Below are 57,671 nucleotides of genomic sequence, written 5' to 3' on the forward strand. Positions count from 1 at the left end.
GCGCGTTGTTGGCTGAGTACGGGTTCGTTGTGGCTGGTCGCGCAGTTCCCCGCGCCCCTACGGCCGTTGCACTAAGGGCATTTGCCAGAAAAGGCTTGTCAGAACAGGACGCTCATGAAGGCGCCTACCTCCTGGAAGCCCACCCTCCGGTACGTCCTTCTCGCCGACGTGTTGAAGTCGTTGACGTAGAGACTGACCACCGGGGCCACGTCCGCCAGCGCGTACCGCAGGACCGCCGCCATGCCCGGGGCCGCCAGGCCCCTCCCCCGGTACTCGGGGGCCACCCACACACCCTGGATCTGGCAGGCCCGGGTCGTGGCCGCGCCGATCTCGGCCTTGAAGACGACCTTGCCGTCGGCGTCGATACGGGCGAACGAGCGGCCGGCACCGACGAGTTCGGCGACCCTCGCCTGGTAGAGGAGGCCGCCGTCGCCGGCCAGCGGGGAGACGCCGACCTCCTCGGTGAACATTGCCACGCACGCTGGCATGATCGTCTCCATCTCGTCCTTGCGCACGCGGCGGACGTGGGGATCCGGGGCTATGTCGGTGGGCATGCGGTCGGTGACCATGAGGGGCTGGCGCGGGCGGACGTCGCGGGCCGGGCCCCAGCTGGGTTCGAGAAGGCGCCAGAGTTCGGCGGTGGGTTCGGCCGGGCCGACGATCGAGGAGCAGCGGCGGCCCGCCCTGCGGGCGCGGTCGGCGAAGGCGCGGACGGCTCGGGGGGTGGCGCAGATGGGGACCAGGTTGGCGCCGGCGTAGCAGAGGGACGTCAGCATGCCGTCCTCGTACCAGCCCCACATCTCGCCGCCGAGCCGCCAGGGGTCGAGGCCGGCGACCTGTATGCGGGATGTCACGAAGGCGTTCGCGACCGGGTCGCGGTCGAGGACGGCGAGCGCGGCGTCCAGGTCGCTCGGTTCGAGGACCCGGGAGGTCGTCTGGGTCAACACGGGCGGGGCCTCACACTGGGGACTGCTGATCTCCGCACTGTACCTGCGGAAGCTGAGCCATGCCGCCCAGTGGAGGGTGCCGTTGTTTTCAGGTGCGGGGCGTCGGGGGTGCCGGGCGCCTGTGAGCTCGGGGGCTGCGGTGCGGGGGCGGCTGCGGGTCGTGTGGAGTGGTCGCGCAGTTCCCCGCGCCCCTGGAGGGGCCTGCGGCCCCACCCCGGGACGAGTACCCGTCAGCCCGCGACCGCCACCGACGGCTCGCCCGATGCGACGCCGTCCGCCTCCATCTGCTCGGCCAGCTTCATGGCTTCCTCGATGAGGGTCTCCACGATCTTGGACTCGGGGACGGTCTTGATGACCTCGCCCTTGACGAAGATCTGGCCCTTGCCGTTGCCGGAGGCGACGCCGAGGTCGGCCTCCCGGGCCTCGCCGGGGCCGTTCACCACACAGCCCATGACGGCGACGCGCAGCGGGACCTCCATGCCGGTGAGGCCTGCCGTGACCTCTTCGGCCAGCTTGTAGACGTCGACCTGGGCACGGCCGCAGGACGGGCAGGAGACGATCTCCAGGCCGCGCTGCTTGAGGTTCAGGGACTCCAGGATCTGGTTGCCGACCTTGACCTCCTCGACCGGAGGGGCGCTCAACGACACGCGGATGGTGTCGCCGATGCCCTGGGACAGCAGCGCGCCGAACGCCACCGCCGACTTGATCGTGCCCTGGAACGCCGGGCCCGCCTCGGTGACGCCGAGGTGGAGGGGGTAGTCGCACTGGGCGGCGAGCTGCTTGTACGCCTCGATCATCACGACCGGGTCGTTGTGCTTCACCGAGATCTTGATGTCCCGGAAGTCGTGCTCCTCGAAGAGGGACGCCTCCCACAGCGCCGACTCGACCAGGGCCTCGGGGGTCGCCTTGCCGTACTTCTGGAGGAGGCGGCGGTCCAGGGAGCCCGCGTTCACGCCGATGCGGATCGGGGTGCCGTGGTCCTTCGCCGCCTTGGCGATCTCCTTGACCTTGTCGTCGAACTGCTTGATGTTGCCGGGGTTCACCCGGACCGCGGCGCAGCCGGCCTCGATGGCCGAGAAGACGTACTTCGGCTGGAAGTGGATGTCCGCGATGACCGGGAGCTGGGACTTGCGGGCGATGGTCGCGAGCGCGTCGGCGTCGTCCTGCGTGGGGCAGGCCACGCGGACGATCTGGCAGCCGGAGGCCGTCAGCTCGGCGATCTGCTGGAGGGTCGCGCCGATGTCCGACGTACGGGTCGTGGTCATGGACTGCACCGAGACCGGGGCGTCTCCGCCCACCGCCACGGTGCCGACCTGGATCTGCCGGCTCTTCCGGCGCTCGGCAACCCTGGTCGGAACGGACGGCATGCCGAGAGAAATCGCAGTCATCTGCTGTGCAACCCCAAGTCGTGGATCAAGGTCCGGCGCCAACGGAACAGTGGGCTCCAGGCTTCGAGATTACGGCACGAGCGCTGGCCCGAGCACTTCCCCACCTCGAATGCACTCGGCGGGGGGACCCCCATCACCGGTCGACCCACACGAACGAGGACGGCCCGGCACACACGGTGCCGGGCCGCCATGAACTCCGGATGACTAGGAGATTCTCACCAGGTTGATCGAGCCCGGATCGCTCTGGATGCTCAAGTCCGGAGCGGTCTCACAGCCCAACACAGGAGTGCCCCCACCTTCCCCGTTCAGGAGCCCCACGATCTCCGCCCACACGCCGTCCGCCAGCCAGGCTCGCTGCCGGGGGCGCACCTTCCCCGGAGCACCGAAGCGCGCAGGAAGATCACGCCACAGGATTCCTGTACGCAGACGGTGCAGCATCCCCACCAAAGCTGCCCGCAGGTCCAACGGCGACCGAAAGTGGTGCGCTCCATACCTGGAACGGAGCAGTTCCTCGATGCGAGCCCACTGGCTGTCGGACGGGTCGGGAGGCACAAGCACCCCCGTCTGCTCGTGCCACTGAATGGTCAAGCACTTCGTCCCCTCGCGGTACCGAAACCCGGAATCCACGATGCGGACCCGCACCCTCAGCTCCTCGACCAGACAACGCTGGTCGTAGTGCGACAGAGCCCGGATGTCCGGAGCCGCCGTGCCCAGAACATCGACAAGCCGGGCCTCCTTGTGGGCTCGACCCTCCAGCTCCGTCAGCCAGTCCCGGGCATGGCCCAGGATCCGCTCGAAGATCTCCCTCTCCGATTCGAGCTGCCGCATCGCGGCCGCGACAACACGACTCTGCCGCGTTTGGCCCTGCAATCCCTCCAGTTCCTCCGCGCACTGCGCGACGAGGCCCTTCAGTGATCTCACCCGCTCAAGGTGCCGGCTCAACTGAGTCCTCGCCTCGGAGGACGTCGACGACATCGGCCGAGGGTGGCGTGGCATAGCGGCCAGCAGAGCATTGACGTGCCGCATCACCTGTTCCTCGACGTGATCAGCACGCAGAGACATACAGCCGCATGAGACGGCTTCCTGCCATCCCGAACAGCGGTACGTCCGCACCCCGTCGTTGCTGCGGAAGCACCCGACGTAGGGCCGCCCGCACGGCCCTTGGATGCGCCCGGTGAGCGGGTACTCCCCCAAGGGAATCCTGCGTGGCCGGGCCAGCTCGGCCAGCGCCTGCTGAAAGGCACGGGACCGGTCCGCCGGGAGGATCGCAGGCAGTGGGATCACCACGCTCTCGCCGTACACAGGCCGCCCGTCGCCATCGAGCCTCGTGCAATGGCCGCCCCACTGCTGATCGGAGCGGCGGAAGGCGGCCTCTCCGAGAAACGCCGCGCTCTTGAGTCGCCTGTGGAGGTTCGACGCCGTCCAACGCTTTCCGCTGCGGGTGAGAAACCCACGTCGGTTCAGCTCCTCGGCAATGTCCGCGACGGAGCGGCCACCCTCGATCACCAGGTCCGCCAGGAGCCTCACCACGGCGGCCTCAGTCGGGTCGATCTCGAGAATCGATCCGAAGGCGCCCTTCCCACTGATCCGGTAACCGTAGGGCGCCGGACCGCCCGGCCAGCCCCCGTCGACCGCCTTGAGCTGCCGACCCAACTGCGTGCGGGCGACGATACGGCCGTAGTCCGCCTCCACCGCCTGTGCCAGCCGGTCGACAGTGAGCCACCTTTCAACGCCCGACTCGCCCAGAGGATCGGTGCAGCACTCGACCCGCGCCCCGGCATCCTCGATTTGCCAGATACAACGCCAGATAGCAGCTTCCGTCCGCGCCAGACGGTCAAGACGATGAACGAGAACGAGATTCACCCGGCCTGCGGCGATTCCCACGAGCAGCTCATTGAGTCCAGGCCTCGAAGCCGTCGAACCCGATTCACCGAGGTCTTCCCAGGATCCCGCGAGGTGCCAGTTCGGCCGCTGCTCCAAGAATGCCCGAATGGCATCGGCCTGAGCCGGAATTCCATACTTTCGTTTCTGCTCCGCTGTCGAGACCCGCATGTACGCGGCGACAGCGGGGGCCTCGGAGTTCCTGCCCTTGTCTTCTGCGCACAGCGCAGTACCTTGCTGCATGTCAGTCCCTTTCAGACTGGCCAGACCCCAGGGTGTTGGCGCACCGCTGGGGTCACCCATGAACAGCAAGAACGTACGAGGGTCGCATTCGCGTCGTACGAATAATTCGCGCCCTTCACCCGTGAGAGTTACACAAGTGAAGGGCGCGATAACTGCCGCGATGACAGAAAATGAGTGCTTCTCAGCTGATGCGGACCGGATTAACGACATCGGCGATCAAGACGAGAACGGTAAAGCAAATAAAGATCCCCGCCACGACATAAGCCACCGGCATCAGCTTCGCCACGTCGAACGGGCCCGGGTCCGGGCGGCGCAGGACCTTCGCGACGTTTCGCCTCAGCGACTCCCACAGGGCGCCCGCGATATGGCCGCCGTCGAGGGGCAGCAGCGGGAGCATGTTGAAGAGGAAGAGGGAGAGGTTGAAGCCGGCGAGCAGCATCACGAACATAGCCAGCTGCTGCGAGGCCGGGATGTCCAGTGTCGCGATCTCGCCGCCCACCCGGGCCGCGCCGACCACACCCATCGGGGAGTCCGGCTCGCGCTGGCCGTCACCGAAGGCGGCGTCCCACAGGGCCGGGATCTTGGAGGGCAGGGCGGCGAGGGAGTCCACCGCGTCGCCCACGCGGTCCGTCATCCAGACCACCGAGTCGCCGAAGTCCTGCTTGACGACGCCGGTGGCGGCGCTGAAGCCGAGGAAGCCCGCCTTGACGTACTCGCCCTCGACGTAGGCGCCGTTGGAGTCCTTCTTCGCGACGAGGTTGGTGGCGATCTTCGCCTGGAGGGGGACCTCCTTGCCGTCCCGGTCGACGACGATCGCCACGGTCTTGCCGGCGCTGTCGCGGATGAGGTCGGAGAGGGTGTTCCAGTCGTCGGTCTGCACGCCGGCGAAGGAGACGATCTTGTCGCCCTTCTTCATGCCCGCCGCCGCGGCCGGGGAGGCCGCGTCGGTCTTCTTGCACGTGTCGCGGTTCTCGCTCTGGGAGATCACGCACGGGGAGACCGAGGCGACGTCGGTCGTCTGCTGCTGGATGCCGAAGCCCATCAGGACCGTCAGGAAGAGGGCGATCGCGAGGATGAGGTTCATGAAGGGGCCCGCGAACATCACGATGACGCGTTTCCAGGGCTTGCGGGTGTAGAACATCCGGTTCTCGTCACCCGGCTTGAGCTCCTCGTACGCGGCCGAGCGGGCGTCCTCGATCATGCCGCGCCAGGGCGAGGTGGAGCGGGCCTCCAGCTTGCCGTCGGCGCCCGGCGGGAACATGCCGATCATGCGGATGTAGCCGCCGAACGGGATGGCCTTGACCCCGTACTCGGTCTCACCCTTGTTCCTCGACCAGATGGTCGGGCCGAAGCCGACCATGTACTGCGGCACCCGGATGCCGAAGAGCTTGGCCGTGGACAGGTGCCCCAGCTCGTGCCACGCGATCGAGACCAGCAGGCCGAGCGCGAAGACCGCTATGCCGAGGATGAACATCAGGGTCGTCATGCACGGGCCTCCGCCGTCTGTGCTGCCAGTTCCCGGGCCCGGGTGCGCGCCCAGGTCTCCGCTTCGAGGACGTCCGACACGGTGAGTGAGGTTCCCGTGACCGGCGTGCCGTGTTCGTCCACCACGCGCGTCACGGTCTCCATGATCCCGTTGAACGGCAGCGCGCCGGCCCGGAAGGCCTCCACGCACTCCTCGTTGGCGGCATTGAACACTGCGGGGGCCGTGCCCGCGAGCTCCCCCACGTGCCTCGCAAGGTTGACCGAAGGAAACGCGTCGTTGTCGAGCGGGAAGAACTCCCACGTCGACGCCTTGCTCCAGTCGAACGCGGGGGCCGCGTCGGGGACGCGTTCGGGCCAGCCGAGGCCGATGGCGATGGGCCCGCGCATGTCGGGGGGCGTCGCCTGGGCGATTGTCGATCCGTCCGTGAACTCAACCATCGAGTGGACATACGACTGGGGATGCACGACCACCTCAATGCGGTCGAAGGGAATGTCGTAGAGGAGGTGTGCCTCGATGACTTCCAGACCCTTGTTGACGAGGGTCGCGGAGTTGATCGTGATCACCGGGCCCATGGCCCAGGTGGGGTGGGCGAGGGCGTCCTCGACGGTCACCCGGGCGAGGTCGGCTTTGGTACGGCCGCGGAAGGGGCCGCCGGAGGCGGTCACGACCAGCTTCCTTACGTCGGCCCTCGTCCCGGACGCCAGCGCCTGGAAGAGCGCCGCGTGCTCGGAGTCGACGGGGATGATCTGCCCGGGCTTGGCGAGGGCCTTGACCAGCGGGCCGCCGACGATGAGCGACTCCTTGTTGGCGAGCGCGAGGGTGCGGCCCGCCTCCAGGGCGGCGAGGGTCGGGGCGAGGCCGATGGAACCCGTGATGCCGTTCAGCACGGTGTGGCTCTCGGAGGCGGCGACCTGGGTGGCCGCGTCCGGTCCGGCGAGGATCTCGGGGAGCGGCTCGCCTGTGCCGTAGCGGCTCGTCAGCGCCTCGCGCAGCTGCGGTACGGCGTCCTCGCGGGCGACCGCGACGGCCCGCACCCCGAGCCGGTGCGCCTGCTCGGCGAGGAGGGCGACCCGGCCGCCGTTGGCGGAGAGCGCGGTGACGCGGAAGCGGTCCGGGTTGCGCAGGACGAGGTCGATGGCCTGGGTCCCGATCGACCCGGTGGAGCCGAGGATCACCACGTCCTTGGGGCCGTCGCCCGGCACGGGGTCGTAGACGAGGTGCGGGTCGGCGAGGGCGCGGGCCGGAAGCCCCGTCGTCCGCCCGTAGGGCGGGGCCTTGCGACGTCAGGTGCGTGCTCTCGGGGTGCCGGGCGCTGACCCTCGTACTGGATGTACTTGGGTCAGCGCCCGGTGCGGCGAGAGTGCGTGCATGGCGTCGCGGGGCAGACGGGGCTTCCGGCCCGTGCCCTCGAGGGGCTGGACTGTCGCTCATCCCCCCATTGTTGCCGTAAGGACGGTGTGTGAGGACAGCGCATCCCTCAAAGGAGGTTCTCCGGGGGACGCGCTGTCATGGGCCGGTCAGCGGATCGGGCGGTGGACGTTCCCCTTCTCCGAGGCGCCCGGTGTGACGTCCGCGATCCACGGGCCCTCGCCCGACGGGTCGACGATGCCCTCCTCCAGCCATGCGTAGGTGCCGGACATGACGCCCTTGACGACCTTGCGGTCCAGGTCGTCGGTGTTGGTCCACAGGCGGCCGAAGAGTTCCTCGACGCGGATGCGGGACTGCCGGCAGAAGGCGTCGGCGAGTTGGTAGGCCTCGCGGCCGTGGTCCTCGGTGGTGCGCAGGAGTTCGGCGCGTACGCAGACCGCGCTCATCGCGAAGAGTTCCGCGCCGATGTCGACGATCCGGCCGAGGAAGCCCTGCTTGGTCTCCATGCGGCCCTGCCAGCGGGACATGGCGTAGAAGGTGGAGCGGGCGAGTTTGCGGGCGGTGCGTTCGACGTAGCGGAGATGGACCGAGAGGTCGACCTCGCGTTTGAATTCGTTGTACGAGTACGGGAGTTGGCCCTGGCCTGCCACCAGTTTCGGCAGCCACTTGGCGTAGAAGGCACCTGCCTGCGCGCCTGCTTTCGCCTTGTCCGACAGGGACTTCTCCGGGTCGATCAGGTCGCCGGCGACGGAGAGGTGGGCGTCGACCGCCTCGCGGGCGATGAGGAGGTGCATGATCTCCGTCGAGCCCTCGAAGATGCGGTTGATGCGGAGGTCGCGCAGGACCTGCTCGGCCGGGACCGCGCGTTCGCCGCGGGCCGCCAGGGAGGCCGCCGTCTCGAAGCCGCGGCCGCCGCGGATCTGGACCAGTTCGTCGGCCATGAGCCACGCCATCTCGGAGGAGAAGAGCTTGGCCAGGGCGCCCTCGATGCGGATGTCGTTCCGGTCCTCGTCGGCCATCTGGCTGGAAAGGTCCAGTACGGCCTCGAGCGCGAAGGTCGTCGCCGCGATGAAGCTGATCTTCGCGCCCACGGCCTCGTGGTCGGCGATCGGCTTGCCCCACTGCTCGCGGGCCGCGGACCATTCGCGGGCGATCTTCAGGCACCACTTGCCGGCGGCGACACAGGACGCGGGGAGCGAGAGGCGGCCGGTGTTGAGGGTGGTCAGCGCGATCTTGAGGCCGGCGCCCTCCGGACCGATGCGGTTCGCCGCCGGGACCCGGACCTGGTGGAAGCGGGTGACGCCGTTCTCGATGCCGCGCAGGCCCATGAAGGCGTTGCGGTTCTCGACGGTGATGCCGGGCGAGTCGCTCTCGACGACGAAGGCGGTGATGCCGCCCTTGTGGCCCTCGCTCTTGGGGACCCGGGCCATCACGACCAGCAGGTCGGCGACCACACCGTTGGTGGTCCACAGCTTCACCCCGTCGAGGACGTACTCGTCCCCGTCGGGCACCGCGCTCGTGGCGAGCCGGGCCGGGTCGGAGCCGACGTCCGGCTCGGTGAGGAGGAAGGCGCTGATGTCGGTGCGGGCGCACCGGGGCAGGAAGGTCTCCTTCTGCTCCTGGGTGCCGAACAGCTTCAGCGGCTGGGGGACGCCGATCGACTGGTGGGCGGACAGGAGTACGCCGATCGCGGGACAGGCGGAGCCCGCGAGGGCCAGGGCCTTGTTGTAGTACACCTGGGTGAGGCCGAGACCGCCGTACTTGGTGTCGATCTTCATGCCGAGGGCGCCGAGCTCCTTGAGGCCGGCGATGACCTCGTCGGGGATCCGGGCCTCGCGCTCGACGAGGGCGCCGTCCACCTTGCTCTCGCAGAAGTCGCGGAGCCTGGCGAGGAACTCCTCGCCGCGCCGGGCGTCCTCGTCGGGCGGCATGGGGTGAGGGTGGATGAGGTCGAGCCGGAAGCGGCCGAGGAACAGTTCCTTGGCGAAGCTGGGCTTGCGCCAGTCCTGTTCCCGGGCCGCTTCGGCCACCTGACGGGCCTCACGTTCGGTCACGACGGGCTTCTGCTGTGGTGCGGACATGAGGGCCACCTCACCGCGAATCGGGATCATGGTTACCGATCGGTGCTACTCGATCGTATGTACCCGATACCGAGCGTGCCCACCACCCCTGGGACGCGGCCGTTCAGCCGATGCTTACGGAGTACGCCTTGGTGTCAAGGCGTCCGGTGCCCTTGAAGACCTCGGTCCCGGACTCGATGCCGGAGACGTACTTGTCGTTGCCGAGGAGCTTGCGCCGAACGAGGGCCTGGGTGAAGTCGTCCAGGTTGAGCGTGGCCTTGGTGGTGTTGGTGCGGCGGACGAAGGAGTACACCTTCCAGCCGATGTCGCCCTGGTAGATGTCCCACATGGCGCCGCCGAGGCTGACGGATCCGTACTTGCTGCCGAGGGGTCCGGCGCCGCCCTGCCGGTTGAGCCAGATCATGACCTCGTCGGTGGGCTGGTCCTGCCAGTCCGCGGTGTTCTTGTCGTGCAGCCACAGGTCGTAGGCGACGTTCATGACGCCGGGGTTCGCGCTGACGGTGAACTCCCAGCTGGTCTTCACCGGCTTGCGGTCGCCGACGCGGATCGGCAGACCGGTGGCGGACTTGTCGACCTTCCAGCCCCAGTGCCAGCCGAGGACGCTGGACGCGTAGGACTTCACGTCGTAGTCCTTGCCGGTGCCGCTGTTGGCCAGGCTGTAGTCCGTGCCCCACGAAATGGTCGATCCCGAGCGGGAGTCGTCCCACACGCACTGGGTGCCGGTGGCCTTCTCCCGGTTCCAGACGTTGTTGTTCACGTAGTACTTGCCGAGCGTGATGGTGTCGAAGTCCGTGCACTTCTTGCTGGACTCGTCCGCCTGCGCGACGGTCACGCCGACGGCCGCGGCGAGCGCGACCGTGCCGGAGACGAGAGTCTTCGCCTTCTTGGAGAAGCGGGGGCGGCGGTGCGGCATGGGGCGGGTCCTCACGAAGGGGGTGATCGCTTACGTCCCTTCAGTGGGCGCCGGGGCGTCAAAGGTTGCCGTGGAGGGTGACGTGGGCCGCCCCCCAGGCCGATCCGCCGGCCGGGGTCCCCCGATTCCGTTCCGTGGCCCCCCGCGATCGGCCATGGTAGGGAGGAACCCCACACCCCGGAAGAGCCGCCGGGAGGCCCGAAGGGGAGCCTGTACCAACTCGATGTCGAAGCGCTTCGACAGCCTATGGACACCCACCCCTGGTGGAGCTACTGTCGAACCACCCTCACCCGCCCTTGTTCGTACTGCGCACTGTCGAAGCGCTTCACAAAGCTTGGAGAGCTGGATGGTCACCCTCGCCGAGGTCGCCCAGCACGCCGGAGTCTCGGCGAGCACGGTGAGCTATGTCCTCAGCGGCAAGCGGTCCATCTCCGGGGCCACCCGGCACCGGGTGGAGCAGAGCATCCGCGAGCTGGGCTACCACCCCAACGCGGGCGCCCGCGCCCTGGCCAGCAGCAGGTCCAACATCATCGCGCTGATGGTCCCGTTGCGCACCGACATGTACGTGCCGGTGATGATGGAGATCGCCATCGCGGTGGCCACCACGGCCCGGCTGCACGGCTACGACGTCCTGCTGCTCACCGGCGAGGAGGGCCCCGACGCCGTACGCCGCGTCACCGGCAGCGGGCTCGCCGACGCGATGATCCTGATGGACGTCGAACTCGACGACGAGCGGCTGCCGTTGCTGCGCGGCACCGACCAGCCCTCCGTCCTCATCGGCCTGCCCGCCGACACCTCGGGACTGACCTGCGTCGACCTCGACTTCCGGGCCACCGGCGCCCTGTGCGTCGAGCACCTCGCGATGCTCGGCCACCGCGACATCGCTGTCATCGGCGAGGCCCCGGCAGTGTACGAACGGCACACCGGCTTCGCCGAGCGCACCCTGGACGGACTCCGCACCCGGGCCCAGGAGTTGGGTGTGCGCCTGCTGCACCGGCCCTGCGAGGGCGGCTACGACGCGATGGCCGTGACGCTCGCCCGCATCCTCGACGAGCGTCCGGGCACCACGGGCTTCGTCGTGCAGAACGAGTCGGCCGTCGAGCCGCTGCTCGCCCTGCTGCGCCAGCAGGGCCGTGCCGTGCCCGAGGACGTGTCCGTCGTCGCGGTCTGCCCCGACCAGGTCGCCACCCAGGCCTCGGTACGGCTCACCTCGGTCGCCATCCCCGCACAGGACATGGGCCGGCACGCCGTGGAACGTCTGGTGGCCAAGCTGGAAGGCCGTGGCAAGGACGAAGTCGTGCTCATCGCACCCGAGTTGACCGTCCGCGCGAGCACGGGACCCGCGCCGTCGGCGCTTTGACGAACCTCTCTGTTCCTCCGCACCGAGCAGCCCGAGCAGCCCCGCTGGGGCACCACCTGTCTCCACTCGCCTCCAGGAGCACCCCTCGTGACTCAGCCTGCCGAAAATCAGCCCCAGCAGGGCGCTGTCAGTCTCGCGCAGTCGTCTCCCACCATCGGCACGTTCCGTGAGCGGGACGGTGGCCTGGAGTGGAGCGGCCGCCAGGAGACGCTCCGCATCGAGCCGTGGGGTCCGGACGCGGTCCGGGTCCGGTCGCGGCTCGGTGGTCCGATCCTCGAGGGGCTGCCGGGTGCGTTGCTGGAGAGCCCGCCCGCCACCTCGTCCACGATCAAGATCGAGGGCGGCCGGGGCCAGTTGACGGTGGGCACGCTCACCGTGGAGGTCGACGCCGAGGGCCTGGTCCGCTTCCTTCGCACCGAGGACTCCGCCGAGCTTCTCGCCGAGGCCCGCGCCCACTTCTGGTGGCCCGGCTCCCGCCTCTACACCGCCGTCGGCAACGGCCACCACCGGCTGGAGCAGCGCTTCGCCGCGTACGACGACGAGAAGCTGTACGGCCTCGGCCAGCATCAGCACGGCAGGCTCGACCAGAAGGGCCTGGTCCTCGACCTGGTGCAGCGCAACGCCGAGGTCGGCATCCCGGTGCTGAGCTCCAGCCGCGGCTACACCCTGCTGTGGAACAACCCGGCGATCGGCCGGGTCGAGCTCGCGCACAACGGCACCCGCTGGGTCGCCGACTCGGCCCGTCAGATCGACTACTGGATCACGGCGGGCGCCCCGGCCGACGGTCAGCGCCGCTACTCCGCGGTGACGGGCCGCACCCCGATGATGCCGGAGTGGGCGGCGGGCTTCTGGCAGTGCAAGCTGCGCTACCGCACCCAGGACGAACTCCTGGCCGTGGCGCGGGAGTACAAGCGCCGTGGCCTGCCCATCTCCGCGATCGTCTGCGACTTCTTCCACTGGACCCACCTGGGCGACTGGAAGTTCGACCTGAGCGAGTGGCCCGACCCGGGCGCCATGGTGCGGGAGCTGGAGGAGCTCGGCATCAAACTCGTCGTCTCCGTCTGGCCGTCGGTGTCTCCGCTGAGCGAGAACCACCAGCTCATGGAGCAGCGCGGCTACTTCATCGGCACCCAGTACGGGCCGATGGCGCACGCCGACTGGCCGGACAAGGAGGTCGCCTCCACGGTCCAGGTCGCGTTCTACGACGCCACGAACCCCGAGGCCCGCGACTTCATGTGGTCGCGCGTCCGCGACAACTACCTGATCCCGTACGGCATCACGGCCTTCTGGCTGGACGCCTGCGAGCCGGAGCTGAAGCCGGGCTTCTCGGAGAACCTGCGCTACTGGGCGGGCCCGGGCCTGGAGGTCGGCAACAGTTACCCGGCGGAGAACGCCCGCACCTTCCACGAGGGCCTGACGGCCGAGGGCGAGGAGGTCATCACCCTCAACCGCTCGGCGTGGGCGGGCAGTCAGCGCTACGGCGCCGCCCTGTGGTCCGGCGACATCGGCACCGACTTCCCGACCCTGCGCCGCCAGATCGCGGCCGGCCTCAACACCGCGCTCTCCGGCATCCCTTGGTGGAACACCGACATCGGCGGCTTCCACGGCGGCGATCCGGACGACGAGGCGTACCGCGAGGTCATGGTCCGCTGGTTCCAGTTCGGCGCCCTGTCGCCGCTGATGCGCCTGCACGGCTTCCGCGACCCGGGCATGCCGCTGGGCCCGGAGATGACCGGCGGTCCGAACGAGGTGTGGTCGTACGGCGAGGAGGCCGGCGCCATCCTGGAGCGGTATCTGCGGCTGCGCGAGCGTCTGAAGCCGTATGTCCTCCAGGTCATGCGGGAAGCCCATGAGGAAGGCCTGCCGCCCATGCGGCCGCTGTTCCTGGAGTTCCCCGAGGACCACGCGACCTGGTCCGTCGACGACGCGTATCTCTTCGGCGGCGAGCTGCTGGTGGCTCCGGTGCTGACGGCGGGCGCGACGGCCCGCACGACCTATCTCCCGGCGGGCGCGACCTGGACGGACGCGTGGACCGGTGAGACGTACGAGGGCGGCACGACCGTGACGGTCGACGCCCCGCTGGACCGTATCCCGCTGTTCCTGCGGGACGGGGCGCGCCTGCCCGTAGCGGAGTAGACGCGCCGGTGCGGCCGGTCCCCATAGGGGAGGGACCGGCCGCACACGCGTGTCAGCGGGTGGGTGCCGACGAGGGGGGTGGGGTATTGCACGGGCCCCATGCAATACCCCACCCCGCCCGGTCAACTGCTGCTGACCGTCATGTTGTTGGTCGTGAAGTTCAGCCCGCCGGACGAGGACGTGATCTCGTAGCCGAACTGCACGTCACCGATGGTCTCGTTGCCGAACCAGCCCTTGGTGTCCTTGATCCACTTCAGGATCGGCAGGACGTTGACGGTGCCGGAGGTGGAGTCGGAGGTGCGCAGGAACGAGAAGACCTCGTTGGCGCCGTTGCTGCCCTTGTAGACGGTCCAGGTGTGGCCGCCGAGGGTGACGTTGCCCTGCGAGGTGCCCAACGGGCCGACGGCTCCGTTGTAGTTGACCCAGAGCATGATCTCGTAGTCGTAGTCCGTGTCCCAGATGTCGTACGACGTGTTGTACGCGCCGGACGACGGGACCGTGACGTTGTAGCTGCTGGAGAGCGAGCCGAGGGAGGTGATCGTCTTGTTGATCACCTTCTTGGAGTTGGGGTAGGACTTGATGCCGCCGGTGTTGGGGTGATCGGCCCAGACGCCCCAGTTGGTGCCGGAGTTGGCCCAGATGCACTGGCTGCCGGCGCCGGAGCCCCAGATGTTGTTGTAGAGCGTGTAGCCGTTCAGGCTGGTGTTGCCCCACTGGTCGCAGGAGTTCCAGACGGCGGCCGAGGCGGGGGCGGAGGCGAGGCCGACGGTGGCGCCGAGGGCCATCGCCGGGGCCAGAATCGCCATGGTGATCTTGCGCAGTGTGCTCTTTGCCATGGTGTCCCTTTCCATGGGTGGGGGGAAATGCGGGGGTGGTTACCACGCCCCAAGCGGGAGGACGTGGTCTTCTCCGGCGACGAGGTCGAGCGGCCGCGCGCCGGTGGAAGTCCGGATCTCGATGCGGTGGGTACGGGTGGGGCGTAGCACCGCGGTGGCTTCTTGCGGGGACCAGCTGAGGTCGAGCTCCGCGCCGAACCGGGTGCGGACGCCCTTGAGTCGGCCTGACGGGTACGCCGCCGGGAGAGCCGGCAGCAGGACCAGCCGGTCCGGCGTGGACTGCACGAGCATCTCGAGGAGCACGGCCGGGAGGGTGTGTGCGGCGTCCGCGTTGTAGACGTCGCGGTTCGGGTAGTGCGCGCTCATCAGGGAGGTGTGGAAGAAGTCGCCCTTGAGCACCTGCCCGAGGGCGTGCGCGACCCGTTCGCCGTCGCGCAGCCGGGCGGCGACGAGCGCGTGGTGGAGGTGGCCGTGGGCCGAGTCGTTCTCGGCGCCCCGGAGTTCGAGCGCGCGGTACGCGGCCGCGGCGAGGTCGGGGGCGTCGTACGGGGTGATCTCGTCGAGCGGCCAGACGCCGTAGAGGTGGCTGAGATGGCGGTGGTCGTAGGTGTCGTCGAGGCCGGGCCAGGCCCATTCGGCGAGGGCGCCGTCGTCGTTGATCCGGTGGGGCGGGAGCCGGTCGGCGAGGGCTCGCCAGCGCTCTGCCGACTCGGGGTGGTAGTCGGCCGCCGTGTGCAGGGCGTGCCGGGCGGCCGAGAGGTCCATGGCCGCGTTGATCGCGCCCCAACTGCCGTTGCCGGGCCGGTTCTCGGGCGAGTAGGAGGGGACGACGACGAGGTTCCCGTCGGTGTCGGTGCGGGTGAGGAAGTCCTCGTAGAACAGGGCGACTTCGGCGAGCGCGGCGGCGGTGCGCGGGTCGCGCTCACCGCGGGTCTCGTCGTGGTCGACGAGCGGCTTGAGCAGCCAGTCGGCGCCGGCCGTCCACAGGTGCAGCGGGTATTCGCGGCTGAAGTGGTACGTCAGCCCGGACTCGCCGTCGCTGTGCGGCGGGGCGACGACCCCGCGGGCGCCGAAGACGGCGCGGGCGTTGTCCCGCCAGTCGTCGAGCTGGCCATGGATCAGGGAGGCGAGGGCTTCGGTGACTTCGGGCAGCGCGGCGGCCGCCGCGGACGCGGTCTGGAGGTTGACGTTGGCGTCGTTGGTGAACGCTCCCGACCAGGCGGTGTCCCAGTCGCCGGTCCACAGGCCGGTCAGACGGGGCGGGAAGAGGCCACTGGCGGAGAGCAGGTGGTAGCGGCCGGCGGCGAAGAGGCGTTCCAGGAGGGCGGGGCTCTCGGTGCGGTCGAGCAACTCCGAGCCGGGCAGGGCGCGTTCGTCGGGCTCCGCGCCGAGGTCGAGGGTGACGCGTGCGTAGGCGGTGCGGTGGAGAGCGGTGTGGCGGTCGAGGAGGAGGGTGTACGAGTCCCCTTCGTGCGCCGCGAGTTCACGGAGGGCGCGTGCCTGCTCCAGTACGTCGAGCTCGCCGGTGTGCCGCAGTACGCGGGTCAGCAGCAGCACGGACTGGGCTCCGGCGATCCGCAGACCGGGGGGTGTGAGGGTGGTGGTGCCGCCCGTGACGAGGACCAGGGTGACGCCGGTGCAGGCGCGGTCGCTGCCGGGGTAGCGGGCGCGCAGGGTGAGCAGGGCGCCGTCGGGGGTGAGGACGGCGCCGTGGCCCACCCCGAGGTCCTTCGGGGCGCCGGGGAGCCGGTGGTCCAGGGAGATGTCGAGCTCGGCCGCCAGGACCCGCTGGACGATGACGTCGTCGGCGCGGGAGACGAAGACCCGGCTGTCCCAGCCCTCGTACGCGCTGTGGACGACACCGGTGGCGAAGTCGACGCAACGTCTGTGTCCGCGCGCGCCGCCGTTCGCTCGGCGCAGCCGTACCTGGAAGGCGGGGTGGAAGGGCTGCACCCACTGGAGGTCCCGTCCGTCCGTGAAGCTCTCCGCGGCGTCCGGCTCTCCGGCGAGCAACCGGTCCTGGAGTGCGGGCAGTCCGGCGGCGAGCTCGGGCGGGCGGGCCTGTTCGGCGCCGTTGGGACGGACGAGGGTGTGATGGGTGACGACGACCTGCTCGTCGTTCGGTTCGCCGAACACGAGGGCGCCGTGATGGCCGTTCCCACTCAGGAAGCCGTCCTCCCAGCGGGTGGCGGGACGGGGCTCCCAGGTGCCGTGCACGATGCCGGTGTCGGCGTCCGCATTCGCGTTCACGTTCACGGACGCAACACCGCCACGCCGTACCGGTCCAAGGTCAACTCGTCCGCGACAGTGGTCCCCGTGAGCAGGTCGTGGTGGGTGCCGGGGACCTCGACGGTCACGGATTCGCGGGAGTGGTTGAGGACGAAGAGCAGGTCACCGCGGCGTACGGCCTCGACGCCTGCGGGGAGCCGGTCGAGCACCGGGCGGATGTCCGCCTCGGACGCGAACTGTGCGATGAGCGCGCGCAGTCGGTCAGCTTCGGGAAGCGTCGCGAGGTACCGCGCCCGTCCTTTGCGGAGCACCGCCGGCAGCCCGTCGAGTTCGCCGCCCTTGAACACGGCCTCGGCGGTCGCGTCCTCGTCCTTCTCGATCTCCTCCGACCACAGCGTTCCGCGGAACCCGTCGCACTCGACCTCCTCCCCCGCGTCCAGCGGCCACCACTCGTGCAGGGTGCGGATGCCGAACAGCTCCCGCAGCCGTCCGTCCATACCGCCGGGCCGCACCCGGTCGTCCTCGTCGGTGATGCCGGTGAGGAAACCGGAGACGAGGGTGCCGCCCTGCCGCGTGTACGCGATGAGGTTGTCGATCGCCGCGTCGCTCAGGGAGTACAGCTGAGGGACGACGACGAGCCTGTACGCGCTCAGGTCGTGCTCGGGGTGGGCGAAGTCGGTGGCGAGGTGGGCCTCCCACAGGGCTCGGTGCCAGGCGGTGAGGACCTGGGCGTAGTCGACCTGGGTGGAGAGGCGGCCCTCGTGGGCGCCGGCCCACCAGGAGTGCCAGTCGTGCAGGACGGCGATGTCGTTGGCGGTGTGACTGCCCGTCACCTCTCCGGAGATCCGGGCGAGTTCCGCGCCGAGCCGCTTGACCTCCTGATACGTCCGCCCCCGCGCCCCCGCGTGACTGACCATCCCGGAGTGGAACTTCTCCGCGCCCTGCCGCGACTGCCGCCACTGGAAGTAGCAGACGGCGTCCGCGCCACGGGCGACGGCCTGGAGGGACCAGAGGCGGTTGAGGCCACGCGGCTTGGGGTGGTTGACGCCCCGCCAGTTGACCGGTCCGGCGGCCTGCTCCATCAGCATCCAGGGTCCGCGGGCCTGCGAACGGGTCATGTCCTGTACGAGGGCGCCGGCCTGGGCGCCGAAGGGGTCGCGCGGATCGGGGTAGAGGTCGACGGAGACGACGTCCTCCTCCTCGGCCCACCGCCAGGCGTCCTGCCCGGACCAGAGCGGCATGAAGTTGGAGGTGACCGGGAGGTGCGGGGTGTGCCGGCGCACGATGTCCCGCTCGGCGACGTAGCACTCCAGGAGCATGTCGGAGGTGAACCGCTTGAAGTCAAGGACCTGCGCGGGGTTCTTGAGGTAGTGGGCGTGCCGGGGCGTGTGCACCTCGGCCCAGTCGCCGTAGCCCTGGCTCCAGAAGGCGGTGCCCCAGGCGTCGTTGAGTTCCGCGAGCGTGCCGTATCTGTCCTGGAGCCAGCGGCGGAAGCGGGCGGCGGCCTCGGGGCCCCAGTCGTAGGTGCAGTACTCGTTGTTGATGTGCCACATGGTGAGGGCCGGGTGGTTGCCGTAGCGGGCGGCGAGGTCCTCGGTGATGGCGGCGGCGTACCGGCGGTAGACCGCGCTGGAGTGCGAGAAGTGCTGTCGGCCGCCCCACCACTCGGTGCGGCCGTCCTGGTCGACGGGCAGGGTGTCGGGGTGCAGATGTCCCAGCCAGGGCGGGGGCGAGGAGGTCGGGGTGGCGAGGACGACGCCGATGCCGTGCTCGTGCATCAGGTCCATCAGCCGGTCGAGCCAGCCGAAGTCCCGCTCCCCCGGCCGGGGTTCGAGCGTGGCCCAGGAGAAGACGCCGAGGGTGACGGAGTTGACGCCGGCGTCCTTCATGAGCCGGACGTCCTCGTGCCAGGTCTCCTCGGGCCACTGCTCGGGGTTGTAGTCGCCGCCGAAGAGGATGCGACCGCGCGTCACATCGCCGAGGCCGGGCATCAGACCGGCTCCCCGTACTGGATGCCGCGCCCGTTGGTGGCGAGGTAGACGCGCCCGTACACCCGCGGGTCCCCGGTGATGACCTCGCCGGTCCACCCCCACTGGTGCTGGTCGTCGTTGATGCGCACCCAGGTCTTCGCCTCGTCGTCGGACCGGTGGACGGCGGTGATGCTCTCGGTGGAGCCCACCATGTAGATCGCCGGGTAGTCGGCCCCGGCGGCGGCCTTGCCGAAGCCGAGGGTGTACGAGGCCCAGCAGCCGGCGACCTTGGCGAAGCTCAGGCCCCCGTCGGTGGACCGGTGGAGCCCGTTCCCCTTCACGCTCAGCCAGAGGTCCCCGGACCGCCCGGGCGCGGCGACCAGCTCGAACTGGCTGTCCCCGGAGGGGAGGCCGGTCGCACCCTGGGTGAAGGAGCGGCCACTGTCAGTGCTGACGTACAGCGTTCCTGTGTCGGTGTCGTACGCGTGGAAGTGCGTCGGGTCGGCCGGGTCCGCGACCGGCGTGGCACCCTTCGGGAAGGAGGAGATCTCGGTCCAGGTGGCCCCGTTGTCCGTGGAGCGGTAGGCCGGGTACTTCGTGCCGTCCCAGTGCACGAAGACCCACAGCAGCACGCTGCCGTCGGCGTTGACGGCGATCGGCCCCGGTGCGTCCTTGGCGAGGGAGGGCTGGGCCTCGAAGGGCGCCCAGGTCTGTCCGCCGTCGTTCGAGTAGGCACCGTTGCCGTGGTCGCCCCACCCGCTGCGGACGACGTACGCCGGCTTCCGCGCGGCCTGTGCGAGTCCCGTCGCCGATCCGAACACGGGGTTCGTGGCCATGCCGCGCGAGGGCGAGGCGGTGAGCCGCTCGTGGTACATCACGCCGATGTCCCCGGACCCGCTGATCAGGTGCGCCTCCCCGGCCGGGGGCGAGATCAGCTGGCGCACGGACGTCTCCTCCATGCCCCGGATCTGCGGCGCCCAGTGCTTCAGGTCCCGGGTGCCGTAGAGAGTGGCGCCGGTGCCGTAGACGACGTGCCGGGAGTCGTACGGGTCGAGGGCGAGCGCCTGGATCCACCAGCCGAACTTGGGAGCGTCCGCACCCCACTTGAGATAGGGGGTCTCCGACACGTCGAGGACGGCGGAGTCCTTGAGGGACGTCCAGTGGCGACCACCGTCGGTGGACCGGAACACGGTGTCGACGGCGGCCCACCGGTTGTTGGTGGAGACGACGAGGGTGCCGGGCCGTCGCGCGTCCACGGCGACCCCGCCGTACCCGAAGGTGTCGGCGGATCCTCCCCCACTCTCGGCTTCGCTCGAGCGGGAGGTGCCCCCAGCCGTGGTGCCGCCGGGCTTCACCGGGCTCACGTCGGCCCACTTCCCGTTGGCGGTGCACAGCTTGTGCACGCTGCCGTCGGACTGCCCGTTGGGTCCGGGGGCGTTGGCGTACGTCACGTACAGCTCCCGGGTGAAGCGGTCGTACGCGGCTCGGATCGGCACCTTGGCGGCCGCACCGGAAGGCTGTCCGGGCACGGCCTGCCACTTCGTCCCGTCGGCGGTGCGGAAAAAGTTGGCGGCACTCCCGTCGGAGTCCCCCCAGCCGGCGTAGAGGGTGCGCCCGGCGGCGACGAGCAGGGTGACCCCCTGCCCGGAGGCGCTCGGAGCGCCGGGAAAGCCGGTGGCGGCTGCCCACGTGGCACCCCGGTCGGTGGACTTGAGGAGCCCGTCGTGCCGGGTCCCCAGCCACAGGGTGTCACTGTCGCGCGGATCGACGAGCAGCCGCTCGCCGGCCCCTCGCCCGTCCTCGTTGCCCCCGAGCTTCACGGTGAGGTCGGTTCGGGCCCAAGTGGCACCACGGTCGTCGGACCGGAGCACGGCACCATTACCGGCCCACGACTGGGCGTAGGTGCCGAGCGCGAGATAGACCCGGTTCGGGTGGGCGGGGTCGACGGCCATGGCCTCCACACCGAGGAGGTTCCAGTCGTCCCAGCCCAGGTGGTCGGTGAGCGGGATCCAGGCGGCGGCGCCGCTGTCCCATCTGTAGGCCCCACCGATGTCGGTACGGGCGTAGGCGAGCCCACGAACGGAGGGATGGAAGAGCACCCCGGTGACAAACCCGGTGCCCCCGATGAAGACGTTGCGCCACCGGTAGGAGGAGCCGGCGGCCTCAGCAGCGTGTGCTTGCGTGTGCCCGACGGGAAGGGCGGTGAGCGCGGCCGCGGCAGCGGTCCCGGCAAGAACGGCACGACGGCTCGGGTTGGACGTACGCATGACAAGCCTCGCTCTGAAGAAGAGGGGGAGTGGAGACACCTAAGGGGCGCGGGGAACTGCGCGACCAGCCACAACGAACCCGCAGCCGCCGACGCGCAGCACCACCCCTCCGGGATGGCGACCGGTCAGCCCTTCACCGCACCGGTCAGCATGCCCTTCTTGAAATGCCGCTGGACGAACGGCGACAGCACAGCCACCGGCAGCAACGCCATCACCATGACCGCCATCTGCACGGCCAGCCCCGACAGCTGCCCCGTCTTGATCGCCTGCCCCAGCCCGACCGGAGCCTCCTGCTTCTGCACGAGCTGGATCATGACGTTCTGCAGCGGCATCATGTCCTGGTCGTTCAGATACAGGGACGCGTTGAACCAGGCGCTCCAGTACCCGACGGCGTAGAACAACGTGATCACCGCGATGACGGCCCGCGACAGCGGCATGATGATCTGCCACAGAATCCGGAGGTCCCCGGCCCCGTCGATCCGCGCGCTGTCGGTCAGCTCCGGCGAGATCCCCATGAAGAACCCGCGCAGGACCAGGATGTTGAAGACACTGATCGCGCTCGGCAGGATCAGCGCGAGGTAGCTGTCGGTCAGCCCGAGGGTCTGCACCAGGAGATAGGTGGGGATGAGCCCGGCGCTGAAGAACATCGTCGCCAGCAGCGTCATGAGGATCCACCGGTGCCCGACGGACTCCGTCCGCGACAGCCCGTACGCGCACAGCACGGACACGGTCATGGAGAACGCCGTACCTACGAGAGTGACCAGGACGCTGATGATCGCCGCCCGGGTCACCTGGCCGCCGCTGAGCAGCTCCTGGTAGGCGATGAAGGTGATGCCCTTCGGCACCATCACCAGACCGCCGGCCTCGTCGATGGTCTTGCGCGAGGAGACACTGGTGACGACGACGATCCACAGCGGGAAGAGAATCGCGAAGCAGGCGATCCCCAGCACCAGGCCCTTGCCCGCCAGCCCCGCCTGTGAGGGCTGCTCCTCCCACACCGGCCGGGGCGGCGCGGCCCACCGGCCGGGCTTCTGTACAGGCTTGTCGATCACGGCGGTCATTTCTTGTACACCCCCTGCTCGCCCATCAGATGGGCCACCTTGTTCGCGGCCAGGACGAGACCGATGCTGATGACGCCCTTGACGAGTCCGGCGGCGGCCGCGTAGCCGAAGTCCTGGTTGCGGACGCCGTTCCACCACACGAAGGTGTCGAGCACTTCCGAGGCGCCCGGTCCCACGGCATCTCGTTGCAGCAGGATCTGCTCGAAGCCGACGGTCAGGGCGTCGCCGACGCGCAGTACCAGCAGCAGTGCGATCACCGGCCGGAGCGCCGGCAGGGTGACGTGCCACATCCGGCGCCAGCGGTTGGCGCCGTCCATCGCGGCTGCCTCGTACAGGTCGGGGCTGACCGCGGCCAGGGCGGCGAGGAAGACGATGATCCCCCAGCCGGCGTCCTTCCAGACCGCCTGCGCGGTGACCAGGAACTTGAAGGTGTTCGGATCGGTCATGATGTCGAGGCCGTCGTACCCGTGGTCGCGCAGCAGCGTCGAGAGCAGTCCGGCGCCGCCGAGCAGCTGCTGGAAGACCGCGATGACCAGCACCCACGAGAAGAAGTGCGGCAGATACAGCACGGCCTGCGCGACGGCCCGCACCCGGGGCCTGACCACGCTGTTGATGAGCAGCGCGAGCAGGACCGGGATCGGGAAGAACAGCACGAGCTGGAGGAAGAACAGCACCAGCGTGTTCTGGACCGCCTGCCAGAACGAGGAGTCCTCGAAGATCCGCTGGAAGTTCTCCAGCCCCACCCAGGGGCTGTGCAGCATGGACACGACGCCGTTGTCGCTGATGTAGGGGTCGTAGTCCTGGAAGGCGACCACGTTGCCGAGGATCGGCACGTAGTTGAAGAGCAGGACCAGGGCGACGGCCGGCAGCGTCATCATGAGCAGGACGCGGTCGCGTCTGAGCCTGAGCCGCAGACTCAGCTTGCCGGGGGATCGTTTCCTCCCCGAGCGGGGACCGGTGGCGCCGCCGGACGCCACCGGGGTCTTGTCCGTCGTGTCGGCCTCGGCCCTGCTCCGAGGCACCGTGCTGTGGGACACGGCCGTTCTCCTTGCCTCGGTACCGGGTCAGCTGGCCGCGGAGCCGTTCTCGTCCAGGATCTGCTTGTACCAGTCGCGCAGCTTGTCGCCGCCCTTGCTCTTCCAGTCGGAGACGGCCTGCTGCATGTCGCTGATCTTCTTGCGGCCGCGGACGATGTCGTCCTCCAGCTGCTCGAAGTCGTTGGAGAGGTTGGTGTAGCGGTTGGGCTCGGTGATCTGCATGCCCCAGAAGGTCGACTTCTTGGTGAAGGCGCCCATCCGCTGCTCCCACTCGACCTGGCCCTTGGCGACCTCGGGGAAGTCGGGGTGCGCGATCGTCGCGGCGGGGCTCGCCACCATGACGTAGGCGTTCATCACCTCGAGGTTGCCCTGGTCGGTCTTGGCGGGGACGCCGTCCTTGACGGTGTAGTGGGTGCCCTCCACGCCGTAGTTGGTCATCATGTACTCCTTGGTGCCGTACGGCGCCGCGGTGACATTGGCGACGGCGAGCACGTCGCGGATGACCGACTCGGAGGCCTTCTTGTTGACGAAGGCGAAGATGCCGGCGGGCTGCTCGGCGTAGATGGTGGGGTTGCCGCCGTCGTGGCCCCAGACGTCCATGCCCCAGATCTTGAACTTCGGGTTCTGGGTGGCCTGTTCGGCGGTGCGGCCCCACCACTGGGAGATGTTCTGGGCGTAGATCAGGAACTCCCCCGCCGCGAACTTGGGTCCCGGGTCCGGGGCGTTCTTGCCCATCTTGGAGTCGGGGTGGACGACCCCCGCCTCGAACAGTTTGCGGGACCACTCCAGCGCCTCGAGGTACTGCTCGGTCTCGACGCGGTAGACCAGCTTGCCGTCGACCATGTTCCAGCCGAGCGGCTTCTCGCTGCCGGAGAAGACACCGAAGGCCTGGAAAGCGGTCCACTTCATGTCCAGACACGCCCAGCGCTTGGCCTTGGCGTTGGTGATCTCCTTGGCCAGCGCCATGAACTCGTCGCAGGACTTGGGTATTTCGTACCCTTCCTTGTCGAAGATGTCCTTGCGGTACAGGGGCACGATGCTGGGCGCCCACGGCGCGGGCATCGGCAGGCCGCGCAGCTTGCCGCCGAAGATGGAGCGCTGCCAGGCGTCCGTGGGGATCGCCGCGAGGTTCGGGTAGTCCTTGACCGCGTCGCCGGACAGGTAGGGGCCGAGGTCGGCGAACTTGCTGATGATGGCGGTGGGTATCTTGCCGCTCATGTTCCAGCCGGGGACGACCACGACGTCCGGGATGTCGCTGGAGGCGAGGATGGCGCCGAGCTTCTGGTCGTAGGTGTTGCCGTCCTGGTTCTGCCAGGCGACGTCGACGCCGATCAGCTCGTTCATCGCCTTGTAGTAGGCATTGCCGCTCTTCGGCGGGGAGCCCCAGAACGGCGACATGACGGTGACCTTGCCGCCCTTGCCGAGCTTCTTGGTCACCGATGTCTTCAGGGTGGCGAGGTCCAGCTTGCTGGTGAACCCGATCGCCGAGCCGTTCTTGGCGGGGATGTCCGGCGTCACCACGTTGCTGGCCACGTACGCCGGCAGGATCTTCTTCGCGTCCTTGCCCGACGTGGTGCCGTCACGCGAGCCACCGTCCGAGCCGCCGCAGGCGGAGAGCAGCGGCACCCCGCCCGCCACCGCTGCGGTGGCCACCGCGGTGGAGGCGAGGAAGCTTCTCCGGCTGGGCCCGGAGGAGGCGGAAGCGGCGTTCGGCGTCATTGCGTCAACCCTTCATGGCGCACCAGGACACCCGGCGGAGGAGCCGTCGGCTGCGGTGTCTTGAGTGGAACTGGCTGAGCTGAAGCGTTCTCTCGACGTCTACGGTCACCGTGTAGTCGAAGCGCTTCGATGTTGCTGTGAGGTTAAGTGAAGCCCTGTGGGTGCACAAGAGTCGCTCCCAATATTCCTCCGAGGTAAGGGAGGCGACCTTTTCTTATGCACCGCTTGAAGTGATGGCGCTGCTCCCTTGACACCCACCCCGGTGTCGAATGAGCATCGAAGCGCTTCGAAAGGGCTCGACCGCTCCACTCCAAGGGGAACCCCACGTGACCGCACAGCCGCCGCCCACGCCGCCTTTCCGCGATCCGCATCTGCCGTTCGCGAAGCGCATCGACGATCTGCTGTCGCGGCTCGCCCTCGACGAGAAGATCGGGTTCCTGCACCAGTTCGCCCCGGCCGTCGAGCGGCTCGGCGTCGACGCCTTCCGCACCGGCCAGGAGGCCCTGCACGGGGTCGCCTGGATGGGCCCGGCGACGGTGTTCCCGCAGGCGGTGGGCCTGGGCGCGACCTGGAACACGGATCTCGTACGACGGGTCGGCGAGGCCGTCTCCAAGGAGGTCCGCGCGATGCGGGCCCGCGACGACCGCATCGGCCTCAACGTCTGGTCCCCGACGGTGAACCTCCTGCGCCACCCCCTGTGGGGCCGCAACGAGGAGGGCTACTCGGAGGACCCGAAGCTCACCTCGGCGATCGCCACCGCCTACACCCACGGGCTGCGCGGCGACCATCCGACGTACTGGCGCACCGCCCCCGTCCTCAAGCACTGGCTCGCCCACAACAACGAGACGGACCGGGCCACTTCGTCCAGCTCGGTCCGCCCGCGCGTGCTGCACGAGTACGACCTGCGCGCCTTCCGCGAGACCGTCGAGGCGGGCGCGGTGGCCGGGGTGATGCCCGCGTACAACCTGGTCAACGGCCGCCCCAACCACGTGAGTCCGTATCTGCGCGAGCACCTGCGCACCTGGACGGACGAGGACCTGCTGGTCTGCTCGGACGCGGGCGCGCCCTCCAACCTGGTCGACCACGAGCACTACTACGACACCCACGAGGAGGCCACCGCGGCCTCGCTCCTGGCCGGCGTCGACAGCTTCACCGACCACGGCACCGACAGCTCGCAGATCACCGGACGGGTCAAGAAGGCGTACGAACAGGGCCTGTTGACCGAGGCAGACATCGACACGGCGGTCCGCCGCCAGCTCTCGGTCCGCTTCCGCCTCGGCGAGTTCGATCCGCAGTACGACCCGCACGCGCTGACCAGGGACTTCGACACCCCGGCCCACCGCGCCCTCGCGCAGGAGGCGGCCGAGCAGTCGGTCGTCCTGCTGCGCAACGACGGTGTGCTGCCGCTCGCCCCGGACACCCGGCTCGCCGTGGTCGGCCTGCTCGCCGACGAGTGCAAGCTCGACTGGTACAGCGGCACGCTGATCCATCGCTCCACCCCGCTGGAGGGCCTGTACGAGCGCTTCGGCGCCGACCGGATCGAGTTCGCGGAGGGCGTGGACCGGGTCCTGCTGAAGGCATCCGACGGAACCTTCCTCCACGTGCCCGCGGCGAACGCCGACGACGAGGTGCGCGGCGCCGAGGGTGCCCTCGACCCGGCACTGCTGGCGGGCCGCACGGACCTCCCGCCGCTCACCACCCACGCGGTCGGCACCGAGCTCGCCCTGGTCGACTGGGGCGAGGGCGTGCTGACCCTGAGCGCTCCCGACGGCCGCTATCTCTCGGTCGCCGAGGACGGCTATGTGCGCGCCTCCGCCGACCAGCCCGGAGGCTGGGTCGTCCAGGAGACATTCCGGCTGGAACCCCATGGGAACGGACACCTCCTCCGGCATGTCGGCACGGGTCGCCACGTCTCTGTCGGCGCCGCCGGAGTAAAGGTTGCCGATGAGAACGCGGAACTCGACGATCAGCCCGAAATCTTCACGCTGATCGTCGCCGAGCACGGAAGGGACGCGGTCGCCAGGGCCGCCGCCGAGGCCGATGTCGTGCTGGTGGTGGCGGGCAACGACCCGCACATCGACGGCCGCGAGACCGAGGACCGCAGGACCCTCGCCCTCCCCGCCCACCAGGACCGCCTGCTGCGGGCGGCCCGCGCCGCCAACCCGAACACGGTGCTGGCCCTGGTCTCCGCCTACCCGTACGCGTTCCAGCCGGGTCCGCTGCGGGCCGCGCTCTGGATGTCCCACGGCGGCCAGGCAGCGGGTACCGCGCTGGCCCGGGTCCTGGCCGGCGACGTCTCCCCCGCGGGCCGCCTCCCGCAGACCTGGTACGCCGACGACGCCGACCTGCCCGACCTGCTGGACTACGACGTGCTCGGCGGCCGCCAGACGTACCTGTACTACGAGGGCACCCCGCTGTTCCCCTTCGGGCACGGCCTGTCGTACGCGTCCTTCACCTACGGCGAACTCACGTCCCGCGCGGGGGACGGGGCGTTGCACGTCTCCTTCACGGTCATGAACACGGGGGACGTGACGGCCGACGAGGTCGCCCAGCTCTACACCCGCGCCGTGGACCCCTCGGTCCCGCGCCCGCGTCGCGAGCTGGTGGCCCACCGCAGGGTCACGCTCGCCCCCGGAGAGAAGGCGGAGCTGTCCTTCGAAGTCCCGCTGTCCGCCTTCGAGTTCTGGGACGTGGCGCACGGCCGGTGGCGCCTGGAGCCGGGGTCGTACGACCTGATGGCGGCCGCGTCCAGTGAGGATGTGCGATTGCGTACGACGGTTCTCCTGGACGGCGAGCCGGGCGGACCGCGCCCCGTCGTCGAACGGGGCCTGGACGGGGCCGACTTCGACGAGCAGAGCGGTGTCGCGATCGTCGACCGGACGAAGGCGGCCGGCGACGCGGTGACGCCGGCGAACGGCGAGGTGGCCGAACTGTTCTACCGCGCCTGCGACTTCGGGGCGGGTGTCACGGAGGTGACGGTGTCCGTGGCGGGCGAGGGCACGGTGGAGATCTCGCTCGACGGCGGTCCGGCGCTCGCGACGCTGGCACCCGAGACGCCCACGTCAGGACCGTACGACTACGTCACGCTCCGCACCGGGCTCACGGCCTCCGGTGTGCACGACGTCCACCTCAGGCTGCGCGGCCCGCTGCGGCTCGCGCGTGCCGGCTTCTCCGGCTGAGGGTCCGGAGGAGATCGGCACAAAGAAGGGGCCCGGCACCGGAAGGCATCGGTGCCGGGCCCCTTCGGGACGGTGAGCCACCGTCGCTGCGACGATCTTAGCTGAAAATGGTTCCCATTAGCTAGTGCCGCGGCAGGCAACGTTTGCCCGTCAAGGAGCGGCGTCGTGGGGGTCCCTCCCGCCCGAGCCGTGCGAAGCGCGGTTCGAGGGTGGGGGAGCGTGCTCTCGGCGTGCCGGCCGGAAGCCCTCGTACTGGACGTACTTGGGCTTTCGGCCGGTGCGGCGAGTGGGGGCCCCTCCCACGCCCTCAAGGCAGTGGGGGAGCGTGCCGGGCGTCGCGACGGGGCAAACGTTGCCTGCCGCGGCACTAGAGGCGCCGTGTACGGATGTGCCCGCAGGGTCAGAGAGCGAGCCCGGTGAGGACGAGCACCCGCTCGTAGGTGTAGTCGTCCATCGCGAACTTCACACCCTCGCGGCCCACACCGGACTGCTTGGCGCCGCCGTACGGCATCTGGTCGGCGCGGTAGGAGGGCACGTCGCCGATGACGACGCCGCCGACCTCGAGCGCGCGGTGGGCGCGGAAGGCGACCTGGAGGTCGTGGGTGAACACGCCCGCCTGGAGGCCGTACTTGGAGTCGTTGGCGGCCGCGAAGGCCTCGGCCTCGCCGTCCACCTTCTGCACGGTCAGGACGGGTCCGAAGACCTCCTCGCAGGAGATCGTCGTGTCGGCCGGTACGTCGGTGAGGACGGTCGGCGCGTAGGAGGCGCCGTCGCGCTTGCCGCCGGTGACGAGGGTGGCGCCGGCGGCGACGGCCTCGTCCACCCACGTCTCGACACGCTTGGCGGCGTCCTCGCTGACCAGCGGGCCGACGTCGGTCTTGTCGTCGGACGGGTCGCCGGTGACCTGGGCCTCGACGGCGGCGACGATCCGGGGGAGCAGCCGGTCGTACACCGACGCGTCGGCGATGACCCGCTGCACGGAGATGCAGGACTGGCCGCCCTGGTAGTTGGAGAAGGTGGCAATACGGGTCGCGGCCCAGTCGAGGTCGGCGTCGGAGGCGTAGTCGCCGAGCACGACCGCCGCGCCGTTGCCGCCCAGCTCCAGGGTGCAGTGCTTGCGCGGCACCGAGTCCATGATCGCGTAGCCGACCTTCTCGGAACCGGTGAAGGAGATGACGGGCAGCCGCTCGTCCTGCACCAGGGCGGGCATCCGGTCGTTCGGGACGGGAAGGACGCTCCAGGAACCGGCCGGCAGCTCGGTCTCGGCGAGGAGTTCGCCGATGACGAGCCCGGAGAGCGGAGTGGCCGGGGCGGGCTTCAGGATGATCGGCACACCGGCCGCGATCGCCGGGGCGATCTTGTGGGCGCACAGGTTGAGCGGGAAGTTGAAGGGCGCGATGCCGAGGACGACGCCCTTCGGGAAGCGGCGGGTGAGCGCGAGCCGGCCCTGGCCGCCGAGGTCGGTGTCGAGACGCTGGGCCTCGCCGCCGTTGAACCGGCGGGCCTCTTCGGCGGCGAACCGGAACACGGAGACGGCACGGCCGACCTCGCCCCGGGCCCACTTGACCGGCTTGCCGTTCTCGGCGGAGATCAGCTGGGCGATCTCCTCGGTGCGCTCGACGAGGCGGCGGCTCACGTGGTCGAGGGCGGCGGCGCGGATGTGGGCGGGCGTGGCGGCGAACTCGTCCCGTACGGCGTACGCGGCGGCGACGGCCTCCTCGATCTGGGCGTCGCTCGGCACGCTGACCTTGCCGACGATCCGCCCGTCCCACGGCGAGCTGACATCGAAGCTGACCTCGCCGGCGACCTGGCGCCCGGCGAGCCAGAAGGCGTGGGTGGAAGTCATGTCCCGGCCCTTCCGCGTTGGGGGTGTGCGTTGGCTTTCGGGTCCACGGTAGGGGGGAGGACGCGGAGGGGCGTTTGTCCGGCGCGGAGTGGTGGAGGGCGGGGGCGCGCCGGTTTGGCGGGGTGGGGGTGCGGCGCCGGAAGTTTCCTCGCCCCCGGTCACTGCTCCGTCGACGTCGTCTTCAGGGCCAGCCAGAGTTCCATCCGTACGTCCGGGTCGTCCAGCGACCGTCCGAGGATCTCCTCCACGCGCCGCATCCGATACCGCAACGTGTGCCGGTGCACACCCAGGTCCGCGGCTGCCGCGTCCCACTGTCCGTGCCGCGACAGCCACGCCCGCAGCGAGGCCACCAGATCCCCCCGCCCGGTCGCGTCGTGGTCGTACAGCGCCCGCAGCAACCCGTCCGCGAAGGCCCGCACCGCGTCGTCGGCCAGCAACGGCACCACCGACCCCGCCGCCAGCTGCTCATGCTCCACGCACACCCGCCCCCGCCGCCGCGCGACGGACAGCGCCTGCTCGGCCTGCTTGTAGGCGGCGGCCACCGCGACCGGCCCGACCGGCGCCGACACCCCCACGACGAGCTCGTCCTGGCCCGCCGCGTCGCCCTGCTCCTCCACCGCCCGCCCGGCCTCCAGCCCGGCGGTGTACTCCCCGCACGCCCCGACCGCCGCGCCCCCGTCCGCGGCCAGCACCACCAGCCGCTCCCCCTCCGTGACGACCAGGACGGCCTCCCCGGCCCGCGCGGCGGCGGACTCCACGACCTCGGCGAGGGCACCCAGAAGGTCACCCTCCGCCGGAGCACGCCCCTCCTCGGCGACGACCATCCGGAACGGCGCGTCCAGCAACGACCCGTACAGATCCCCGGCGACCGCCCGCGCATGGTCCGGCTCCCCGGCCAGCAGCATGCGCAGCACCGCCGCCCCGAGCCGCTGCTCGGCGGCGCGCAGGGACCGGGACCGCTCGGTGGTCAGGGTGAGCAGGGCGATCGCCGAGTGGACGGCGTACCGCTCCGCCGTCCCCGGCGCCGCCGCCGTGCCCACCGCGAGCGCGGCGCGCGGCCGCCGCCCGGTGCCCAGGGAGTGCAGCTCGACGCGGTCCTCGTTGTCGGGGCCGCCGACCACGGAGGAGGCCGGCGCGGGCCGCTCCCGCAGTCGCTCCACGTCCGCCGTGAGCCGTGCGGCCCGCCGCCCCGCCCACTCCGGCGCGGTGGCGACGACGGCACCGGACGCGTCGTACAGCGCGGCCCACCCGTCCACCTGCGAGGCGAGCGCGGACAACAGCCCTTCGGGACCGTTCGTCAACGCCTGCCGGGTCAGCTCCCGCTGCGCGGCGAACCCGGCCGTCACCGCCCGGTACTGCTCGGCGGCGATGGCCGCGGAGACGGCCTTGCTGATGGCGAGGAAGGGCGTGCGCCGGGGCACTTCGAGCAGCGGGAGCCCTTCACCCGCGGCGGCGTCGACGAGCGCTTCGGGAATGTCCTCGTAGTTGACCCCGACCGCGAACCCGAGCCCCACGACCCCCGCCCCGACCAGCCGCTTCACATACCGCCGCATCGTCTGCGGATCCTCCGCGTCCAGTTTCAGCGCGGTGATCAGCAGCAGCTCCCCGCCCTCCATGTACGGCACGGGATCGGCGAGCTCGCTGACATGCGCCCAGCGCACGGGGACGTCGAGCCGGTCCTCGCCCGCCCGCACGGTCAGCTTGAGCGCGGAGTGGTGGACGAGCGAGGCGAGCGTGGGTGGCATGGGGCCTTCAGGTCTACGGGGATCGGGCGTGCCCTGTGATCACTTGGCCGTCCTGTATGAACGGCCTGTGCCGATTCTGCCTCACCGTACGGTCATCCGGTCTCCGGAAGCCCCCGCACCGGAGGCGCCGGCCTAGCCCCGCAGATCCACCAGCAACGGCGGCGCGTGCTCCCCCTTCGCCCCGGTCAGCGACAGCACCGCGTGCCCCGGCGGCACGGCGTGCGCCAGCTCGGAGGCGGACCACCGCTCCCGCTCGACCTGGCGGACGGTGACGGCCTCGGTCGTCACCGCCTTCCCGGTCACCAGCTTGCGCAGGGCGTGCATGGCCCGGGTCATCGGCTGATCGGCGAAGACCGTGTGCTGGGCGACGTCCTTGGTCTCCACCCACTCGGTGCCCCAGGCCTCGGCGAAGCGGCTGCCGTCCCAGGTCGTCACCCCGGACAGCGCCATCCGGCAGCCGACCGCCCCGAACAGGGGCCCGTGCAGCGCCTCCGGAACGTCGGAGACCGTACGCAGCGCGAGCACGACACCCGCGTTCTGCGAGCGCAGCCGTTGGATCCGCCGTACGGACTCGGGGGTCACGGTGCCGGTGGCGTCGTCGACGACCAGACCGGCGAAGTGATCGCGGCCCCCCTCCCGTACTACGGCGGTGAACTGGGCCAACACCAGCCGGGCGATCAGCCGGGACGCCTCCGCGTGGCCACGCTCGGGCAGGTCGATCCGGACGCGCAGGGGGTGGTGGACGAGGGCGCGCAGCGAGAACGGACGGATCGCGTCCGCGCCTGAGCCGGGCTCCCCGGCCGAGCCGAAGAAGCCGGCGAACGCCGGCCGGTCCAGCAGGGCCAGCCGGTCGGCGAGGACGGGACCGGGGTCGCCGGGGTGGGCGCTCTGCCGTGCGCGGGCGTCGAGCTCGCGACGCATCCCCCCGAACCGCTCGTCCGCCAGCCGCTCGCGCAGCCCGGCGAGGACCGCGGGGTCCGCTTCCAGCAGTTCGCGCAGGACGGGCAGGGGCGGGAAGTGCCCGTACGCGGTCCGGTAGGGGCCGAGAAGCTGGGCGAGGGCCCGCGCCGCGCGCTCGGGGCTCACCGTGTCGAGGTCCCCGGCCAGTGCCTCGGCGAGGAGCGCGGCCGCCTCGTCGGGGTCGTCGGTCTCGGCGTACGGGTCCAGGTCGTGCACCGAGCCGGGGTCGCCGACGCGCACGACGACGTCGTACGACGAGTCCGCCCCGATCGGTGTGCCCGCACCGCACACCGCGACGACGGCGCAACCGCCGGTGAGTGCCTGGAGGGTGAGGGACTCGGCCACCGGAGCGATCACCTGCCGGGTCTTGCCCGCGCCCGAGGGCCCGACGACCAGCAGCGAGGTGGCGAGGGTCTCCGGCCCGAGAGCCGCGCCCACGCCGCGGTACGCCCGCGGGGTGCGTTCGGCGGTGGCCCACTGTCCGATGCGGACCTGTCCGGTGAGCAGGTCGTGCCGGGCGGTGCGGCCTGCCAGGTCGCGGGCGCCGGAGGGGTGGGTGAGCGCGGCGGCGCCCTGGCGCAGCACGGTGTCCGTGAACGCGGCGAGCCGTCCCTGGCCGCGGGCCCGTTTCCAGCCGCGCTCGATCCGGGCGCAGTCCACGTCGTTCATCCGCCCGGCCAGCACTTCGGCGGTGAGCAGGTCGGCCGCCTGGTGCTGCCCGGCCTCCCGCAGTCCGGGCCAGCGGGTGCGGGGCTGATCGGTGACGGGTGCGGGGTGCTGTCCCTGCCGGGCCCGGCGCCGGGCCTCGAGCCGGGTACGGGCCAGGGACCACCAGCCGCCGATCCGGGCGAAGGGCCACAGGACGAGGGCGGTGACGAGGGCGTACAGCGTGTCCGTGGCCCAGGGCGAGGTGTAGACGCCGTATCCGCCGGTGAGGAGGGCGATGAGGGAGAACAGCGGGTTCACGACGGGCAGGGCGTCCCAGCCGACGCCGGGGAAGGCGTCCGGGAAGACGAAGCTGAGGGTGATGAGGGCGCCCAGCGCGGCCAGCAGGGCGCGGGCGGGCTGGGGCTTGCGGGTCACGAGGTGGCGCACGACGGCCGGCCAGCTGCCCAGGCGGCCCATCGTGTAGACGAGCACGGCGAAGAAGAGACCGCTGTAGACCTCCAGGGCCTCGACGCCCGGGTACTCCAGCGACTGCCCCTCCAGCCGCTTCGGCGAGGCCATCGTGCCGCCCCACCACCAGTCGTCCGGAGTGAAGAGCCGCAGCAGCGTGAACTGGTACGGGAGCGCGCCGCGCCGCCAGAAGGACCACACCACCAGCGCCACGACGAACGGGATGAGCATGCCGGCCACGGTCAGCGGATTGAGCCGCTCCGCCTTCGAGGCGGCCTTCGGCATCCGGTAACCGAAGCGCCAGATGCCGGGTTCGGTCTCGGGCCGGGCCTCATCCAGCCAGTCGGCCACGGACGCGCCCGGAGTGTGTGCCGGCCGCGGCGGCGCGTGCGGCACGTCCGGCGGCCCCGCCGGACGCGGCACGGGATTCGCATGCGTACCTCGCGCGTCCTGCGTCCCGTCCCTGTCCATCGCCCTCGTTCCCTGACCAGCCGTTCCGTCCACCATCAGCCGTCAATCTAACGCCCCCGCAAGGGGAGTTCACCGCTTACGCGGCCGACTTCCATGGAGCGGACGGTCGCCGTCCGGATCGTCCGCGGCCCCGCCGGTACCGAGCCGATCCGCGTCGCTATGTCCACGACGGACAAACCCGCACCCCCGACAACGCCCACATGGAGCATGCCCACCCCCCGCCCTCCGTCCTAGCCTGCGAGAAAGGAAGAGAAGCGTCCGCAAAGACCCCGTTCGCAACACCCCAGGAGCCCCTCATGAGCGCACTTCCGCAGGAGCGCCGGATCGTCACCGCCATCCCCGGCCCGAAGTCGCAGGAGCTGCAGGCCCGCCGCGTCGCCGCGGTCGCGCAGGGTGTCGGCTCGGTGCTGCCCGTGTTCACCGCGCGGGCGGGCGGCGGCATCATCGAGGACGTCGACGGCAACCGCCTGATCGACTTCGGTTCCGGCATCGCCGTGACGAGCGTCGGCGCCTCCGCCGAGGCCGTTGTACGCCGGGCCTCCGCCCAGCTCGCCGACTTCACCCACACCTGTTTCATGGTCACGCCGTACGAGGGCTACGTCGAGGTCGCCGAGGCCCTCGCCGAGCTCACGCCGGGTGACCACGCCAAGAAGTCCGCGCTGTTCAACAGCGGTGCCGAGGCCGTCGAGAACGCCGTCAAGATCGCCCGCGCCTACACCAAGCGCCAGGCCGTCGTCGTCTTCGACCACGGCTACCACGGCCGTACGAACCTCACGATGGCGCTGACCGCGAAGAACATGCCGTACAAGCACGGCTTCGGCCCCTTCGCGCCCGAGGTCTACCGCGTCCCGGTCGCCTACGGCTACCGCTGGCCGACCGGTCCGGACAACGCCGGTCCCGAGGCCGCCGCGCAGGCCATCGACCAGATCACCAAGCAGGTCGGCCCGGACAACGTCGCCGCGATCATCATCGAGCCGGTGCTCGGCGAGGGCGGCTTCATCGAGCCGGCCAAGGGCTTCCTGCCGGCGCTCAGCAAGTTCGCGAAGGACAACGGCATCGTCTTCGTCGCGGACGAGATCCAGTCCGGCTTCTGCCGTACCGGCCAGTGGTTCGCGTGCGAGGACGAGGGCATCGTCCCGGACCTGATCACCACCGCCAAGGGCATCGCGGGCGGTCTGCCGCTCGCCGCCGTCACCGGCCGCGCCGAGATCATGGACGCCGCGCACGCCGGTGGCCTGGGCGGTACCTACGGCGGCAACCCGGTGGCGTGTGCCGGTGCGCTCGGCTCGATCGAGACGATGAAGGAGCTCGACCTCAACGCCAGGGCGAAGAACATCGAGGCCACGATGAAGGCCCGGCTCACCGCGATGGCCGAGAAGTTCGACATCATCGGCGACGTCCGCGGCCGTGGCGCGATGATCGCCATCGAGCTCGTCAAGGACCGCGCCACCAAGGAGCCCAACGCGGAGGCGACCGCCGCCCTCGCCAAGGCCTGCCACCAGGAGGGCCTGCTGGTCCTGACCTGTGGCACCTACGGCAATGTGCTGCGTTTCCTGCCGCCGCTGGTCATCGGCGAGGACCTGCTCAACGAGGGCCTCGACATCATCGAGCAGGCCTTCGCGCGCGTCTGACGCCCCAGGAAGAACACGGGACGCGCCCCGGCCCAGGTCACACCCGTCGCACCCGCCCCAGCCCCGGATCCACAGCGGATTCCGGGTCTGGGGCGGCCGCCGTCAGAGCGTGTGAAGAACGTGTGCGGGGTCTCTGTCAGGACGCGATTCCGGCTGTCGCAGCCCCATCGGCTGTCGTAGGTTCTACCCAGATGAGAGATACACCCCGCCCACAGGGGACTGTGGGCGACATCAGGCCGGGGCCTCCCCAGCTTCGACCTGGTCGTGCCCTCGCGCACACAACCGGAGCCTCCGGCTCCGGATCTCCTCACCGATCGGACGGTCGCCCGCCCCAAACCCCCCGGGGCGCGCGACGATCCGGTCCGGACGGCCACCCCGGAACCACCCCCCCTGTTCCGGGGTGGCCGACCTCCTTCTCCACCTTCCTTCTTCTCGGCCTTCCGGCCGTCCTCTTCGCGCTGATCACCTGGCAGATCGTCGAGGACGGCCCTTTGGTGCGCCTGGACGAACGCGTCAGCCGCGCCCTGGTCCACCCCGACCGCGCCTCGGAACTCCTCGCCGACCTCGGCAATGTCCAGGTCGCCGTCCCGGTCCTGGTCCTGGCGCTCGGATACGCGGCCTGGCGGGCCCGACGCGCCGGCACAGACCGCTGGTGGCGGCCGTCCGCCGGCGCCGCACTGCTGATGGCCCTGGTCCCCGCCCTCATCATCCCGATCAAGGAACTGACCGACCGCCCGGGCACCCCGGCCGTCCCACCGGCCACCGGCTACTACCCGTCCGGCCACACGGCCACAGCGGCCGTCGCCTATGGCGCCGCGACCCTGCTCCTCCTCCCCTGGCTGCGCGCCGGATGGCTTCGCCGCACGATCGTGTTCTCGTACGGCGTCCTCGTCCTCGGCGTCTCCTACGGCCTGATCCGCCGCGGCTACCACTGGCCCCTGGACGTCGTGGCGAGCTGGTGTCTCTCCACAGTCCTGCTCACCGGTTACGTCCTGGCGGGCAGCCGAAGCAACCGTCGAACGTCCGCTGGAACTCCCGACTCCCGTATCGGTCCCCGTTGAGCTGGTGACACGGAACGTCTTTCGCCGCTCGATCGCCAGGTTCCACACGTACCGGGCATGCGCGCAGTGCAGCAGAAGCTGCCGCTCCTGCGCGAGTGTCGGGTACATCCGGAAACGTGGCATGCCGCGAACCCAGCCACCCCGTCGCAGGTTCAGTTGTCGCATCCCGCCTCGAGGTTTCCGCCTTTCGCGACCGCGTCGGCCGCACGGGCGGCCGACGAGAGGTCTGGAGCGATCCACAAGCGCCTCCGGAGCTGGGGGAATGGGAGGGGTGGAGCGCGCCCAATTTGGTCCAGACCAATTCAGCTGTCAAGGCCTCCCGCGGTCGGCTACCCGTCCCCCTCCGTGGCCAGACCCGCCGCCGCCTCGTGCATCGCCAGTTCGAGGAGTGCCGGGTCGGTGAGGGTGCCGGAACCGTCCGGGGGGATCAGCCAGCGGACGCCGCCGGTGGAGCGTCCCGGGTACGGCACCACGATCCAGGTGCCGACGCCGGCCGTGCGGATGCCCGTGCCGACCCAGCGTGCGGCGGTACCGGGCGGCACGAGGAAGCCCATCCGGGCGTCGCCGAAGTCGACCAGCACCGGACCGAGCTGGTCGATGATGCGGGTGAGGACGTCGAGCGTGGGATAACCGAGCTCACCGGGCAGGATGAGCACGTCCCAGGCCTTGCCGGCGGGCAGCAGCGCGACCCCGAGGGGATTGCGCTCCCACTCCCAGCGGCAGGCCTCGGGATCCGGTGCCACCGATGCCAGCCACTCGACCGCCGTCTTCGCCCCAGTCATGAGAAGACCTCCCTGTTCCTCCGTGAGCGCGGATCGCGTCCACGAGGGAGAGGGAGGTCCCGGGCGCGCATTACGCGGGTTTCAGAACCCCGTTGGAGCGAACCGGATCACATGGGGGCGGGAAGGGCGGGCCGGTCGACGCTCAGGCCGCCGGCGTCCTTGATACGCGCGGTGAGTTCCGTCATCTGGTTGTAGACGGAGCGGCGCTGGGCCATCAGGTTCCGGATCTTGCGGTCCGCGTGCTCGACCGTCACCGGGTCACGCCCGCCGAAGACGGTGGCGATCCTCGGTGTCGACACGTCGGTGAGCTCACGACACAGGTACATGGCGATCTGACGGGCCGTCACGATGGCGCGGCCGCGACTCCTTCCGCGCAGGTCGTCGGAGGTGACGCCGAAGTAGTGGGCGGTCTCGTCGATGATCAGGTGCACGACGTCCTCCTCCCGTGTCGGCACGCGGTCCGGGACCAGGTCCTTGAGGACCTTCTCCGCCAACGGCACGTCCATCGGCTGCCGGTTCAGGGACGCGAAGGCGCTCACGCGGATCAACGCGCCCTCGAGCTCACGGACGTTGCGCTGGATCTGCGAGGCGATGTACTCCAGGACCTCCGGCGCGGCGACGAGCCCGTCCCGTTGCGCCTTGTGCCGCAGCAACGCGATCCGGGCCTCCTGGTCGGGGGGCCGGACATGGGTGATCAGCCCGGATTCCAGCCGGTTGCGCAGCCGGTCCCCGAGTTCGGTGAGCTGCTTGGGCGGACGGTCCGAGGACAGCACGATCTGCTTGTTCGCGGCGTGCAGCGCGTCGAAGGTGTGGAGGAACTCCTCGCGCAAGGGCTGCTGGTCCGCGAGGAACTGGATGTCGTCGAGCAGCAGGACGTCCACGCCCCGGTAGCGGCGGCGGAACCGGTCGAGGCCGAGGTTGTGGCCGGCCCGGGCGAACTCGACGCCGAACTCCTCCGCGGTCACGTAACACACGCGCTTGTCCGGGTGCAGACGGCGCGTACGCTGCCCGATCGCGTGCAGCAGATGCGTCTTGCCGATGGCCGAAGTGCCGTAGACGAACAGCGGGTTGTACAGCTTGGCGGGGGCCTCTGCCACGGCGGTGGCGGCCGAGTGCGCGAAGCGGTTGGCCTCGCCCGCGACGAAGGCGTCGAGACGGTACCGGGGATCGAGACCGTTTCCGGTGGCGGGGCCGTCGTCCTGCGCCGGTGTGCCGGAGCCGGGGGCGGGCGAGCCGTCGTCGGCCTCGCCGCTCTCCTCCTCCCACAGCTCCTCGGCCACGACCAGCTGCCGCTCCAGTTCCTCGCAGCGGCGCTCGGCCTGCGCCCGCCGGGCGTGCGCGTCCTGGAGCTGCTCGCCGAGCGCCTCCACCTCCCGCAACAGGTTCTGCCGCTCCCTGAGCAGCGCCGTCACCTGATCCTCGTACAGCTGAAGGGACTTGTCCTTCTCGGCGAGCCGGTCGTCCTGGCGGCCGTGCAGCTGGCGGAGCTGCAACTCCAGGTCGGCGGCACGGTGTTGCGCGTTCGCCAACGCCCTCTCCAGGGCTCGCACCAGGTTGGTTGACTCCATGGACCGGCGGTCGGCGTCGGCGAGCTGGTCCTCGAGGAGCTGGACCCTGCCGTACGCGGAGCCGCTCTCGGCGAGGGCCTCGCGATGCAGTCGGCGCAGCAGCTCCATGGCCTCGGGGGTGGGCGGCTGGCCCTGCTGCTCGGTCACGTCGCTGATCAGGTCGTTGACGAACTCCCAGGGCGGTACGCGGCTGCCGTTGAGGAACCGGGACACCGAACCGGCGTCCCGGTGCCGCCGGGTGGCGTATCTGCGGACGCTGAGGCCCAGTCCGCCGAACAGGCCGCGTAACGCCTCCGCGAGCGCTCGCCCCTCGTCCGGCAGATCGCCTCCCAAGGGCACGAGACTGCCCATGCCGATCCCCCTGATCTCCCTCGTACCGAGCGTTGCGACAACTGGCAACTGTGACGCGTGGCGCAACACTTCGCGTCCGGCGCAGCCTGTTGTCCCTCCCCCATGGGAGCAGCTTGGCACGAGATCGGATCAGAGAGGGCAGCAATGCACACCCCACGACGACGAACCGACCTGGTGGTCTTCCTCGCGGTCCTGGTGACCGGAGTCGTCCTTGTCCTGTCCGGGATCGAGCCGGAGGCGGTGTCCACCGTGGCGATCGGGCTGTCCACGCTGTACGCCGCGTGGCAGCGTCAGGACGCGTCGCCGGGACGGCGGGAGCCGGAGCCGCCGGCCCCGCCGCAGAGCGAGCGGGGCCGGGCCTGCGAGTGATCAGCTGTCGAAGCCGAGTCCCAGTCTGTCCATCGTCCTCAGCCACAGATTGCGCCGCCCGCCGTGCGCGTCCGCCCGTGCCAGCGACCACTTGGTCAGCGCGATGCCGGTCCACGCGAACGGCTCGGGCGGGAACGGCAGCGGCTTCTTGCGGACCATCTCCAGCGAGGTCCGCTCCGTGGTCTCGCCGTCCAGCAGGTCCAGCATCACGTCCGCGCCGAACCGGGTCGCGCCGACGCCGAGTCCGGTGTAGCCGGCCGCGTAGGCCACGTTCCCGCGGTGCGCGGTGCCGAAGAACGCCGAGAAGCGCGAGCAGGTGTCGATCGCGCCGCCCCACGCGTGCGTGAAGCGGACGCCTTCGAGCTGCGGGAAGCAGGTGAAGAAGTGCTCGGCGAGCTTGGCGTACGTCTCCGGGCGGTCGTCGTACTCGGCGCGCACCCGGCCGCCGTAGTGGTGGACCGCGTCGTAGCCACCCCACAGGATGCGGTTGTCGGCGGACAGCCTGAAGTAGTGGAACTGGTTGGCGCTGTCGCCGAGGCCCTGGCGGTTCTTCCAGCCGATCGCCGCGAGCTGCTCGCCGCTCAGCGGCTCGGTCATCAGCGCGTAGTCGTAGACCGGGACGGTGTACGACCGGACGCGCTTGACCAGGTTCGGGAAGATGTTGGTGCCGAGCGCGACCTTGCGGGCACGGACCGAGCCGTAGGGGGTGCGTACGGCCATCCCGGCGCCGTACGGCTTCAGCGTCAGGGCGGGAGTGTGCTCGTGGACGCGGACGCCGAGTTGCACACAGGCCCGCTTCAGGCCCCAGGCGAGCTTCGCCGGGTTGACCATGGCGACGCCCCGGCGGTCGTACAGGCCCGCCTGGAATGTCGGTGAGTCGACTTGTTCCCGTACCGCCTCGGCGTCCAGGAACTCCACGCCCTCGGCGAGGCCCGCGCGCTCCATCTCCTCGTACCAGTCGCGCAGTTCCCACGCCTGGTACGCCTCGGTCGCGACGTCGATCTCGCCGGTGCGCTCGAAGTCGCAGTCGAGGGAGTAACGGGCGACCGCCTTCTCGATCTCGTCGAGATTGCGGGCGCCCAGCTCCTCCAGCCGGTGGATCTCGTCCGGCCAGCGGGTCAGCCCGTTGCCCAGACCGTGGGTGAGGGAGGCGGCGCAGAAGCCGCCGTTGCGGCCCGAGGCGGCCCAGCCCACCTCACGGCCCTCCAGCAGGACCACGTCCCGCTGCGGGTCCCGCTCCTTGGCGAGGAGCGCGGTCCACAGTCCGCTGTAGCCACCGCCGACGACCAGCAGGTCGCAGGTCTCGGCGCCGGTGAGGGCGGGCTCGGGGTGCGGCTTGCCGGGGTCGTCCAGCCAGTACGGGACCGGCTGGGCGTCGGAAAGAGATTTCGTCCATTCACTGCCACGACTCATGGCGCTTGGGGCCATGATTTCAACTCCCTACAAGGGTTATTCGGTTATGCCTTTTGCTTGTTACGGCGATTACTGATGACCATGGAGGCCAGGACGAGCAGTACGGCGACCAGGAACATGGCCGTACCGATCACATTGATCTGAACGGGTGTGCCGCGCTGTGCCGAACCCCAGACGAACATGGGGAAGGTGACGGTCGAACCCGCGTTGAAATTGGTGATGATGAAATCGTCGAAGGAGAGCGCGAAGGCGAGCAGCGCACCCGCCGCGATGCCGGGGGCGGCGATCGGCAGGGTGACCCTGATGAAGGTCTGGAACGGGCCGGCGTAGAGGTCCTGGGCGGCCTGCTCCAGCCTCGGGTCCATCGACATCACCCGCGCCTTGACGGCGGTGACGACGAAGCTGAGGCAGAACATGATGTGGGCGATGAGGATCGTCCAGAAGCCCAGCTGCGCACCCATGTTGAGGAACAGGGTGAGCAGCGAGGCGGCCATGACGACCTCGGGCATCGCCATCGGCAGGAAGATCAGCGAGTTCACGGCGCCGCGGGCGCGGAAGCGGTAGCGGACCAGCGCGAAGGCGATCAGCGTGCCGAGGACGGTGGCGCCGATCGTCGCCCAGAACGCGATCTGGAGACTGATCGACAGCGAGCCGCACATGTCGGCGACACCGCAGGGGTCTTTCCAGGCGTCCAGGGAGAACTGCTGCCATTCGTAGTTGAAGCGCCCCTTCGGATTGTTGAAGGAGAACACCGTCACGACGACGTTCGGCAGCAGGAGATATCCCAGTGTCAGCAGTCCCGCGATGACGACGAATTTGCGCTTGAGCCAGTTGACGAAGGCCATTTAAACCAGATCCTCCGTTCCGGACCTGCGGATGTAGACCGTGACCATGACGAGGATGGCGGCCATCAGGATGAAGGAGAGTGCCGCGGCCGTCGGATAGTCCAGAATCCGCAGGAACTGGGACTGGATGACATTTCCGACCATGCGGGTGTCCGTCGAGCCGAGCAGGTCCGCGTTGACGTAGTCCCCGGCGGCCGGGATGAAGGTCAGCAGCGTGCCGGAGACGACGCCCGGCATCGACAGCGGGAAGGTGACCTTCCTGAAGGTCGTGACCGGCTTGGCGTACAGGTCGCCCGCGGCCTCGTGGAGGCGGGTGTCGATGCGCTCCAGTGAGGTGTACAGCGGCAGGATCATGAACGGCAGGAAGTTGTACGTCAGACCGCACACCACCGCCAGCGGCGTGGCCAGCACACGGTCGCCGGAGGTCCAGCCGAGCCAGCTGGTGACGTCCAGGACGTGCAGGGTGTTGAGGGCGCCCACGACCGGACCGCCGTCCGCGAGGATCGTCTTCCAGGCGAGGGTGCGGATCAGGAAGCTGGTGAAGAACGGCGCGATCACCAGGATCATGATCAGGTTCCGCCAGCGGCCCGCGCGGAAGGCGATCAGGTAGGCCAGCGGGTAGCCGAGGATCAGGCACAGGATCGTCGCCGAGCCCGCGTACAGGATCGAGCGCAGATACTGCGGCCAGTACTCGGACAGCGCGTCCCAGTAGGTCGCGAAGTGCCAGGTGACCTTGTAGCCCTCCTCCAGGGAGCCCGTCTGCACGGACGTGGAGGCCTGATAGATCATCGGCAGCGCGAAGAAGACCAGCAGCCACAGGATGCCGGGGAGCAGCAGCCAGTACGGCACGAGTCGGCCGCGCCTGCGCGGGGGCTTCTTCTCGGGCGCGGTCGGGGAGAGAGGCGGCGGCGCCTCGGTGAGGGTCGCCATCAGGCCGTCGCCTCTTCCTGGATACCGGCATCGATGTCCTGGGCCGCGTCCAGGCCGAAGGTGTGGGCCGGGCTCCAGTGCAGGACGACGTCGGCGCCGGGCACGAGCCGGGGGTCCCGCTCGATGTTCTGGACGTAGACCTCGAACTCGGGGCAGACCGCGCTGTCGATGACGTACTGCGTGGAGACTCCGATGAAGCTGCCGTTGGCGATCTTGCCGGTGATCCGGTTGCGGCCCTCGGGGATCTCGCCCGCGTCGTCGGCGTGGGTGAGGGAGATCTTCTCCGGGCGGACGCCGACCAGCACCTTGCCGCCGGTCTGCGTGGGTGCCGAGCATCGCGACTCGGGCAGGACGAGCTTGCCGCCGCCGGCCTTCAGGACGATGTCGTCGCCGCTCTTGGAGTCGACCTCGGCCTCGATCAGGTTCGATGTGCCGAGGAAGTTGGCGACGAAGGTGGTGTTCGGGTTCTCGTACAGGTCGGTCGGCGAGCCGAGCTGCTCGACGCGGCCCGCGTTCATCACGGCGACCGTGTCGGCCATGGTCATGGCCTCCTCCTGGTCGTGCGTGACATGGATGAAGGTGATGCCGACCTCGGTCTGGATTCGCTTGAGCTCCAACTGCATCTGGCGGCGCAGCTTGAGGTCGAGGGCGCCGAGGGGCTCGTCGAGGAGGAGCACCTTGGGGGTGTTGATCAGCGCACGGGCCACGGCGACCCGCTGCTGCTGGCCGCCGGAGAGCTGATGCGGTCTCTTGCGGGCCTGCTCGCCCAGCTGGACGAGCTCCAGCATGTCCTCGACCTGCTTCTTCACCGACTTGATGCCACGCCGGCGCAGGCCGAAGGCGACGTTCTCGAAGATGTCGAGGTGCGGGAAGAGGGCGTAGGACTGGAAGACGGTGTTCACCGGCCGCTTGTAGGGCGGCAGATTGGTGACGTCCTGCTCGCCGAGCGAGACGGTGCCCGTGGTGGGCTCCTCCAGCCCCGCGATCATCCGCAGGGTGGTGGTCTTGCCGCAGCCGGAGGCGCCGAGCAGGGCGAAGAAGGAGCCCTGCGGCACGGTCAGGTCCAGCGGCTGTACGGCGGTGAAGCCGTTGTCGTAGGTCTTGCTGATGCCCGAAAGGCGGACGTCGCCGGTGTTGTCTGTCTTGTTCGTCACGGTGGTCACGCCCCAGTCAGCTTCGCGAACTTCTGTTCGAACTCGGTCTCTTCCTTCGAGCTCAGCGAGCGGAAGGCGTGGGACTTCGCGGCCATGGCCTTGTCCGGGATGATCAGCGGGTTGTTCGCCGCATCCGGGTCGATCTTCGCCAGTTCGGCCTTCACGCCGTCGACGGGCGTCACGTAGTTGATGTACGCGGCGAGTTCGGCGGCCGGCTTCGGCTCGTAGTAGTAGTCGATGAGCCGCTCGGCGTTCGTCTTGTGACGGGCCTTGTTGGGGATCAGGAAGTTGTCGGTCGACGTCATGTATCCGCTGTCCGGGATCAGGAAGTCGATGTCCGGGCTGTCCGCCTTCAGCTGGACGACGTCACCGGCCCAGGCGATACAGGCCGCGAAGTCGCCGCTGGTCAGGTCGGAGGTGTAGTCGTTGCCGGTGAAGCGGCGGATCTGGCCCTTGTCGACGGCCTTCTGGATGCGGGCGACGGCCGCGTCGTAGTCGTCGGCGGTGAAGTTCGCCGGGTCCTTGCCCATGTCGAGCAGGGTCATGCCGATGCTGTCGCGCATCTCCGACAGGAAGCCGACCTTGCCCTTGAGCTTCGGGTTGTCGAGCAGGTCGGAGACCGACTTCACCTCGACGCCGTCGAGCGCCTTCTTGTTGTAGGCGATGACGGTCGAGATGCCCTGCCACACGTACGAGTAGGCACGGCCGGGATCCCAGTCGGGATTGCGGAACTGCGCCGACAGGTTGGTGTACGCATGCGGCAGGTTCGCCGGGTCCAGTTTCTGGACCCACCCCAGGCGGATCAGCCGGGCGGCCAGCCAGTCGGTGAGGACGATGATGTCGCGGCCGGTGTCCTGGCCGGCGGCGAGCTGCGGCTTGATCTTGCCGAAGAACTCGACGTTGTCGTTGATGTCCTCGGTGTACTTGACCGTGATGCCGGTCCGCCGCTTGAACTGGTCGAGCGTGGGGTGGTGCTTCTCGCTCTCGTCCACGTCGATGTACTCGGTCCAGTTGGAGAAGTTGACGATCTTCTCCTTCGCCGAGTGGTCCTCCGCGGAGACTCCGCCCTTGGTGTTGCCCGCCGCGGGGATACCGCAGCCGGTCAGGGCTCCGAGGCCGCCGACCGCGAGTGCGCCGCCCGCGGAGGCGCGCAACAGCGACCGCCGGGTCATGGCGGCCCGGCCGCCCTGGAAGCTGCGCCGCATGGCGGCCACTTGGGCCGGGCTCAGGCGGTCGGGCTCGTACTGCTCCATGCGCGTGGTGCCCTTTCGGGAGGATCGGCCGCGGGTCGGGCGGCCTGGTTACGGCTATCGGTCCCCGAAGATCGTGCGGTGCCAGTCCTTCCTGACGACCGCCGTGTTGTCGAACATGACGTGCTTGATCTGGGTGTACTCCTCGAACGAGTACGAGGACATGTCCTTGCCGAAGCCGGACGCCTTGTACCCGCCATGGGGCATCTCGCTGATGATCGGGATGTGGTCGTTGACCCACACACAGCCCGCCTTGATCTCACGGGTGGCGCGGTTCGCCCGGTAGACGTCGCGGCTCCAGGCGGAGGCGGCGAGTCCGTACGGGGTGTCGTTGGCGAGCCGGATCCCCTCGTCGTCACTGTCGAAGGGCAGCACCACGAGGACGGGTCCGAAGAGCTCGGACTGGACGATCTCGCTGTCCTGGGCGGCGTCCGCGACCAGGGTGGGGCGATAGTATGCGCCGTTCTTGAGATCTCCCTGAGGAGCCTCCCCGCCCGTCACCACGCGCGCGTAGCCACGCGCACGGTCGACGAAGGCGGCGACCCGGTCCCGCTGGACGTGCGAGATGAGCGGGCCGAGATCGGTACCGGGGGCGAAGGGGTCGCCGAGCCGGACCTGGGCCATGAGCTCGGCCGTCCGCTCCACGAACGCCTCGTAGAGCGGGCGTTGCACGTACGCGCGCGTGGCGGCCGTGCAGTCCTGGCCGGTGTTGATGAGCGAGCCCGCGACGGCGCCGTTGACGGCGGCGTCCAGGTCGGCGTCGTCGAAGACCACGAAGGGCGCCTTGCCGCCGAGCTCCAGGTGGATCCGCTTGACGGTGGCGGTGGCGATCTCGGCGACCCGCTTGCCGACGGCGGTGGACCCGGTGAAGGAGGTCATGGCGACATCGGAGTGCCCGACGAGATGCTCGCCCGCTTCCTTCCCGGTCCCGGAGACGATGTTGATGACACCGTCGGGGATCCCGGCGTCGGTGGCGGCCTGCGCGAAGAGCAGCGAGGTCAGGGGGGTGAGCTCGGCGGGCTTGAGCACGATCGTGTTACCCGCGGCGATCGCCGGGAGGACCTTCCAGGCGGCCATCTGGAGCGGGTAGTTCCAGGGCGCGATGGAGCCGACGACACCGATGGGCTCACGGCGGACGTACGAGGTGTGGTCGCCGGAGTACTCACCGGCCGACTGCCCCTGCAGATGCCGGGCCGCGCCCGCGAAGAAGGCGGTGTTGTCGATGGTCCCCGGCACGTCGAACTCACGCGTCAGCTTCAGCGGCTTGCCGCACTGGAGGGACTCGGCGCGGGCGAAATCCTCGGCGCGGTCGGCGAGCACGGCGGCGAAGCGGTGCAGCGCCTCCGAGCGCTCGCCGGGCGTCGTGGCGGCCCAGGCCGGGAAGGCCTCGCGCGCGGCGGCGACGGCCGCGTCCACGTCGGCGGTGCTCGCCAGCTCGTAGGTGTAGACCTCCTCGCCGGTCGCGGGGTCGACGACCGCGTGCGTCCGTCCTGAGGTGCCCTTGGTGAGGCGGCCCGCGATGTACTGCGCACCCTCCGCGAAGCGCTCCTGCGCGGGGAATCGGTCCGGGGTGGCGTTGCCCGGGTTGTGCATGTCGCTCTCCTCCGCCGCCGGCCCACGTTCCCGTAGGCGGGGCGTAGCTCCAGCTCGATTTGAGTGCCGATCCTGACAGAGCAAGTGGCGTCCGACAAGGGATTCCGTTGTTGCCTTTTAGTTACGCGACGAAATCTGTCGACCAGGTGTCGAGCCGGCATGGGAAAGCCAGGACGGAGTGTCAGTGGTGCCTGCCAGACTCGCATGCATGACGAAGATCGATTCTCGGGACACCCTGGTCAGGGCGGTCCGGACGGGGGCGAGGGTCAAGTACCTCCACTTCTGGGGACACCGCCCGCTGCCGGACGGCCGGATCGGGGCGAGCTGTCTGAGCCAGTGGTGGCCGTCACCGTTCGTGGTGGACGGAGTGACCTATGCGACCGCCGAGCACTGGATGATGGCGGGCAAGGCGCGGCTGTTCGGCGACGCGGAGGCGGAACGGCGGGTGCTGGCCGCGGGACATCCTTCGGTCGCGAAGAAGGAAGGGCGCCTGGTCCGGGGCTTCGACGAGGCGGCCTGGGAGCGCGAGCGCTTCGGGATCGTCGTCGAGGGCAGCGTGCACAAGTTCGGCGCGGACGACGCGCTGCGGTCGTTCCTCCTGGGCACCGGGGAGCGGGTACTGGTGGAGGCCAGTCCGGTGGACCGGGTGTGGGGGATCGGGCTCGCGGCCACGGACGAGGGCGCGCTGGATCCGGAGCGGTGGCGGGGGCCGAATCTGCTGGGGTTCGCGTTGATGGAGGCGCGGGATCGCTTGCGGGGCGCCGGCGGCGCTTAGGCGGAACGGGTTGGGTTGTCTGCGGCCGGTGAGATCGGCGGGGGATGGTGAAGCCTGCGGAGGACCGGGCTCACGGCTGTGGCGAGGGCGCATCCGCGGGGGGCGCTTTGGCGGAGGCGCGGGATCGGTTGCGGGTGGGGGCGGGCGGCGCTGAAGCGGACCGGGTTGGGCATCTGCGGCCGGTGAGATCGGCGGGGGATGGTGAAGCCTGCGGAGGACCGGGCTCACGGCTGTGGCGAGGGCGCATCCGCGGGGGGGGCGCGTTGGCGGAGGCGTGGGATCGGTTGCGGGTGGGGGCGGGCGGCGCTGAAGCGGACCGGGTTGGGCATCTGCGGCCGGTGAGATCGGCAGAGCTGGTGAGGCCCGCGCGGAATCGGGCTCGCGGCTGCCGACGAGGGGGCACTGGAGCCGGAGCCGTGGCGGGGGCCGAATCCGCTGGGGTTCCCGTTGATAGAGGCGCGGGCATATACGGCCGGTCGCGCCCACGCTGCGGATCCGTATGCCGGCACGACCCCCTGCCCCTTCAGGCTTCAGGTCGCGCTTCTGCCTACGTCACGACCAGCAGTACGACCATGCCGATGCCCAGTGCGATGCCCGCGGCCCCGCAGATGATCCCGGCCAGGGCCTGACCCGGGTTGGTGGCCACACCCCTGCGGGCCTTGCCACGACCGATCGCACCGAAGATCACGCCGAGAACGCCGAGGACGATCGCCAGCGGCCAGAGGCAGAACACGAGGGCCGAGAGAATGCCGAGCACGAGCCCGGCGGTGCCCATGCCGTTACTGGGCAGGGGCTGCATACCGGGCCAGCCGTAGTAGCCCTGCGGTGCGGCGCCCGGGTAGCCGTACCCACCGCCCGGATAGCCGTAGGGCACCTGGCCCGGGCCGTCAGGGGCGATGGGCGGCGGGGGGACATGACTGTCCTGGGCGTAGGGAGCGGGACCGGCCGGGGCTGCGAAGGGGTTGACCGGAGGCCCGGGGTGCGGCGGGACGAAGGGGTTCGGCGAGCCGCCCCCCGGCGCGCCCGGCGAGACAAAGGGCTCGGCGGAGCCGCTCACCAACGTCTCCGGCGGACCGAACGGGTCGGTCCCACCGCTAGCCGGGCCGGACGGCGGGGCGAACGGGTTGCCGGGGCCACTGGCCGCAGCACCCGGCGAAGCCGAAGGGTCGACGGAACCGCTCGCTGGACCCGACGGCGGGCCAAACGGGGTGGCAGGGCCGCCAGCCGGAGCACCCGGCGAAGCAGCAGGGCCGACGGAACCGCTCGACGGCGCTCCCGGTGATGCGAACGCGTTAGCCCCACCGCTCGCCAGACCGGACGGCGGAGCAAACGGGTTGGCCGGGCCACCGGCCGCAGCTCCCGGCGAAGCCGAAGGACCGGCGGAACCACTCGCCAGACCCGACGGCGGGCCAAACGGGGTGGCCGCGCCACTCGCCGGCGCTCCCGGTGCCACGAACGGGCCGATCCCACCGCTCGCCGAACCGGACGGCGGAGCAAACGGGTTGGCCGGGCCACCGGCCGCAGCACCCGGCAAAGCCGAAGGACCGGCGGAACCGTTCGCCGGACCCGACGGCGGAGAGAAGGGAGTGGCAGGGCCACCGGCCGGAGCACCCGGCGAAGCCGAAGGACCGGCGGAATCAGACGGCGGTCCGAACGGGTTGGCCGGGGCGCTCGCCGATGGTCCCGGTGGTGCGAAGCGGTTCGCCGGGCCGCCGCCCGGTGTTCCGGGGCCGGGCGGTGCGAACGGGTATGCCCACGGCTGTGATGGTGGCGTGCCCTGCTGCCCCGGGGCCGAAGCGTCAGCGCCCGGCGTCGACGTGGTCGGCCGCCGGTCGTGGATGGACGGGGGTGGCCAGGAATGCGGGTCGTTCGAAGCGAGGGTGGTGCCGGGGCCGACGGAATCCCCGGCTGCGCTCGGCAGCCCGGAAGGAGGGTCGCTGGCGGCCCCCTGACCGGCGGGCGAGGAGGACGCGTCGTGGGACGGCGTTGCAGAGGCGTCCCAGGCCGACGCGGAGGACGGAGTGTCGACGACAGGCGCCGCGTCCTCGGGCGTGCCCGGCCCGGACCATGAGCCACCGACCGCCGCACGGGACCCCGCGGCCCCGTCCCCTTCCGGCGCCGTCGGCGCGAACGGCACGTCCTCCGCCGAGACCGTCTGCCCAGTCGCCCCGTCACCCACGGGCGGCGCCCAAGCCCCCCGCTCACCACGGCCCTCCACGTCCCGCTCCCCCGCCGCGTCCGTGCTGCCCGCCCCCACCCCGGAAGAGGTCACCTTGTCCAACTCCACCCGGGGAACCGTCAGCCCGTCCCGCTCCCCCTGAGAATCCACAGCCTCGCCCGGCTGCCCCTCGGAAGCCGACGGAGCCGACACCCGCGCCCCCTCAGAATCCACCGCCCCGCCCCGCCGCCCCTCGGAAGCCGACGAAGCCGACACCCGCGCCCCCTCAGAATCCACCGCCCCGCCCCGCTCCCCCACGGAAGCCACCGCCTCGTCCCACTGCCCCCCGGAAGCCGACGAAGCCGACCCCTGCGCCTCGCCTGCCAGGTGTCGCGCCTCGTCGGACATGGTCGGGACCCCCTCTGCCGTATGCCGTCATGCTACGACCGGCGCCCCTCCCCCCGACCGGTCGGCCTACGATGATCCCCGAGTCATCGATCAGCCGATCACCCGCGCCCGCCGCACGCCGGCCGAGGGCGCCGTTCCGGGGAGGAACCTTGACCGAGCACCTCATCGACCCCAGCGTCCCGCGCGACCTGCACGCCTTCATCGCCTCGCTGCCCAAGGCCGAACTGCACGTCCACCACGTAGGCTCCGCCTCCCCCCGGATCGTCTCCGAACTGGCCGCCCGCCACGCCGACTCCAAGGTCCCGACCGACCCCGAGGCCCTGGCCGACTACTTCACCTTCACGGACTTCGCCCACTTCGTCGATGTGTACCTGTCCGTCGTCGACCTGATCCGCACGCCGGAGGACGTACGTCTGCTGACGTACGAGGTGGCGCGCGACCTGGCGCGGCAGCAGGTGCGCTACGCGGAGCTGACCATCACCCCGTTCTCCTCGACCCGCCGCGGTATCGACGAGCGCGCCTTCATGGACGCGATCGAGGACGCCCGCAAGGCGGCGGAGGCCGAGTTCGGGACGGTGCTGCGCTGGTGCTTCGACATCCCCGGCGAGGCGGGCCTGGAGGCTGCGGAGGAGACCGTACGACTCGCCACCGACGACCGTCTGCGCCCCGCGGGCCTCGTCTCCTTCGGGCTCGGCGGTCCCGAGATCGGCGTACCGCGGCCGCAGTTCAAGCCGCACTTCGACCGCGCGATCGCGGCCGGCCTGCACTCGGTGCCGCACGCCGGTGAGACGACCGGCCCGGAGACGGTCTGGGACGCGCTGACCCACCTGCGCGCCGAGCGCATCGGACACGGCACCAGCTCGGCGCAGGACGAGAAGCTGCTCGCGCACCTCGCCCAGGAGCGGATCCCCCTGGAGGTGTGCCCCACCTCCAACATCGCCACGCGCGCGGTGCGCCACCTCGACGAGCACCCGATCAAGGAGTTCGTGAAGGCCGGCGTCCTGGTCACCATCAACTCCGACGACCCGCCCATGTTCGGCACCGACCTGAACAACGAGTACGCCGTCGCCGCCCGTCTCCTCGACCTCGACGAGCGCGGCCTGGCCGACCTCGCCAAGAACGCGGTCGAGGCGTCCTTCCTCGACGAGCCCGGCAAGACCCGGGTCAAGGACGAGATCGACGCCTGCACCACGGCGTGGCTCGCGCCCTGACCCCACCGCGAACCGGTACCGACCACCAGCACAATGGGCCCATGCAGAAGCTGACCGCAGTGGCCCATCGGGGCGACCCCTACCGCGTCCGTGAGAACACGCTCGACTCCCTGCGTGCCGCGCGCGAACTGGGTGCGGACGCCGTCGAGATCGACGTACGCCTCACCCGGGACGGGGTCCCCGTGCTGCTGCACGACCGCACGCTGAAGCGGCTGTGGGAGCACGACCGGCCGCTCACGTCCCTGTCGTCGGACGAGGTCCGCGGCCTCTCGGACGGCAGGGTGCCGACGCTGGCCGAGGCGCTGGCGGTGGCCGAAGGGGCCCGGCTGATGCTCGACCTGCCGGGCGCACCGGACGTGCAGGCCGCCCGCCGGGTCGTCGACGTCGTACGGGAGAGCGGGGCCGAGGACCGCGTGTACTACTGCGCGGGCGCCCCCGCCATGCTCGCCGTACGCGCCGCCGACCCGGCCGCCGAGATCGCCCTGACCTGGACGTCGCTGGCCCCGCCGCGCCCCGCGCTGCTGGCGGCGGTCCGCCCGCGCTGGCTGAACTACCGCTTCGGCCTGGTCGACAAGGCCCTCGCCGAGCGCGTCCACCGCGACGGCTGCCTCGTCTCCGTCTGGACCCCCGACACGGTCCGCTCGATGCGCCGTCTCATCGCGGCGGGCGTCGACTCGATCACCACGAACCGCGTCGACGCCCTCTGCGCCCTGCGTGACGAGGGCTAAGCCGCGGACTGGGCCCACGAGAGCGGGGGCGCGATGGCCTGCGCGTCCGCCCCCTCCCCCACCCACAGGCCGATCAGCAGCGCCGCCGTCGCCTCCAGCAGCCCGGCCCGTTGCAGACCTCCGGCGTTCAGCGGTTCACAGCCGAGGTCGCGCACGAGTCGTCGTACGACCTCCAGGGCCTCCTCGTCGTCCCCGCACAGTGGCACGGCCAGTGGGCGGCCGTCGAAGACCGGCGGGGTCAGGCGCCAGACGTCCTCGTGGCAGAGGTTGAAGGCCTTGACCACCCGAGAGTCCGGTGCGGCGGCCGCGATCCGTCCGGCGGCCGACGGGCCGTCCGCCGTGAGCAGCCGGAAGCCGGGATGGCCCACCGGGTTGGTGCAGTCGATCAGCACCCGTCCGCGCAGCACGTCCTCCAGCCCCGCGACCACCTCGACCGCCGCCTCGTAGGGCACCGCGAGCAGCACCGCGTCCGTCCCGAACCCGGCCGCCTCCCGCACCCCTCCCTGGGACCGGCTCCCGGCCACCACCTCGTGTCCCGCGCGCCGCCACCGCGTGCCCAGCGCGTCCGCCATTCCGCCCGTACCGAGAATCCCTATACGCATGCTCAGGACTGTAGGAACCCGCTCGGGCACCATTCGGTACGTGACGTACCTCGCCGACTGCCGCGCCCGCCTCGCCTTCGACCTCCTCTCCAACACCTGGAACGCCGTGGTGCTCTGGGCGCTGCGGGACGGTCCCGTGCGCCATGGGGAGCTCCAGGACCGCATCGGCGGCATCAGCCAGAAGGTGCTCACCGAGACGCTGCGGCGGCTGGAGTTCAACGGGCTGGTCCGTCGCCGCGCGTCCGAGGGAACCCGGGCCGCGTACGAACTCACCGAGCTGGGACGGACCTTGCTCGCGCCGATCGACGCCTTCGGTGCCTGGGCCTTCGAGCACGGCGACGAGGTGATGGAGGCGCAGGACCGCTACAGACGGGAGCGCTGAGGCACCGTGGCCGGGTCGGCGGGGCTCTCGCGGGTGACGTACTGCGGTACCGGCGCCGTGTCCTTGCCGTTGTCGCGGACCAGGCCGTAGCGGATCGCGCCTTGTGGGGGGCCGTAGTTGATGTCCTTGTCCGCCGCCTCCCAGCTGGAGGGGAAGACGGTCAGGCCGTAGGAGGCGCCGCGTTCGTTCACGGTCAGGTCGACGCTGCCGTCGAGGTAGAAGTACTCGTTCTGCCACATCTGCTGGGTGCCGTCCGGCAGCACCGTGTATCCGGTGTCGGGGCCGCCCATGCCGGTGGTGTCGGGGCCGGTGGCGTCGTCCATGCGGCGGCCGCCGCCCGAGGCGACATGGAAGAGCCTGCCCTTGAGACCGGTCCAGGTGGGCATGGTCAGGCCGCCCGGCCGGTCCTGCGGGGCGATCTGCCAGCGCACCAGCACGTATCCCTGCCCGCTCAGCGTCACTGTCTCGCCGCGGTGCTGCATGACGGCCTTGGCGCCCCAGGTGCTGGTGATGCCGGACTCGGGGCGGTGCGGCAGGGCGGCGGGCCGGGCGTCGGGGGCGGGGGCCCGGTCGACGGTGTCGACGACCGTGCCGTAGAGATCGGCCTTCTTCGGTGTGGGGGACGGTGTCGGTGACAGTGACGGGGTCGCCGACGGGGAGATCGTCACCGGTGGGCGGGCCGTGCTCGCCGCCGTGGGACTGGCGACCACGCGCGGCGGCGGGCTGTCCGGGGCCTGCGTGACGACGTACGCGCCGCCCGCCACGATCGTGGCCCCCGCCGTCACCGCGACGAAGGGCTGGGTGAGTGCGGCCATCGCCTTGGCGGACCAGCCCACGGAGGCGGCCCCCGCCGCCCCCGCCGCGGCTGCCGCCGTCTTGCCGCCGAAGGCCAGGGAGAGGGTGAAGCCGACGGGGAGCGGGACGAGGGCGATACCGACGAGCAGGCGTTCCGCCGGTACGACGGCCTCGCGGGTGTCCCCGCAGTAGCCGCAGCCCCGGATGTGCCGGGCCAGCCGCTTGCGCCAGACGGAGTCGGGCCGCCCGTTCCAGCGGCCGGTCAGTTCGCGCAGGTCCGGGCAGGCACCGTCGAGGGCCCGCACGATGCCGCGCGCGGTCTCCACGCGCTCCTTGAGCCGCTGGACGCGCACCGCGGCGTGCTGTCTGCTGATACCGGCGGCGGCCGCCAGCTCGCGCCGGGTCAGCTCGCCCGCGACCTCCAGCCACCACAGCGACAGCAGTTGCCGGTCCTCGTCGTCGAGCCAGCGCACCGCCTCCGCGACCTCGCGCCGCTGGCCCTCCAGCTGGAGTCTGAGGACGGTGAGTTCGGCGAAGTCGGCGGCGTCGCTCGCGGCGGCCTCCTCCAGCGGGGCCGGGGCCGTGCGGCGCCGGGCCCGGTCCCGTATCTGGCGCATGGCGATGGCCACCAGCCAGGAGCGGAAGCTGTCCGGGTCGCGCAGCGCACCGAGGTTGTCGACGGCCCGCAGCATGGTCTCCTGGACGACGTCGTCGACGTCGGCGTGACCGTTCAGGGCGCGGCCGACGATGTTGTAGACCAGCGGCAGCCAGCCCGCGACCAGGTCGTCCAGCGCCTGCCGGTCACCGGCCTGCGCCGCCGCGATGGTGTCGCGCCATTGCCGCGTGTCCACGTCGTTCCGTCCCTCGGTTCGGTTCTGCACGCACCCTCTCAGGCGGCCCCGGGGTCATGGCTATGCCGGAGATCACAAGGTGGAGACGGAGTGAAGGCTTCCGGGATAACAGTTTTTCGCGCGCCGCAGCCTCCCCTAGGGGCCGACCCGCACAACCCCCTCACCGGGCAGGGAAGTTGCTCAGGGTTCCGCCAGGGTGCGGTGCCCTCCTCGCCGACGATCCCGGCGGGAGCCTACCGGCGGACGATGATCACCACACCGATCGCTTGGAGCATCAGATGCGCACCCGTACGTCTGTCGTCACCCTCTCCCTGGCTCTCGCCCTGGCCGCCGGGCCCCTCGCCGCCCCCGCCTTCGCCGCGGCGCCGGCCGCCGCCGAGTGCACCATGAACGCGCCGGACGCCAAAGCCCTGAGCGCTGCGCTCGCCGGGCTCCCGAACGCGGACGCGACGGCCGCGCTCGTCCGGGTCGGCGGGTGCGGCGGCAGCTGGCGGGGCAGCGCGGGCGTGCACGACCTGAAGAGCGGCCGGGCGGCGGACCCGGACGCGCGGTTCCGGGCCGGGTCGACGACGAAGGTGGTGACGGCGGCTGCGGTGCTGCGTCTGGCGGCCGAGGGACGGATCGACCTGGACAAGCCGGTCCAGCGCTATCTGCCCGGCCTGCTCGGCAAGCAGTTCCGGCCCATCACCGTGCGGCAGCTGCTCGACCACACCAGTGGCATCCCGGCCGGCGACGGCCTCGGCGCCACCTTCGAGGAGCTGTACGCCCACCGCTTCGACACGCTCACCCCGCAGCGGGTCGCCGCGTCGGCGGGCGCGAAGAAGCCGGAGTTCTGCCCGGGGAAGCAGCAGCACTACCTCAACATCAACTACACGTTCCTCGGGCTGCTGATCGAGAAGGTGACCGGGCGGCCGTACGCCTCCGAGGTCACCCGGCTGGTGCTCGCGCCCGCCGGAATGCGGGACACCTACTTCCCGGGTACCGACCCCCGCATACGCGGCCCGCACAACCTCGGCTACCAGAAGGTGGAGCGAGCCGACGGGACCACCGAGTTCCTGGACGTCACGGAGTGGAACCAGGCGGACCGGTTCGCGGCCGGGGACATGATCTCCACGACGGCGGACCTGGAACGGCTGATCACCGCGCTCTTCCAGGGACGGATCGTGCCGGAGTCGCGGATGAAGGAGGTGTTCGCGGTCCCGACGGACATCACCGGCGCGAGCTACAGCGCGGGCGGCCTCCAGCGCTTCGAGATCGCGGGGACGGTCTACTGGGTCAAGTCCGGCGGCCGGTACGGCTACAACTCGGCGATCGCCGCAACCGAGGACCTCAGCCGCACCGTCGCCTACTCGGTCAACTCCACCGACGCGAAGAGCACGGACGCGAACCCGGTCGTCACCGGGATCATCATGGCCGCGGTCAAGTAGCGGGCACGGCCCAGGCGTTGCCCGGGGTGAGCGCCTCCAGCCGCTTGATCTTCCGGCGAACGACGTACAGGGGGATCACCCCGAACACCCCGAACGACATGTCGATCACGCTCCACCAGAACGGAATCCCCCGGATCGGCCCGCAGATCAGCGCGAGCGGGATGATCCCGGCGCAGGCGATCATCCCGAACTCGACGACCCAGATGTTGCGGACGGGGTCGCGGTAGGCGCCGTAGAAGGCGACCGCGATGACGAGGTGGGCGAAGGCGAGCCAGTCGGTGCCGTAGAGGAGGAAGGGGTAGTCGGTGTCGGCGGTGTCGAGGCCCTGGCGGACCCGCACGATCCAGTCCATCAGGGGGTCGGGGGTGGGCAGGTGCCGCAACAGGTCCTCGGTCCAGCGCAGTTCGTGGACGAGGGGGAAGGCCGTGGCGCCGCTGAGCGCGAGACACACGACGAACAGGACCAACCAGGCGCGAATGCCCTTGAGCAGGGCGGCTCTGTCGCTCATGGCAGGAGCGTACGCCTGGAATTGAACATGTTCAAAATATCTTTCGGCGGTCGCTTCTACGGCTGCTCCGTGGGCAGCTGCTCCGTGGGCGTCGGCTCGGCGGTGGCGGTGGGCGCCGTGGACGGCGAGGGCGAGGGGGCGTCCGGGCGGACGGGTACCGACGTCGCCGGCGCGGACGGCACGGCCGAAGGCTGCTGCCCGTCCGAAGGCCGCCCGTCCGAAGGGGGCGGGGTCGAGGGCGGCGCGGTCGGGGAACTGCTCGCGGGCGGGGGTGCGAGCGGGACCGTCGGGGACGCGGGGGCCTCGGACGTCGACAGCCTGAGCGGCAGCAGGACGGCTGCGGCGAGACCGCAGACCACGGCGGTTCCCGCCGCCGCGCGCAGCAGCTTGCGCCGGGTCGCGCCGCGGCGGATCGCCTCGTAGCGGCCGGCGGGCGGGCCGAGGTGGTCGGCGGGGGGCCGCAGCAGGACGGTGAGCGGGTCGTCCGGGTCGAGGTCCGGGTCGTCGTCAGGGCGCGTGATCAAGGCTTCTCCTCAGATGGGCGCGGAGCAGTTCGCGGGCCGCGTGGAGGTCGGCCTTGACGGTTCCTTCCTTGCGTCCGGTCAGCACGGACACCTCTCGGATCGGCATGTCAGCGTAG

General features: G+C 70.5%; 43 protein-coding genes and 1 pseudogene (1 of these 44 only partly in view). 12 read left to right on the plus strand and 32 right to left on the minus strand.

The window, feature by feature from the left end; all coding sequences use genetic code 11:
• Positions 1–98: 98 nt before the first annotated feature.
• The 7 genes from QF037_RS14275 to QF037_RS14305 all read right to left on the minus strand — a co-directional run bounded on the left by QF037_RS14275 (position 99) and on the right by QF037_RS14305 (position 10,307).
• Positions 99–947, minus strand: coding sequence for a GNAT family N-acetyltransferase (locus QF037_RS14275; RefSeq protein WP_307025232.1), 849 nt, complete (start codon positions 945–947; stop codon positions 99–101).
• A 230-nt stretch (positions 948–1,177) separates the two neighbouring features.
• A complete protein-coding gene (gene ispG, locus QF037_RS14280) occupies positions 1,178–2,335 on the minus strand; it encodes a flavodoxin-dependent (E)-4-hydroxy-3-methylbut-2-enyl-diphosphate synthase (RefSeq protein ID WP_266887357.1) in 1,158 nt (385 codons plus the stop codon).
• A 204-nt stretch (positions 2,336–2,539) separates the two neighbouring features.
• Positions 2,540–4,459, minus strand: a complete 1,920-nt coding sequence (locus tag QF037_RS14285) for a recombinase family protein (RefSeq protein WP_307025234.1) — start codon at positions 4,457–4,459, stop codon at positions 2,540–2,542.
• A 181-nt stretch (positions 4,460–4,640) separates the two neighbouring features.
• Positions 4,641–5,933, minus strand: a complete 1,293-nt coding sequence (locus QF037_RS14290; RefSeq protein ID WP_307037161.1) for a M50 family metallopeptidase — start codon at positions 5,931–5,933, stop codon at positions 4,641–4,643.
• An 8-nt stretch (positions 5,934–5,941) separates the two neighbouring features.
• Positions 5,942–7,147: a 1-deoxy-D-xylulose-5-phosphate reductoisomerase gene (dxr, locus tag QF037_RS14295; protein WP_307025236.1), complete on the minus strand. Its 1,206-nt coding sequence runs from the start codon at positions 7,145–7,147 to the stop codon at positions 5,942–5,944.
• A gap of 315 nt (positions 7,148–7,462) precedes the next feature.
• Positions 7,463–9,394, minus strand: coding sequence for an acyl-CoA dehydrogenase family protein (locus QF037_RS14300; RefSeq protein ID WP_307025238.1), 1,932 nt, complete (start codon positions 9,392–9,394; stop codon positions 7,463–7,465).
• Between the two features lie 103 nt (positions 9,395–9,497).
• Positions 9,498–10,307 (minus strand): GH12 family glycosyl hydrolase domain-containing protein, encoded by an 810-nt coding sequence (locus QF037_RS14305; protein ID WP_307025240.1) that lies wholly within the window; start codon positions 10,305–10,307, stop codon positions 9,498–9,500.
• A gap of 346 nt (positions 10,308–10,653) precedes the next feature.
• On the opposite strand from QF037_RS14305, the gene QF037_RS14310 reads away from it, so the two are divergent.
• Positions 10,654–11,667, plus strand: coding sequence for a LacI family DNA-binding transcriptional regulator (locus tag QF037_RS14310; RefSeq protein WP_307025242.1), 1,014 nt, complete (start codon positions 10,654–10,656; stop codon positions 11,665–11,667).
• An 87-nt stretch (positions 11,668–11,754) separates the two neighbouring features.
• Positions 11,755–13,803 (plus strand): glycoside hydrolase family 31 protein, encoded by a 2,049-nt coding sequence (locus QF037_RS14315; RefSeq protein WP_307025244.1) that lies wholly within the window; start codon positions 11,755–11,757, stop codon positions 13,801–13,803.
• A 122-nt stretch (positions 13,804–13,925) separates the two neighbouring features.
• Here QF037_RS14315 and QF037_RS14320 read toward each other — a convergent pair whose 3' ends face one another.
• From QF037_RS14320 to QF037_RS14350, 7 genes are all read right to left on the minus strand, one after another.
• On the minus strand, positions 13,926–14,639 hold the full coding sequence (locus tag QF037_RS14320; RefSeq protein ID WP_307025246.1) for a glycoside hydrolase family 12 protein: 714 nt from the start codon (positions 14,637–14,639) through the stop codon (positions 13,926–13,928).
• A gap of 39 nt (positions 14,640–14,678) precedes the next feature.
• Entirely contained in the window at positions 14,679–16,895 is a 2,217-nt protein-coding gene (locus QF037_RS14325; protein ID WP_307025248.1) for a glycosyl hydrolase family 95 catalytic domain-containing protein, read from the minus strand.
• Positions 16,892–18,859: a beta-galactosidase gene (locus QF037_RS14330; RefSeq protein ID WP_307025250.1), complete on the minus strand. Its 1,968-nt coding sequence runs from the start codon at positions 18,857–18,859 to the stop codon at positions 16,892–16,894. Before QF037_RS14330 ends, QF037_RS14325 begins: the two co-directional genes overlap by 4 nt.
• Positions 18,859–21,105: a sialidase family protein gene (locus QF037_RS14335; RefSeq protein ID WP_307025252.1), complete on the minus strand. Its 2,247-nt coding sequence runs from the start codon at positions 21,103–21,105 to the stop codon at positions 18,859–18,861. The genes QF037_RS14330 and QF037_RS14335 overlap by 1 nt, the downstream gene beginning before the upstream one ends.
• Positions 21,106–21,230: 125 nt before the next feature.
• Positions 21,231–22,166, minus strand: coding sequence for a carbohydrate ABC transporter permease (locus QF037_RS14340; RefSeq protein ID WP_307025254.1), 936 nt, complete (start codon positions 22,164–22,166; stop codon positions 21,231–21,233).
• On the minus strand, positions 22,163–23,203 hold the full coding sequence (locus tag QF037_RS14345; RefSeq protein ID WP_307025256.1) for an ABC transporter permease: 1,041 nt from the start codon (positions 23,201–23,203) through the stop codon (positions 22,163–22,165). Before QF037_RS14345 ends, QF037_RS14340 begins: the two co-directional genes overlap by 4 nt.
• A 27-nt stretch (positions 23,204–23,230) precedes the next feature.
• Positions 23,231–24,922 carry an extracellular solute-binding protein gene (locus tag QF037_RS14350; protein WP_307025258.1) on the minus strand — a complete coding sequence of 564 codons (1,692 nt, stop codon included), beginning with the start codon at positions 24,920–24,922 and terminating at the stop codon, positions 23,231–23,233.
• 326 nt (positions 24,923–25,248) lie between these two features.
• Between QF037_RS14350 and QF037_RS14355 the strand changes: the two genes are divergently transcribed.
• Positions 25,249–28,101, plus strand: coding sequence for a glycoside hydrolase family 3 C-terminal domain-containing protein (locus QF037_RS14355; RefSeq protein ID WP_307025260.1), 2,853 nt, complete (start codon positions 25,249–25,251; stop codon positions 28,099–28,101).
• A gap of 400 nt (positions 28,102–28,501) precedes the next feature.
• Here the strand turns inward: QF037_RS14355 and QF037_RS14360 are convergent, their stop codons facing one another.
• From QF037_RS14360 to QF037_RS14370, 3 genes are all read right to left on the minus strand, one after another.
• Positions 28,502–29,947 carry an aldehyde dehydrogenase family protein gene (locus QF037_RS14360; RefSeq protein ID WP_307025262.1) on the minus strand — a complete coding sequence of 482 codons (1,446 nt, stop codon included), beginning with the start codon at positions 29,945–29,947 and terminating at the stop codon, positions 28,502–28,504.
• Positions 29,948–30,105: 158 nt separating this feature from the next.
• Entirely contained in the window at positions 30,106–31,692 is a 1,587-nt protein-coding gene (locus QF037_RS14365) for a PucR family transcriptional regulator (RefSeq protein ID WP_307025264.1), read from the minus strand.
• A gap of 132 nt (positions 31,693–31,824) precedes the next feature.
• A complete protein-coding gene (locus QF037_RS14370) occupies positions 31,825–34,239 on the minus strand; it encodes an ATP/GTP-binding protein (RefSeq protein WP_307025265.1) in 2,415 nt (804 codons plus the stop codon).
• A gap of 296 nt (positions 34,240–34,535) precedes the next feature.
• Here QF037_RS14370 and gabT point away from each other — a divergent pair, with 296 nt between their 5' ends.
• Positions 34,536–35,870 carry a 4-aminobutyrate--2-oxoglutarate transaminase gene (gene gabT / locus QF037_RS14375; protein WP_307025267.1) on the plus strand — a complete coding sequence of 445 codons (1,335 nt, stop codon included), beginning with the start codon at positions 34,536–34,538 and terminating at the stop codon, positions 35,868–35,870.
• 191 nt (positions 35,871–36,061) lie between these two features.
• Positions 36,062–36,931, plus strand: a complete 870-nt coding sequence (locus QF037_RS14380) for a phosphatase PAP2 family protein (protein ID WP_373463722.1) — start codon at positions 36,062–36,064, stop codon at positions 36,929–36,931.
• Positions 36,932–36,961: 30 nt separating this feature from the next.
• Here QF037_RS14380 and QF037_RS14385 read toward each other — a convergent pair.
• From QF037_RS14385 to dnaA, 3 genes and pseudogenes are all read right to left on the minus strand, one after another.
• Positions 36,962–37,096, minus strand: a pseudogene (locus QF037_RS14385) (helix-turn-helix domain-containing protein); the annotation flags it as partial.
• A 164-nt stretch (positions 37,097–37,260) separates the two neighbouring features.
• Entirely contained in the window at positions 37,261–37,713 is a 453-nt protein-coding gene (locus tag QF037_RS14390; protein WP_307025271.1) for a hypothetical protein, read from the minus strand.
• Positions 37,714–37,820: 107 nt separating this feature from the next.
• On the minus strand, positions 37,821–39,632 hold the full coding sequence (gene dnaA, locus QF037_RS14395; protein WP_307025273.1) for a chromosomal replication initiator protein DnaA: 1,812 nt from the start codon (positions 39,630–39,632) through the stop codon (positions 37,821–37,823).
• A gap of 144 nt (positions 39,633–39,776) precedes the next feature.
• Here dnaA and QF037_RS14400 point away from each other — a divergent pair, with 144 nt between their 5' ends.
• On the plus strand, positions 39,777–40,001 hold the full coding sequence (locus QF037_RS14400; RefSeq protein ID WP_307025274.1) for a hypothetical protein: 225 nt from the start codon (positions 39,777–39,779) through the stop codon (positions 39,999–40,001).
• Here the strand turns inward: QF037_RS14400 and QF037_RS14405 are convergent, their stop codons facing one another.
• Genes QF037_RS14405 through QF037_RS14430 form a run of 6 tightly spaced genes read right to left on the minus strand, consistent with a single transcriptional unit; the run spans position 40,002 to position 47,186 of the window.
• A complete protein-coding gene (locus QF037_RS14405; protein ID WP_307025276.1) occupies positions 40,002–41,429 on the minus strand; it encodes an NAD(P)/FAD-dependent oxidoreductase in 1,428 nt (475 codons plus the stop codon). It lies immediately after the preceding gene.
• 29 nt (positions 41,430–41,458) lie between these two features.
• On the minus strand, positions 41,459–42,259 hold the full coding sequence (locus tag QF037_RS14410; protein ID WP_307025278.1) for an ABC transporter permease: 801 nt from the start codon (positions 42,257–42,259) through the stop codon (positions 41,459–41,461).
• Positions 42,260–43,189 carry an ABC transporter permease gene (locus QF037_RS14415; RefSeq protein ID WP_307025280.1) on the minus strand — a complete coding sequence of 310 codons (930 nt, stop codon included), beginning with the start codon at positions 43,187–43,189 and terminating at the stop codon, positions 42,260–42,262.
• Complete coding sequence (locus QF037_RS14420; RefSeq protein ID WP_307025282.1) at positions 43,189–44,352, minus strand: ABC transporter ATP-binding protein; 1,164 nt, start codon at positions 44,350–44,352, stop codon at positions 43,189–43,191. Before QF037_RS14420 ends, QF037_RS14415 begins: the two co-directional genes overlap by 1 nt.
• Positions 44,349–45,596, minus strand: a complete 1,248-nt coding sequence (locus QF037_RS14425; RefSeq protein WP_307025284.1) for a polyamine ABC transporter substrate-binding protein — start codon at positions 45,594–45,596, stop codon at positions 44,349–44,351. The genes QF037_RS14420 and QF037_RS14425 overlap by 4 nt, the downstream gene beginning before the upstream one ends.
• A 54-nt stretch (positions 45,597–45,650) precedes the next feature.
• On the minus strand, positions 45,651–47,186 hold the full coding sequence (locus tag QF037_RS14430) for a gamma-aminobutyraldehyde dehydrogenase (protein ID WP_307025286.1): 1,536 nt from the start codon (positions 47,184–47,186) through the stop codon (positions 45,651–45,653).
• 208 nt (positions 47,187–47,394) lie between these two features.
• Between QF037_RS14430 and QF037_RS14435 the strand changes: the two genes are divergently transcribed.
• Positions 47,395–47,961, plus strand: a complete 567-nt coding sequence (locus tag QF037_RS14435; RefSeq protein WP_307025288.1) for an NADAR family protein — start codon at positions 47,395–47,397, stop codon at positions 47,959–47,961.
• Between the two features lie 547 nt (positions 47,962–48,508).
• Here QF037_RS14435 and QF037_RS14445 read toward each other — a convergent pair.
• Positions 48,509–49,018, minus strand: coding sequence for a DUF4190 domain-containing protein (locus QF037_RS14445; RefSeq protein ID WP_307025290.1), 510 nt, complete (start codon positions 49,016–49,018; stop codon positions 48,509–48,511).
• Between the two features lie 964 nt (positions 49,019–49,982).
• On the opposite strand from QF037_RS14445, the gene QF037_RS14450 reads away from it, so the two are divergent.
• From QF037_RS14450 to QF037_RS14460, 3 genes are all read left to right on the plus strand, one after another.
• Positions 49,983–50,282 carry a hypothetical protein gene (locus QF037_RS14450; RefSeq protein ID WP_307025292.1) on the plus strand — a complete coding sequence of 100 codons (300 nt, stop codon included), beginning with the start codon at positions 49,983–49,985 and terminating at the stop codon, positions 50,280–50,282.
• A gap of 394 nt (positions 50,283–50,676) precedes the next feature.
• Positions 50,677–51,738, plus strand: a complete 1,062-nt coding sequence (locus QF037_RS14455) for an adenosine deaminase (protein WP_307025294.1) — start codon at positions 50,677–50,679, stop codon at positions 51,736–51,738.
• 41 nt (positions 51,739–51,779) lie between these two features.
• The gene (locus tag QF037_RS14460; RefSeq protein ID WP_307025296.1) at positions 51,780–52,466 is read left to right on the plus strand and encodes a glycerophosphodiester phosphodiesterase; all 687 of its coding nucleotides are present in this window, start codon (positions 51,780–51,782) and stop codon (positions 52,464–52,466) included.
• Here QF037_RS14460 and QF037_RS14465 read toward each other — a convergent pair.
• Positions 52,463–53,068, minus strand: a complete 606-nt coding sequence (locus tag QF037_RS14465; RefSeq protein WP_307025298.1) for an NADPH-dependent F420 reductase — start codon at positions 53,066–53,068, stop codon at positions 52,463–52,465. The genes QF037_RS14460 and QF037_RS14465 overlap by 4 nt on opposite strands.
• Between QF037_RS14465 and QF037_RS14470 the strand changes: the two genes are divergently transcribed.
• Positions 53,067–53,450, plus strand: a complete 384-nt coding sequence (locus QF037_RS14470) for a winged helix-turn-helix transcriptional regulator (protein WP_307025300.1) — start codon at positions 53,067–53,069, stop codon at positions 53,448–53,450. The two genes, QF037_RS14465 and QF037_RS14470, sit on opposite strands and share 2 nt — an antisense overlap.
• On the opposite strand, the gene QF037_RS14475 is transcribed toward QF037_RS14470, so the two are convergent.
• Positions 53,432–55,096, minus strand: a complete 1,665-nt coding sequence (locus QF037_RS14475; RefSeq protein WP_307025301.1) for an RNA polymerase sigma factor — start codon at positions 55,094–55,096, stop codon at positions 53,432–53,434. The two genes, QF037_RS14470 and QF037_RS14475, sit on opposite strands and share 19 nt — an antisense overlap.
• Positions 55,097–55,374: 278 nt before the next feature.
• Between QF037_RS14475 and QF037_RS14480 the strand changes: the two genes are divergently transcribed.
• Positions 55,375–56,523, plus strand: a complete 1,149-nt coding sequence (locus QF037_RS14480; RefSeq protein ID WP_307025303.1) for a serine hydrolase domain-containing protein — start codon at positions 55,375–55,377, stop codon at positions 56,521–56,523.
• On the opposite strand, the gene QF037_RS14485 is transcribed toward QF037_RS14480, so the two are convergent.
• The 3 genes in view from QF037_RS14485 to QF037_RS14495 are tightly spaced (at most 56 nt apart) and all read right to left on the minus strand, a layout consistent with a single transcriptional unit that may run on beyond the window.
• Positions 56,516–57,031 (minus strand): hypothetical protein, encoded by a 516-nt coding sequence (locus tag QF037_RS14485; RefSeq protein ID WP_307025305.1) that lies wholly within the window; start codon positions 57,029–57,031, stop codon positions 56,516–56,518. The genes QF037_RS14480 and QF037_RS14485 overlap by 8 nt on opposite strands.
• Positions 57,032–57,087: 56 nt before the next feature.
• Complete coding sequence (locus tag QF037_RS14490) at positions 57,088–57,555, minus strand: hypothetical protein (protein WP_307025306.1); 468 nt, start codon at positions 57,553–57,555, stop codon at positions 57,088–57,090.
• Positions 57,539–57,671, minus strand: partial view of an RNA polymerase sigma factor gene (locus QF037_RS14495; RefSeq protein ID WP_046261921.1) — the 3' portion only. It continues 359 nt past the right edge of the window; only the last 133 of its 492 coding nucleotides appear in the window; its start codon lies beyond the right edge, outside the window; its stop codon occupies positions 57,539–57,541. The genes QF037_RS14490 and QF037_RS14495 overlap by 17 nt, the downstream gene beginning before the upstream one ends.

The organism is Streptomyces canus (assembly GCF_030815415.1).
GTDB lineage: Bacteria > Actinomycetota > Actinomycetes > Streptomycetales > Streptomycetaceae > Streptomyces > Streptomyces canus_F.

Bases quoted from the DNA above. Each gene is read 5' to 3' on its own strand.
- ispG (WP_266887357.1), bottom strand. From the start codon at position 2,335: ATGACTGCGATTTCTCTCGGCATGCCGTCCGTTCCGACCAGGGTTGCC.
- QF037_RS14285 (WP_307025234.1), bottom strand. From the start codon at position 4,459: ATGCAGCAAGGTACTGCGCTGTGCGCAGAAGACAAGGGCAGGAACTCC.
- QF037_RS14290 (WP_307037161.1), bottom strand. From the start codon at position 5,933: ATGTTCATCCTCGGCATAGCGGTCTTCGCGCTCGGCCTGCTGGTCTCG.
- QF037_RS14300 (WP_307025238.1), bottom strand. From the start codon at position 9,394: ATGTCCGCACCACAGCAGAAGCCCGTCGTGACCGAACGTGAGGCCCGT.
- QF037_RS14305 (WP_307025240.1), bottom strand. From the start codon at position 10,307: ATGCCGCACCGCCGCCCCCGCTTCTCCAAGAAGGCGAAGACTCTCGTC.
- QF037_RS14310 (WP_307025242.1), top strand. From the start codon at position 10,654: ATGGTCACCCTCGCCGAGGTCGCCCAGCACGCCGGAGTCTCGGCGAGC.
- QF037_RS14320 (WP_307025246.1), bottom strand. From the start codon at position 14,639: ATGGCAAAGAGCACACTGCGCAAGATCACCATGGCGATTCTGGCCCCG.
- QF037_RS14330 (WP_307025250.1), bottom strand. From the start codon at position 18,859: ATGCCCGGCCTCGGCGATGTGACGCGCGGTCGCATCCTCTTCGGCGGC.
- QF037_RS14335 (WP_307025252.1), bottom strand. From the start codon at position 21,105: ATGCGTACGTCCAACCCGAGCCGTCGTGCCGTTCTTGCCGGGACCGCT.
- QF037_RS14340 (WP_307025254.1), bottom strand. From the start codon at position 22,166: ATGACCGCCGTGATCGACAAGCCTGTACAGAAGCCCGGCCGGTGGGCC.
- QF037_RS14350 (WP_307025258.1), bottom strand. From the start codon at position 24,922: ATGACGCCGAACGCCGCTTCCGCCTCCTCCGGGCCCAGCCGGAGAAGC.
- QF037_RS14360 (WP_307025262.1), bottom strand. From the start codon at position 29,947: ATGACTTCCACCCACGCCTTCTGGCTCGCCGGGCGCCAGGTCGCCGGC.
- QF037_RS14365 (WP_307025264.1), bottom strand. From the start codon at position 31,692: ATGCCACCCACGCTCGCCTCGCTCGTCCACCACTCCGCGCTCAAGCTG.
- QF037_RS14370 (WP_307025265.1), bottom strand. From the start codon at position 34,239: ATGGACAGGGACGGGACGCAGGACGCGCGAGGTACGCATGCGAATCCC.
- gabT (WP_307025267.1), top strand. From the start codon at position 34,536: ATGAGCGCACTTCCGCAGGAGCGCCGGATCGTCACCGCCATCCCCGGC.
- QF037_RS14380 (WP_373463722.1), top strand. From the start codon at position 36,062: ATGAGAGATACACCCCGCCCACAGGGGACTGTGGGCGACATCAGGCCG.
- QF037_RS14390 (WP_307025271.1), bottom strand. From the start codon at position 37,713: ATGACTGGGGCGAAGACGGCGGTCGAGTGGCTGGCATCGGTGGCACCG.
- dnaA (WP_307025273.1), bottom strand. From the start codon at position 39,632: ATGGGCAGTCTCGTGCCCTTGGGAGGCGATCTGCCGGACGAGGGGCGA.
- QF037_RS14400 (WP_307025274.1), top strand. From the start codon at position 39,777: ATGCACACCCCACGACGACGAACCGACCTGGTGGTCTTCCTCGCGGTC.
- QF037_RS14405 (WP_307025276.1), bottom strand. From the start codon at position 41,429: ATGGCCCCAAGCGCCATGAGTCGTGGCAGTGAATGGACGAAATCTCTT.
- QF037_RS14410 (WP_307025278.1), bottom strand. From the start codon at position 42,259: ATGGCCTTCGTCAACTGGCTCAAGCGCAAATTCGTCGTCATCGCGGGA.
- QF037_RS14415 (WP_307025280.1), bottom strand. From the start codon at position 43,189: ATGGCGACCCTCACCGAGGCGCCGCCGCCTCTCTCCCCGACCGCGCCC.
- QF037_RS14425 (WP_307025284.1), bottom strand. From the start codon at position 45,596: ATGGAGCAGTACGAGCCCGACCGCCTGAGCCCGGCCCAAGTGGCCGCC.
- QF037_RS14430 (WP_307025286.1), bottom strand. From the start codon at position 47,186: ATGCACAACCCGGGCAACGCCACCCCGGACCGATTCCCCGCGCAGGAG.
- QF037_RS14435 (WP_307025288.1), top strand. From the start codon at position 47,395: ATGACGAAGATCGATTCTCGGGACACCCTGGTCAGGGCGGTCCGGACG.
- QF037_RS14460 (WP_307025296.1), top strand. From the start codon at position 51,780: ATGCAGAAGCTGACCGCAGTGGCCCATCGGGGCGACCCCTACCGCGTC.
- QF037_RS14470 (WP_307025300.1), top strand. From the start codon at position 53,067: ATGCTCAGGACTGTAGGAACCCGCTCGGGCACCATTCGGTACGTGACG.
- QF037_RS14465 (WP_307025298.1), bottom strand. From the start codon at position 53,068: ATGCGTATAGGGATTCTCGGTACGGGCGGAATGGCGGACGCGCTGGGC.
- QF037_RS14480 (WP_307025303.1), top strand. From the start codon at position 55,375: ATGCGCACCCGTACGTCTGTCGTCACCCTCTCCCTGGCTCTCGCCCTG.
- QF037_RS14485 (WP_307025305.1), bottom strand. From the start codon at position 57,031: ATGAGCGACAGAGCCGCCCTGCTCAAGGGCATTCGCGCCTGGTTGGTC.